Consider the following 56805-nt stretch of genomic DNA (forward strand, 5'->3'; position numbering starts at 1 on the left):
CCTCCACGGTCAGGCCCTCGTCCTCGGGCTGGTCGCTCGGGCTGTTGACGCCGCCGGTCGCGCAGATCTTGATGACGTCCGCGCCGTCGCGCAGCAACCGCCGTGTCGCCAGCCGGACTTGGGCGGGATCGTCGGCCAGCTCGCTGAACGGGTCGAGGAGGGCCGAGGGGTCGTAGCCGCTGGGCATGCTGAAGTCGGCGTGGCCGCCGGTGTGGCTCATCAGCCGCAGCGCGACCTGGAGCCGGGGGCCCTCGATCAGGCCGAGCGCCACGGCGTCGCGGTAGCCGGCGTCGATGCCGCCGAGGTCGCGGGCCGTCGTGATGCCGGCGTGCAGGGTCTCGCGCATGCGGCGGGCCCGTTCGAAGACGGTGACCGTGGGCCGGTTGGTCAGCAGCCTGCCGGTGAAGTCGGCGTTGCTGTCCATGAGGAAGTGCAGATGGCAGTCGAAGAACCCGGGCAGCAGGGTGCGTCCGCGGCAGTCGACGACCGTCGCCCCGTCCGGCGCGGGTCTCGCGTGCTCCGGCCCGGCGTAGGTGAACCTGCCGTCCTCCACGACCACCGCCGCCGACTCGACGGGCGGGGCTCCGGTCCCGTCGACCAGACGGACACCGGTGAACACGACAGGGGCCGACGAGCGAGGTTCACTGTTGTCAGGCATGACCCACGTGTATCGCGCACCGACCGCACCGGGCACGCGCGGTGGTCCGTTGGCCGGGACAGAGGTCCTGGGCCCGTGCCGTCCGGGGCGGGTCCCCCCCCGGACGGCACGGGCGTACCGCTCAGCGGGGCTGGGCGAGTTGGGCGGCGAGGAGGTGGGAGTCGAGCAGGGCGGTGTCGCTGGTGCGGGCGGCCTTCGCGTAGCCGGCGAGCATGCGTTTGGTCAGGACGAGTGCGTGTGGGGAGCGCCGGGCGAGAGGCTTGGTCCAGGCTGTGACGGCGTCGTCGAGCCGGTCGAGAGGTGCGACCTTGTGCAGGAGCCCGAGGTGGTGGGCGGTGGGGGCGTCGAACTCGTCGCAGGTGAGCATGAGTTCGCGGATCCGGGAGGTACCGGCCTCCGTGATCAGACGTCCCATGGCGCCGCCCCAGGCGGGTGCGAGCCCGAGGCCGATCTCCGGCATACGGAAGCGGCAGGTGTCCGCCCCCGCGCGCAGATCGCAGTGGACGGCGAGCGCGAGCCCGGCCCCGATGACCCTGCCGTGCAGCCGGGCGATGGTGACGGCGTGGGTGTTCTCCAGCGCCTGGCACAGCCGGTGGGCCTTGTCCGCGATGAGCCGCAGCGCGGTCCCGGTCGGATCGCCGTCCAGCGCCTCCCGGAACTCCCGGCGGTCCGCTCCCAGGCAGAAGTTCTCGCCCAGGGAGGAGAGCACCAGGATCTGGATGTCGGGCTGTTCGTGGAGGCCGTCGAGGACGGCGATGAGCGCGTCCAGGACGGCGGAGTCCAGGACGTCGTCGTCCTGGGCGGACGGATTGAGCCGTACATGGAGGACGGATCCGGTCCGGGCCAGGCCGAGGGCGCCGGACGGTGCGGTCTCCGTGTCGGTCACGGGCCCCGGAGCGGGGGTGGGCACGGCCGGGCTGGAAATGATTGGCGGGTTCATGTCAGAGAAACGTCCAGGTTCAGAAGTCGCCTGAACGCCACCCGGGGTGCCCGCGCGGGGCGGCGGACCAGGGTGAGGGCCGGCAGACGGGCGATCATGCGGCGGAGCAGGGTCTGTGCCTCCATCCGGGCCAGGGGCGCGCCCAGGCAGTAGTGGATGCCTCCGCCGAAGGCCAGATGGGGCGTCCCGCGCCGCGGGTCGAAGGAGTCCGGGTCGGTGAACCGGGCGGGGTCGCGGTGGGCGGCGCCCATCATGAGGTAGATCATCTCCCCGGCCCGGATCTCGGCGTCCTCCAGGAGGCAGTCCTCGGAGGCGACCCGGCCGATGAGGTGGAGGGGAGGGTCGTAGCGAAGGGCCTCTTCCACGAACTCCGGTACGAGGTCCGGCTGTTCGGCGAGCAGCCGCCGGCGGCCGGGGTCCTCGACCAGCAGGAAGACCATGGTCGACAGCATCGTCGCGGTCGTCTCCATGGCGGCCAGTACGACGAACAGGGCCAGGAAGTAGACGGCCTCGTCGGCCTTGTCCCCGGGTCGTGCGCGCCGCTCGCGCACCAACTCCGTGAAGTAGGTGCGCAGTTCCGCCGTGGCCGCGTCGTAACGGGCCGGCTGGCTGGGGTTCGGGAGCAGCTCCTGGGAGAAGACCTGTTCGTGGGTCAGTGTGCGCAGACGGGGCCAGTCGGCGCTGGGGAGCCCGAGCCGGCCGCCGATGGTGGCGACCGGGAGTTCCTCGCTGACCAGTGCCGCGAAGTCGGCCTCCCCCGAGCCCAGGCGCTCGTGCAGGGTGTCGAGGGGACGGTCGACGATGTGGCCCACCGGGCGGCCGATGTCCTCGACGCTGGCGCGGTCGAAGGTGCCGAACGACCGGCGTACGCGGGTGTGCTCCGGAGGGTTGAGCGCGAGCGGAGTTCGGCTGATCTCACGGGAGGAGGGGGCGTTCCAGCGGCTGCGCGCGTCCTGTTGTGTTCGCCAGTGGGTGTCCGGTTCGAGCCAGAAGCCGTTGCGCAGTACTTGGTCGCAGATGGTGCAACTGGTCACGAAGTGACCGCCCCAGGGCGCGGGGCTGACCGTGCCGCGCGCCCTGAGTTCCGCGTAGATGGGGAAGGGATCGGCCTGTCCCTCAGCCGTCCGAAGACGGGAGAACAGGGAGCCGGCCGCCATCCGTACCCGTGGGATGTTTGAATCATCCAGTAACACAGTGCTTTCGTAAGGTTACTTGCGTCACTCGCCATTCACCCAGGCCCGGAAGCGGCTGAACATCCCGCCCTTGGGGCGCGGAGCGGCGTGCGACGGCCGGCCGGCCGTCGCCGTCTGCGGCATGGCGGCGGGCGACGGCGCGACCTGAGCGGACGACGGCCGGACCGGCCGGGCCTTGGTCGCGGACGGCACGGCGCGGGGGGTGTACCGGATGGGCAGGGTCACCAACTCGCGGCTCCACGGCGCCGGCACCCACGAGAGTTCCTTGAAGGGGACGCGCATCTCGACGTCGGGCAGCCGGTTGAGCAGGGACTCGACGGCCGTGGCCGTGATCATGAACGCCGGGTCCTTCGCCGGGCACCCGTGCGGGCCGGCGCCGAACGCCAGATGGGCTTTGGAACTGAGCTGTTCGCGGTGCGCGGTCAGCTTGGGGTCGGTGTTGGCCGCCGCGAAGGAGATCATGACCGGGTCGCCCGCCCGGAGGATCCGGTCGCCCAACTCGACGTCCTGCGTGGGGTAGTGGCCCGCGTAGTTGGCGATCGGCGCGTAGTTCCACAACGTCTTCACGACCGCGTCCTCGACCGGCAGACCGGTCGGCCAGTCGTCGCTGAGGTACAGCGCCGCGCTGGTGCCGATCGAGGCCGCCAGGGGCGTGGTTCCGCCGCCCAGCAATATCACGAGCTGGTGCAGCACCTCCTCGTCGGTCAGCCGGGAGGAGTGCACCATCAGCCGGGTGGTGAGGTCCTCGCCGGGCTGCCGGCGCTTGAGGGCGATCAGTTCGGCGATCGCGCCGCCCAGTATCTCGTCGGAACCCGGGACGCCCTGGAAGATGCCGGTGAGGCCGGCGATCACCCGGTCGCCCAGCTCGGGCGGGCAGCCGAACAGCTCACCGAAGACCAGCAGCGGCAGCGGCTGGGCGTAGGCGGACATCAACTCCGCCTGGCCCAGGACCTCGGAGCTGAACTGGCTGATCAGGTAGTCGGCCGACTGCTGGGTCAGCCGGACGATCCGGCTCTGGTCGACGGTCGCGAGACTGTCCGTGACCGCCTGCCGCAGCCGGGCGTGCGCCGCGCCGTCGCTGAACATGGCGTTGGGGCGGTACCCCATCATGGGCACGGCCGGGCTGTCCGCGGGCACCTTGCCCTCGTTCAGGGCGTTCCAGCGGCGCGAGTCCCGCACGAACAGGGTCGGGTTCTGGAGGATGTAGAGACTGGCGTCGTAACTGGTGACCAGCTCGACCTCGACGTCCGGCGCGATGTCGACCGGGGCGCTGGGCCCCATCGTGCGCAGCTTGGCGTACGTGCTCTCGGGGTCGGAGCCGAAGTCGGACCCGTACAGCGGGAGGTTGCCGTGCGCGGGGCAGCCGGCCGGTGCCCCGGACGGCTCGAAGGGCTGTTGCATGCTGGCTCCTAGCCGAGTGAGGACAAAAGGTGCTTCACGAGCGTGATGAGTGCCTGCATCGAGGAGTCCTGGTCCCGGACGTCACAGTGGATGACCGGGGTGTCCTCGGAGATGTTGAGTGCCTCGCACACTTCGTCGAGCGGGAACTGCTGCTTCCCCTCGAACGTGTTGACGCCGATGACATACGGCAGACCGAACGCCTCGACCAGGTCGAGGACGGGGAACGTCTCCTCCAGCCGCTCGGGATCCGCCAGGACCAGCGCCCCCAGCGCTCCCCGGGACAGCCCCTCCCACATCTGCTTGAACCGCTCCTGCCCGGGGGTTCCGAAGATGTAGAGGACCAGGTCCTCGCCGAGGGTGAGGCGCCCGAAGTCCATCGCCACGGTCGTGGTCGTCTTGTCCGGGGTCTCGGAGAGGTCGTCGAGCCCCTCGCTGGCTTCGGTGATCTCCTCCTCGGTCTGGAGCGGTTCTATCTCGGAGACACTTCCGATGTACGTGGTCTTCCCGACCGCGAAGTGGCCCACGACCAGGATCTTCACGGAGCGGGAGACGTCGGGATCCAGATACACGGGACTACGCTCCGGTTCGAATTCGCATCAGGCCGTCGAGCACGGCGGTCAGCAGGACGGGATCATGGCGTTCGGCATGGGGCACCGGATTGCGCACATGGATCAGGCCGTCCTCGGCCATCTGCGCCAACAGGATGCGGACGATGCCCAGGGGCAGCCGGGTGTGGGCGGCGACCTCGGCGACCGAGAGGAACCCGTCCGCGATCAGATCCAGGACCGTACGGGCCTCGGGGGCGAGCGTTCGCGCCGCCGCCACCGCACCGTCCTGGGCCGTGATGATCGTGGTGTGCTCGTACTCGCTCTCCCGTGGCAGCGCGCGACCCTGCGCGATGACGAAGAGGGGGACTAATGGAGCCGTCAGCTCCAGCTCGCTGTCCAGTTCGTCACTCATCGCCCGTCCTTCCTCCCCGGGCCGCCGACCCGGCGGCCAGCGCCGGCATCGTGTCGCCCAGTCGTACGGTGAACTCCTCGATGTCACAGCCGTGTTCGGCCGCAGCCGCGAGGAAGGCGCCCTCGCCGGCCGCGATCAGGAACACCCAGCCGTGCTCGAACTCGATGACCGTCTGCATCCACTCGTCGTCCTGCTGACCGCCCGCGAACGGCGCGGTCGCCCGGCTGTAGGCGTGGATGCCGGTCATGGCCGCCGAGATCGTGTCCGCGAGGTTCCTGCCGATCCCCGAACTCGCCCCGCGCGGCAGACCGTCCGCGCCCAGCAGCAGCGCGTGCAACGCGCCCGGCACCGACGCCACCGCCTTGTCCAGCTCCGCGAGCAGGAAGACCCCGCCGCCCCCGCCGTCCAGCTGTGCCCCGGGACCGTCCCCGGGATGGGCCGGCTCGCTTCCGGCCACCCGCGCCGGGACCGTGAGGTTGTTGCCCAGCCGGGAGACCAGCCGGTTCATCCGGAACGACAGCTGCTCCATGTCCACGTCGGGCTCCGCGGCGGCGGCCAGATAGGCACCCTGCCCGGCCCCGATCAGGAACACCCAGCCGTGCTGGAACTCGATGACCGTCTGGATCCAGTTCCGGTTCTGCGCCAGTCCGGCGAAGTGGGCGGTGGCCCGGCTGAGCGACTGCATCCCCGCCATGGCCGCGGAGATGGTCCGCACGTCCTGGCCGGTCAGGTCGTCCGTGGACCCGCGCGGTACACCGTCCGCGGACAGCACCACGGCGTGCCGTGCTCTCGGCACGTTGTCCACGATGTCCTGGACCATCCAGGACAGGTCTGCTGTACTCATGCGTTTTCGGACCCTCCGGGTGTCGGAATGTCGAAGGAGGCCGTGTCGCGCGCGGACTGCGTACCGCGCTGGAGGGCCGCCAGGCTGCCGGTGCCGCGCCGGGCACTGCGCCGGGGCGCCTGCTCGCCACCGGTGCCGACACCGGTGGGCGACATCCGGGAGCCACGCTTCGGCAGGCCGCCCGCCGTACGCGCCGAGCGGCCCGTCTCCATCGGCCGGATGCTGCTCACGGGCGACTCGGTGGCCGGCGGCAGGGCCTCCTCCATGGTCCACAGCTCCTCGGGCAGGAGTACGACGGCCCGTACGCCGCCGTACCGGGAGACACCGGTGACATCCACCGTGAAGCCGTGCTGACGGGCGATCAGACCGATGACGGGGAAACCGAACTTCGGCTGGGTGCCCAGCTGGGACAGCCGGGGCAGGCCCTCGCCGGACAGCAGCGCGCTGGCCCGCTGCCGGTCCTCGTCGCCCATGCCGACGCCGGCGTCGTCGATGACGATGCACAGGTTCTTCTGCGCCTGCCGGAACGTGACCTCGATCGGGGCGTCCGCCTGGGAGAAGCTGGCCGCGTTGTCGAGGAGTTCGGCCACGGCCAGGGCGACCGGCGCGACGGCCGAGGCCTTCAGCGCGATGCCGCTGGGCTGCATGATCTCGACCCGCTGGAAGTTGCGGATCTGGCTCTGCGCGCTGCGGACGACGTCGTAGACGCTGGCGGGCTGGCTGCGGCGGCCCAGCGGCGCGCCGCACATCACGGCGATGCCCTGTGCCTTGCGGGCCATCTGGGCGTTGGCGTGGGTGATGTCCATCAGGTCGGAGAGGACCGCGTGGCCGCCGTACTCGCGCTGGACCCCGTCCAGCAGCGTGGTCTGCTCGGCCGCGAGGCTCTGGAGGAAGCGGGCGGCGCCCTTGAGGACCGACTTGGTGTTCTCCTCGGCGGCCTGCCCCGCCTCGCGGATGACCTCGTCCTGTTCGTCCCGCAGGGTGGTCAAGGCGGCCTGGGCGCGGTCGAGTTCACCCTGGGCGTACCGCAGTCGCGCCTCCAGCGCGGCCTCGGACTCCCTCTTCCTCCGCCCCAGGGCTCTGCTGCGGAGCACGAGCGCCACGACTGCGGCTACGGCTGTCACCGCTATCGCAACCAGGCACCAAAGAAGCACGTCTTGAGTCATGGAAACCTTTCCCGGCGCGTGGCACGCAGGCGTCATCGGGTACGCCTTGCAAGGATCCGCAACCCGTCCAGGGGACTGCATGACTGATCGACGCGGAGGGATGACCGCGTTCAGACTCAAGGCCTGACCAAATGTGGATCAAGGTCGCAGACGGCGGAATGCTATCACCGTCAACCGTGGGTATCGGAGGTCACTCCATCGGGTTTCACGGAGTTAACACGCCTACTGCGTAAGGGGTGTTGACCCTAACGGGACACTGACGCCCCCGGCGCCGCCGGATCGGTCAGCGGCGGACGGGCTCCGCCGGGCGGAGTGGTCACGTAGAGGGCCACGGTAAGGGGCCGGATCCCGCCGAGACGCTGTTCTCCCGGGTCCTCGTCGGTCGGCGGCCAGATCGTTATCAGGTCCCGCTCCATGAGCGTCTCCGCCGTCCGCACCCGCCAGCGGATCGTACGGTCGCTCAGTTGCAGCCGCTCTCCGGCCGCCTCGGAGTCGAACTCGTCGAGCACCCAGGCCCGTACGGTCCGCAGCAGGTCACGGCTGTCCGTCGCCAGCGGGCGCAGCAGCTTCTCCGCCCAGGCCCGGACGGGGGCCACGCCGAGGACGTCGTCGAGCGAGACCCCGCGGTACGGCGACGGGTCGGCGCCGTGGGTGGCGACGATCTGGATGGCCAGCGAGACCACGACGCGGTCGAGGGTGCGTTCGGGGACGAGGCCGAGCGCGGCGAAGACCTTCGCGACGCGGCGCTGGAGCGTGTTGCGGTGGATGTGGATGATGCGTGAGGCCTTGGTGGTCTTGAACTCCAGCGCCAGGGCCACGGAGCTGAGGATCTGCATACCGCCGGCCGCAGTCAGGACGGGGTGCAGCACGCTGCTCGCCCAGGCCCGTGCGAGATCGGCCGGGAGGATGTCGGCGAGACCGAGGGCCTTCGCCTTGTTCACGATCATCTTCTCGGCCCGGTACTCGGTGCGGCCGAGCGCTTCGAGTGCCTCCGTGTAGGCGGCTCCCACGTTCGCCATCGGGTACGGGCTGCTGCCGCCGACGCTGACCCGGGCCCCGTCGAAGGTGGTGAGGAGCCGGCCGATCTCCTGCTCGGGATCGTGTTCGGTGTGCACGGGAACGACGTTGATGATGTGCTCGGGGTAGGCGGGACAGCGGACCGGGAGCGTGGAGTCGCCGAGGTCCTTCTCCATCTCCGCGAGGACCAGATCGCGGTGGGCGGAGCCGCAGTTGATGATGAAGATCCGCGCCTCCTCGCTGTCGAGGAGACCGGGCGACACCCCGGCCATGACCCGCTGGGCGTCGGTGACATGACCGGTCATCAGCAACTGGAACACCGACAGGCGGATCTCGCTGAGCGCCTGCCGGAAGTCCGGCTCGTCCAGCCGCCCCGACGGCGACAACGCCAGGGTGAGCGCGTTCGCCGCATGCGCGATGAGTGCTCGTTCGCCGCTTCCGCAGGGGTCCTTGAGGGCGACCGCGAGGAACTGGTCCTTGTTGCCGAGGAGTTCGACCCGGGCGAACAGACCGGCGGGAGTGGTGAGTTGGCGGCGCTCCGGGTTCGTCAGCACCGAGGCCAGGGCGATGGGCGCGGTGGCCGGGTCCGCCGCGAGTATCTCCCCGCGTGAACTGATGACGACCTCCGCCGCGAGTTCCCGCGACAGCAGGGCGGCGATGTTCCGGACCATGTCGGCGGTGGGCGCGCGGAGTTGGTCGAAGAGTGCGCTGAGCCGGGCGGTGTGCCGTTGCAGGGCGACGGCGCTCATCTCGGTGACCCGGCCGGCCAGGCCGGTCTTCCACTGGTGCAGCGTCCGGTTGGAGGCCAGCAGCGGCACCCCGTAGTGCGCGGCAGCGGCCCGGACGGCGCTCAGGGCGTCCTCGGAGTGCGCGCCGGTGACGACCACACCTGCCGCGCGACCGCTCGCGAGGGTGGCGAACAGGCGGTCACTGTCGCTCAGAAAGCTGATGTCGGAGACTATCAATACCCTTTCGATATTCTCCCCTATCCAGTCCGTATCGGATAAAAGCCGTACGGACCGGACCTCTCGGTCGGCGATGCCGCCGGAACTCGTGCCGAGCCCCAGCTCCGGTATGTTCACAAGCTGCTGAAGGCCGATCATGAGGTAAACACCATCCTTTATCTATACCAGCTTGTCGGGCGTATTCCGCTCGCGGTCCTGTAGCGGGGAGAAGAACACGCCGACATGAGCGGGACAATGCAGGAATGGGCCGGGCTTGGCGGCGACGGTGGAAATCGGGGCGCTGAGGTCCCACAGCGCGTCGACCGCGTTCTCGATCGCGGCCTCGGCGATCGAGGTGGCCAGACCCGGGGCCGGGCAGCGGTGAACTCCGGCCGACCACGCGAGATGGCTGCGGTCCAGCGCGTCGCCCCGTCCCGGCCGGCCGGGATCCAGTCCGGTGGCCGCGTGACTGATCAGGACCGGCACCCCCGGGGGAACCTCCACCCCGTACACGGTCTTGGGCCCGCGCGCGTAGTGCGCCGAGGAGTTCGCCACCGGGCAGCGCGTGGAGAGGGTCTCGTTCATGGCCGTGCGGAGCGTGACCGCGCCGCCGACCAGCTCGCTCGCGTAGGCGGGCTCGGTCAGCAGCGTGTGGAGAGCCGATCCGATCCAGGCGGCGGTGGGCGGGAGGCCCAGCACGATCAGCGACGCCAGCAGGCCGACGGCCTCCCCGTCGGTGAGGGCGGCGGGGTGGGCCAGCAGGAACGACGTCAGATCCGTACCCGGTGACTCCCGCTTGGCCGCGACCGTGTCCCGGAGGATGCCCGCCAGGTCGGCCCAGGCCGGCGTGGCGTCGGGTCCCGCCGAGATGAGGGCGTGCACCGCGCCGTGCAGCGGGTCCGCCGTCTCCGGCGGGCGGCCGAGCAGTTCGGTGAAAGCGAGGGCGACCACCGGCTCCGCGTACTCCCGCATCAGATCCGCGTGCCCGCGGGCGGCGAAACGGTGGATGAGCATGCGGGAGTCCCGCCGCACCCGGGCCCGTGTCTCGTGCACGTCGATGCCGGCGAGGCAGTCCTCCAGCGCCCGCCGCAGCCTGTCGTGGGCGCGGCCCTCGGTGTGCTGGACGCCCGGCACGACCATGAACGCGAGTTCGGCCGGGACGCGGTTCTCCGCGACCGCGCTCCAGTGCGCCGGGTCCCTGCTGAAGTCGGGGTCGGCGAGCAGCGCGCGGGCCGCGGTCCAGCCCGTGACGACCAGGGCGTGCACCCCCTCGGCGATCTCGGCCCAGGCCACCGGGCCCGCGGCGCGCAACCGGGCGTAGGCCTCGTGCGGCCGCTCGCGGAACTCGTCGCCGAACAGTCGCGGCGCGGGGTGATCGGTGCTCACGTCGCGCTCCTCAGCGGCCGGAGGATGTCCGCGACCAGCGTGATCAGGCCGGTCTTGGCGGATTCGAGATACCGCGCGTCGAGATGGACCACGGGCCGGTCCGGCGGCAGGGACAGCGCGTCGCGCAGCACGGCCTCGTCGTAGGAAGGGGCGCCGGAGAACGTGTTGACGGCGATGACGTAGGGGACGTCGGCCTCTTCGAGAAGTCCGATCGACTCGAAGGACTCCTCGATCCGGCGGGTGTCGACGAGGACGAGACCACCCAGGGCTCCGTCGAGGAGCGAGCGGATCATGTCGGCGAATCTCGGCTGACCGGGCGCGCCGAACAGATAGACGACGATTCCTCCGCCGAGCGTGCGCCTGCCGAAGTCCAGGGCGACGGTCGTCGTCGATTTTGTTTCGACATTCAATTGGTCGACCATTTGCCCGGCCCGGGTCAGACGTTCCTCCGTGCGCAGCGGCGCAATTTCCGAAATCGCGCCGATATAGCTGGTTTTCCCGACGCCGAACGCCCCGAGAACGACGATCTTCACGGACCGGGTTCCGGCCGGGAGGTAAGGACGGCTAGAGGCGTTCGAGACCATGCAGCACTCTTTCGAGGAATTCGGCCTCGTGACGCTGCGCCACGGGAACGAAGGGATCGACGGCCAGCAGATGGCCGCTCGTCACCAGCTCGGCGACCAGGGCGCGGACGACACCTCCCGGCATGTGCAGGTGGGCCGCGACGTCCGCGACGGAGAGCACACCCGGCGCGCACAGCGCCATGACCCGCTGGGCCTGGGCGCGCAACCCGCGGCACTCCATCAGGGGATCGACCGACAGGAGAGTGGCCAGATCCAGGTGGACGGCCGACGGTGCGGCGTCCGGACCGATGACGGTGTGGGAGCGGATGACGCCGCGGCGCGAGTGGCCTCCGGCGGAGCCCGGGCTCACGCCCCGTGCGTGGTGCGATCCCGGGACGCCAGGAACGGCTCCAGCGCCTTGGTCAGCTTCAGCGCCTTCGACAGCGCGAGCTGTGTGTTCGGGTGGATCACACCGCCCTTGACGGCGAGGGCGAGCCCGCTGTTCCGGCCAGCCGTCAGCACCAGAACGGAGTGCGTGCCGAAGTCGATCGTCTGCACCCGGGGCGCGGGAAGGGTCCCCGGGGCCGTGTGGCAGAACTCCGCGAAGTTCCGCTGGAGGGAGTACAGGCCCGCGACCACGGCACAGGACCGCTCCATCGCCTCCCGGCCGAGGCCCTCGGCGGACGCCAGGGGCATCCCGTCGGACGAGAAGAGCACCGCGGAGACCACGCCATCCCCCAGCAGCGCGTTGAGTTGGGGGCTTAAGTCGGCCGTGTCGGCCGTCGCGTGCTGGTACCCAGTCATTCCGGGAGTCACCCTTCCACGGTGTTCTCAGTGTTCTCAGTGTTCTCAGTGTTCTCAGCGCCGAATCCCTCGGCCAGGATGTTGCTGATCTGTTCGAACCCCTTGGCGAGTGCCGCCGCCTCGGGGTCGCTGAGCGCGTGCTGTCGAGGCGCCGTGTCGCGGGGCCGGGCCCGCCGCGGCTGCCGCTTCGGCAGTGCGTGGGCGTGCGCGGGCCCCGGGCCCGCCGGGTCCCGCGAGGGCGCTACGACCGGAGCGTTCCGCACGGGCAGTACGGCCGGAGCGGCGGACGCCGACACCGGAACTGGAACTGGCTGCTCGTGCCAGCCGAACCACGGCGGAACCGGGACCGTCTCCGTGTCGGTCGCCGAGGCCACCGGCCGGGGCACCGGCCGCAACAGGGCAGCCCCCTCCTCCGACCCCACGCGCACGACGGGACGGTCCGCGTCCTCCTCCGTGGCCAGCCGCTCCGCCGGGATCAGCAGATCCGCGCGGACACCGCCCGAGGCGGACGGCGACAACGACACCCGCAGGTCGTAGTGGTGGATCAGCCGGCCGATGACCAGGAACCCGAGCGCGAACGGCTCGGCCAGCGCGGTCACATCCGCACCGCCCGAGGCCAACGCCCGCTCCGCCCGCTCCAGTTGCAGCGGACTCATGCCCAGGCCGCTGTCCTCCACGGTGATACGGATACCGGCCCGCACCCGCTGCACATACGTGGAGGCCTTCTCCCCCGAGTAGGCCGTGGCGTTGTCGAGCAGCTCCGTCAGCGCCACGATCACCGGCTCGACGATCAGACCCTCGACCAGGACGTCGGCGGTCTCGGCCTGGAAGGCGTACTCGACCGCGTCGAAGTGGTGGATGTGCCCGCGGGCACTCTCGATGATCTCCAGGACCGAGCAGTTGGCCCGCTGCACACCGGGCCAGGAATCGGCGAGGATGCGCAGCCGCTGCACGGTGTGACCGGCCAGCGTGACCGCGTGGTCGATCCTTGCCAGCGCCCGGGAGGCGGCGCCGCCCGCGCTCGCGCCCCAGTCCTCGTCGGCGTCGAGGGCCGCGTCGATGTCCCGCTGCGCCCGCGTCAGACCGGCCTGGATCTCCTCCGCGGCCACCCGCACACCGGCACCGGCCGACTCCTCGGCCTGCCGCCGCACGTCCGCCGCGGTCTTCCGCAGCAGTGCGTCGAGTGCGCTGAGATAGCCGGCGATCTCCGAGCCCTCAAGGGAGTCGTGGCGCAGCCCCGGCCGGTGCAGCACCGGGACCCCGCGGATCTCCTGGACCACGGCGGGCAGCCGCCGCTCCACGAAGTGCTCGACCTCCCCGATCACCAGCTGCGCGTACTGCCAGCTGCCGAAGGCCTCGTCGCGGGCCTGTCCGAGCTGCCGCTCCCACTGGGCGCAGATCTCGTCCATCTCCGCGGACTCGGCGCCCTGGCGCGACTCCGCCGCCCGCCGCCCGGCTTCCGCCTCGCGCAGCCGGGCCCGGGCGGTCCTCAGGCGCTGCGCGAGTCGTCTGCGGCCCGGAAGCAGCGCCGCCCATGTCGCCACCGCCGCCACCGTCGCACTGGACGCGCCCACCGCCGCTTCGATCAAACCGGTCACAGGAATTGGCCGTCCTCAGGAGCTGTGGTGCGCGGGCCGGGCGGCCTCTCCCACGCCGTGCGGGAAGAACGCGAGGAACCGGCAGCCCGCCACCGAACTCGGGTAGTGCACGCTCCCGGGCCTGCCCGAGATGACCGAGCCCTTCGGCCAGGTGGTGTGACCGTCGTGGAACTCGCCGTCCAGGATGACCAGATGCTCCCACCGGTGATGCAGGTCCTCCCCGGCGTCGGCGCCCGGGGCCATGACGTACTCCTGGATCACGGAGGGATCCTCCGGGGCGGCTTCCTTGATCGTCTTGACGGTGATGAACGCGGTCAGGGCGGTCGCGGGCAGGTCGTGCGCCGAGGTGACGCTGAAACCAGGAAGCATGCTGTTCCTTCACGTTGGTGAGCGGCCGGGATCGGGTCCATGACGGGCGGCCAACCCCTGTATGGCCGCCCGGCCCTGGGAACATATGAGCCGTCACACGGGCCCCGCCAGGCCACGAGTGCACCATTTCGACGGCTCCCCGTTGCCGCGGTGCACCAGGCCGCTCCCGTCGTTGCCGCCGTGCACCATTGGGCACTCGGGCATTGCCGCGGTGCACCACGGAAGGCACCGTTCGATCAGGAAGCAGGGGGAAGACGTGGGACTGAGCCACGGCTACGACATCTATGTGAGCCCTCGGAACACGGCCAGGGTGCTGGCCGGTCTGGCCGGGCTGGCGCCAACGGCCCGTTCCGTACCGCCACTTGAGGTCATCCTGCCCGGCGGTGACCGGCTCACCCTCCCATTCACGTCCCGATTCGGGAGCGAACCGGTCGACTGCTCGACGGGCGGCACGCTCGAACTCGACACGTCCCTCGTGTTCGACGCCGACGACGCCCTGCGCGAGTACGCGCGGACGCACGGCCACGAACCCGAGGCGGACGGGCGCGTCAGGATCGGGTACGTCTATGTCACGATCCGGTTCGAGTCCCTGCCGCACCCCGGCTACACGTCGGTCGAGTGCTGGGCGGCGACATCGGCGATGAGCCGCCTGTTCGCGGAGTCGGCCCAGGTGCGGAAGGCGTTCACCGACCTCACCGCCGACAGCGGCGGAGTCTGCTGCCTGTTCGACACCGGCGACGGCGGCCCCGAGCAGGTGTACCGGCTCAACGGAGAACCCGTCCGGGAGTCGGTGCCAGGCCCCCGCTTCCCGGATCTGCGAGCACTGGCGGCGACATGGCCCGACCCGGAGAAGTGAGCACGGGCCTGCCGTCGCGGCAACGGCCGGGGCCGCCACCCCCCACAGGAGAGGCCCCGGCCGTCGCGCGGCACGGGCCGCGCGGCGGCCCGTACTCTCTACAGCGTCAGGAGTGCGTTTTCTGTCACACCGCACCCCCGAAGCAAGTAGTTGCGCGTTGTACGGACATGGACGAGGGACAGTTTCAGGTCGTAACGTGCCTTTCGCGCCGGAGGGCGGCCGCGACCGACAAATTCGAGGGACCACGTGCTGGGGGACGACGCGGAGCTGACCGCCGCGGTGCTTGCGGCACAGGACGGGGACGAGACCGCGTTCCGGACTGTGTACCGCACGGTGCACCCACGGTTGCTCGGATACGTACGGACGCTGGTCGGCGAACCGGACGCCGAGGACGTCGCGTCCGAGGCCTGGCTACAGATCGCCCGTGACCTGGACCGCTTCAGCGGGGACGCGGACCGCTTCCGCGGCTGGGCGGCCCGGATCGCCCGCAACCGCGCCCTGGACCACATACGGATGCGTGGCCGCCGCCCCGCGACCGGCGGCGACGAGACCGAGCTGACCGGCCGCGCCGCCGAGTCCGACACGGCCGTGGAGGCCATCGAGGCGCTCGCCACCAACCGCACCCTCTCCCTCATCGCCCAGCTGCCCCAGGACCAGGCCGAGGCCGTCGTCCTGCGCGTGGTGATGGGCCTCGACGCCAAGACCGCCGCGGAGACCCTCGGCAAGCGGCCCGGCGCCGTCCGCACGGCCGCGCACCGCGGTCTGAAACGGCTCGCGGAACTGCTCGGCGGCGACCCGGAATCGGCCGCGGCCCTCGACGCCCTGCCACCCCAGCGAGAGCCGCGCGACCACGCGGTGACGTCCGCCACTGTGACGCATACGCGTGCGCGGACGCAGAAGGACATGTGATGGCCGACGAGCGCTCTGCTGTGCCGGGGGACGCCCCCCGGACCCCCGGCCGATGGCTGGACCGCGAAACCGCCGAGCTGCTGCTGCGCGGCGAATCCCTCGAAGCCGTCGACCCGGCCGCCCGCGACCAGGCCGAACGGCTCGCCAGGACCCTGGGCGCACTGGCCGTGGAACCCACCTCGGACAAGGTCGAACTCCCGGGCGAGGAAGCCGCGTTGGCCGCTTTCCGGGCCGCGCGCACGGGCAGCGAGGTCGAACGGTCCGCCCTCGGCCGACCCGGCCGCGCGCACTCCTCCGACGCCGGGCTCGTCCGGCTCGGGCGGCCGGTGGAGACCGTACGGGGACCGCGCCTCGGCAGACCCGCGCGGTTCGCGCTGACCGCCGCGGTCGCCGTCGGACTGGTCGGCGGGGTCGCGGTCGCGGCCGGTACCGGAGTCCTGCCGTCGCCGTTCGACGACCCGGCGCCCGCCGCCTCCATCTCCGCCGCCGCGACCCCGGACCGCCCGCTGATCTCGCCCTCGCCCAGCGGCACCTTCGGCTCGGACACCCCCTCGGCGGGCGGCGCCACGGCCGGCTCCGACGACTCCTCCGGCGACGCGGTCGGCAGCGGCACGGACCGCACCCCCGCCCCCGGCACCGGAGACGACGAGGCCGCCCACTCGCGCGGCTGGTGGAAAGCCGTCGCCTCGTCCTGCCGTGCCGTGCGCGACGGCAAGTCCCTGGCACCCGGCCGCAAGCGCACCCTGGAGGGCGCGGCGGGCGGCACCTCCCACGTGGGTACGTACTGCAAGGGCCTGCTCAAGACGACCGGCGGCTCGGCCGATCAAGACGGCGGCAACGGCAAGAACGGCGGCTCCCAGGGCGGCGACCAGAGCGGTCCCGGCGGCGGCCAGGGCGACCAGAGCGGCGGCCAGGGCGGTGCCGACGAGGGCAACGGGAACATGGCCCCGGTCGCCCCGGGCGGCGGCACCGCAGGCAGCGGAAGCGGCAGTGGCGGCGGCGGGAGTGCCGGCGGTCACAAGGGCAACGGCGTGGTCGCCACCCCGCTCCCCTCCGCCTTCGCCCCGCTCGCCCGGTGGACACCGTCCGCCCCGGCCCCGTCGCACACCACGGACGCCTCGCGGACACCGGCGCCGAGCCCGACGTACAGCACCCTCTGACCTGCTGCTTTGTGATCCGCGGAACTTTTTTCGCGCGGGGTGTGACGTTTTCGGGCCCCATGGCGCAGTACTGAGTGAGCCGACTGGTCATCGGCCGTCGCACAGAGCCGGGGTTCCCCCCGTACCTACGGCTCGTGCACTCGGCGCGGGCGGGACACGTTCCCCCGGTCCCGCCCGCGCCCCGCACATCTCCCCGCACATCTCCCCTCGCGTCTCACCGGTGGACGACGACCTTGTCGCCGGTCCGCACCTGCGCGAACAGACTCGCGATCGCCGCCTCGTCCCGTACGTTGACGCAGCCGTGCGAACCGCCCGCGTAACCCCGGGCCGAGAAGTCGTAGGAGTAGTGGACCGCCTGGCCGCCGCTGAAGAACATGGCATACGGCATCGGGGAGTTGTAGAGCGTCGACACCCAGTCCCGCGCCTTCCAGTAGACGTGGAACACACCGTCCCGGGTCGGGGTGTACTGCGCGCCGAACCGGACCGACATCGTCGACACCGTCCGCCCGTCGATCATCCAGCGCAAGGTGCGGGTCGTCTTGTCGATGCACAGCACCCGGCCGGTCAGACAGCGCGGATCGGGCGCGCCGGCCGGCTGGCCGCCCATCAGATACAGGTCCCACTTCCCCGGCTCGTGCGTCATCCGCACCAGCCGCTGCCAGGTGACCTTGTCGGTCTCGCCCGTCTTCGGCAGCCCGCGCTTGCCCTGGAAACCGGCGACGGCCTGCTCGGTGAGATCGTCGTAGGTCCCGGTCGGCCCGTCGAAGAGCCAGTCGACCTGCCGCAGCCGCGCCTGGAGTTCGCGCACCCCGGCACCGCTGTCGCCGCGCGACCACAGGACGTTCGCGGCGGGCGTGGGGCTGGGCGTGGCCGAGGGACTGGCCGCCTTGGCGCCCGGCAGCTCGATGCGCACCGGCAGATGGTGCTTGCCGTCCGAGTCCGTGCCCTGCACCGTGCAGCCGCACACCGCAACCAGCGCCGACAGGACCGCAGTGGCGACGACCGCTCTCCCCATACCCGTAATACCCGTAATACCCGTACTACGCATCGCGGACCCCCGCCGTCTCACCGGTGTCACCCGGACACGTACCCCCGGATGACGGGCCGCGAACGGCGCGGCATCGTGGTGACCGGAGGTGCACACCATGGTGCGCGAATCGGAGTCGGGCCTGCCCGTCGAACCCGTCTACGGCCCCGGGGCACTCGCCGACTGGGACCCGGCCGAGCGGCTGGGCGAGCCGGGCAAGTATCCCGACCCGCAGCGCTTCGAGCGAGGCCAGAGCGTCCCGGTTCCGGAGTCCGTAGGAATCGCCCTCGATCTCTCCGTGGATGTCCTCCTCGACGGCGAGGGCTGACTGTCGTAGCCCCATGGCACACTCGTGCTCATGTTCGGTGTCATAGACCTCCCCACCTACCTCGCCGGCCTGGTCCTGATCGTTCTGCTGCCCGGCCCCAACTCGCTGTACGTCGTCTCCGTCGCCGCCCGGCGCGGGACCCGGGCCGGGTACACCGCCGCCGCCGGTGTGTGGTGCGGGGACACCGTGCTGATGACGCTCTCCGCGGCCGGGGTCGCCTCGCTGTTGCAGGGCAATGCCGTGCTGTTCGGGATCGTGAAGTACGCGGGGGCCGGGTATCTGACCTGGCTCGCGTTCGGGATGCTGCGGGCCGCGTGGGTGATGTGGCGGACCCGGAAGGAGCGGGCGGCCATGGAGTCGGCTCCCGCCGCGGAGGCCGCCGACGAGCGGCCGTACCGGCGTGCCTTCGTCGTCAGTCTCTTCAACCCGAAGGCGATTCTGTTCTTCGTCGCCTTCTTCGTGCAGTTCGTCGACCCGGGGTACGCCTATCCCGCGCTGTCGTTCGTCGTGCTCGGTGTCTTCGCGCAGCTGGCGAGTTTCCTCTACCTCAGTGCGCTGATCTTCGGTGGCACCCGGCTGTCGGCGGCCTTCCGGCGGCGCAGGCGGCTCGCGGCCGGGGCGACCTCGGCGGCGGGCGCGCTGTTCCTGGGGTTCGCGGTGAAGCTGTCGCTGGCCGGCTCGGTCTAGCCGACGCGGATACCGAGACGCTCCGCGTACTCCGCGAGGCCGTCCTCCGTGGCGCCCGCCCAGCCGACGTAGCCGTCGGGGCGGACCAGGAAGAGGCCCGTGCCGTACGTCTCTACGGCCGGGCCCTGTACGACCGGGACCGAGGCGGGGACCGCCGTCGGGGGCTTGGTGTCCAGGGCCAGCAGGGTCCAGTGCGGGCCGCGGAAGGCGTCGAAGAGACGGGCGCCGTCGATCGTGCGGTCGGGGGCGCGGTCGCCCGCCCGCAGCGCGTCCTCGGGCAGGTCGGTGCGGGTGTCCACCGTGAGTGAGCGGTCCCGGTAGCCGAGGCCGAGCTGCTGGGTGGCCCTGCCGCGTTCCAACTCCCCGCGGTGGACCCGGGTGGAGATGCCGAGCATGTCGGCGGCGTTGGGCAGCCGTTCCTCCTCGTAGGTGTCGAGCAGGGACTCGGGGGCGCCGTCGCGCAGTACCGCGCCGAGCTTCCAGCCGAGGTTGTAGGCGTCCTGGACGCTGGTGTTGAGGCCCTGGCCGCCGGCCGGTGAGTGGACGTGGGCCGCGTCCCCGGCGAGGAAGACCCGCCCGGCGCGGAAGCGGTCGGCGAGTGCGGCGCGCGGCTGGAAGTTGGAGGCCCAGCGGAGTTCCGTCACGTCCTCGGGGGCGAGGTGGGTGCGGGCGGCCACGGTCCCGCGGACGCCGTCGAGCGAGAGGTCGATGTCGGTGCCCTCCGGGAACTGGGCGACGACCTGGAAGTCCTCGGTGCCGGCCAGCGGGAAGACCGCGAGGAAGCCGACGTCGCCGTGCGGCGGGAAGACGTGCACGTTGTCGCGGTCGAGGCCGGTGATCCGGACGTCCGCGACCAGCATCGGGTGGGGGTCGACGGTCTCGCCGGTCATGCCGATGCCCAGGGTCCGGCGGACGAGCGAGCGACCGCCGTCGGCGGCCACGAGGTACTTCGCGCGGACCGCCGTACCGGAGGCGAACCCGACCGTCACACCCGTCCCGTCCTGGGTGAGGCCGGTGACCTCCCGTCCGAAGGCCACCGTCCCGTCCAGCTCGGTCAGCCGGGCGAAAAGGATCTCCTGGGTGCGCCACTGCGGCACCATCCACGGGGTGCCGTAGGGGCTGTCGGGGTCCGACTCCGACGGCTCGAACATCTGGTGCTCGCCGACCTTCCGCCCGTCCTTCCAGACCGCGCCGACCGGGTAGGCGCCGCCCTTCGCGAGGGTCGTGTCGATCACGCCGAGGTCGTCGAAGACCTCCATCGTGCGCGGCTGGATCCCCTTGCCTCGCGAGCCGGGGAACAGCGCGTCCGCCTTCTCCACGACCAGCGCGTCCACTCCGCGCCGGGCCAGGTCGATGCCGAGGGCGAGGCCGGTCGGGCCGGCGCCGACGATCAGTACGTCCACCAGTGCGTCCGCGTGTTCCGTCATGATCCCCATCTCTCCTTAACGCTGTTAAGTTGCTTCGGACATCAGGGTGCCCTTAACGCCGTTAAGCTGTCAAGCTGTCGAGCGTGAGTACGGAACGACGCATCCCCCTCGACCGCAAACGGGTCGCCGACACCGCCCTGAAGGTGCTGAACGAGGTCGGCCTCGACGGGCTGTCCCTGCGCGCCATCGCCAAGGAACTGGACGTCAAGGCGCCCGCCCTGTACTGGCACTTCAAGGACAAACAGGCGCTGCTCGACGAGATGGCCACGGAGATGTACCGGCGGATGGTCGCCGACGTCCCGCTCGTGCGCGAGGACACCTGGCGGGAGCGGCTGCTGAAATCCAACCGGGGTCTGCGCTCCGCACTGCTCGGCTACCGCGACGGCGCCAAGGTCTTCAGCGGTTCACGCTTCACCGGCACCCTGCACGCGGTGCAGATGGAGGACACCCTGCGGCTGTTCACGGAGGCCGGCTTCACGCTCGCCCAGGCGGTCCGCGCGACCTCGACGTCGTACCTCTACACGATCGGTTTCGTCAGCGAGGAACAGGGCGTCCAGCCACTGCCGGACGAGCGCCGCGAGGGCTACGACATGGACGAACGCGCCCGCGTGATGGCCGACTTCCCCCTGTCGGCCGCGGCGGGCGCGGAGATCTTCCAGGACTACGGCCGGCACTTCGAGGAAGGGCTCGACCTGGTGCTCGCGGGCATCGAGACCCGGTTCAGGACCGGCTGAGGCCATTGCGGATCGCACGGGTGCGGAGTGGGGCGCCCGGGTAATTCCCGGGCGCCCCTAATTCCTTTCTGTATTCTTTTCCGCATTCTCTTCCGCGGATGACGGAAAAGAAATTCGTCAGGTGTCAGGCGTTGGTGCCGACGTGCAGGGTGCCGTTGGGTGTGCCGGTGGCGTAGGTGCCGAAGATGGCGCCGTTGCCGTCGACCTTGCTGCTGACGCTCCAGTTGCCGGTGGTGCCCTTGCGGACGCGGTCCCAGACCTCGCCGTTGACGACTGCCTCGACGTGGATGTCACCGTTGGGCAGTCCGGCTGCGGAGAGCTGGGTGACCGCGCCGCCCGCGTCGATCTGCGAGCTGGCGCCCCAGGCACCGGCGGCCGAGCGGGTGCGGTCCCAGATCTCGCCGTTCACCAGGGCCTCGACGTGCAGCGTGTTGTCCGGCCCCTCGGCGGACGCGAGGTCGGTGATGGCGCCGCCCGCGTCGATTCTCGTGCTGGTGCCCCAGGTGCCGGTGGCGGAGCGGGTGCGGTCCCAGATCTCGCCGTTGACGAGTGCCTGGACGTGGAGAGTGCCGTCGTCCAGCGCGGTGGAGGAGATGTCGGTGACGGCACCACCCCCGTCGATCTTGAGGCTGGTGCCCCAGGTGCCGGTGGCGGACCGCGTGCGGTCCCAGATCTCGCCGTTGACCAGGGCCTGGACATGCAGGGTGCCGTCCGGCAGCGCGGCGGCGGCCACGTCGGTGATCGCGCCCTGCGCGTCGATCTGCGAGGCGGCGCCCCAGGTGCCGCTCGCGCTCATCGTGCGGTCCCAGATCTGCCCGTTGACGAGGGTCTCGACGTGGACCGTGCCGTTGGGCAGGCCCGCGGCGGCGACCGCGTTGACGGCGCCTCCGGCGTCGATCAGGTTCGCGGTCGGGTCCCAGGGGCCGCCGTCCGGCCGGGCCCGGTCCCACACCCGCCCGTGCGGTGCGGACGGCGGATACGGGTCGGCGTTGTCGCTGCCGAGCCCCGCCTGCGGGCCGCACACCGGCCAGGCACCCTCACCCTGCCCGGCGAGCACCTTCTCACCGATCAGGATCTGCTCCTTCTTCGTCGCCAGGTTCGGGTACGACGCGTAGCTCTGGCCGCCGTACGCGTTCCACGTGGACAGGCTGAACTGGAGCCCGCCGTAGAAGCCGTTGCCGGTGTTGATGCTCCAGTCGCCGCCGCTCTCGCACGCGGCGACCTTGTCCCAGGTGGCGACCGAGGCGGCCTGTGCGGGGCTCGGCAGCGCGGTGGTCAGGGCGAGGGCCGCTGCGGACACGAGGAGGGCGGCGGTGAGTCTGCGGCTGGACATGGATGGAGGCCTCCGTGGGGTGGGGAGCCGGGATGCGGCATGGGAAACCCCGGTGCCCGGACGGTGCCGGGCACCGGGGTGATGGTTCACGCGCCTTTCCTGGAAGGGGAGTTGACGGAGTGTCAGGCGTTGGTGCCGACGTGCAGGGTGCCGTTCGGGGTGCCGGTGGCGTAGGTGCCGAAGATGGCGCCGTTGCCGTCCACCTCGGAGCTGACGCTCCAGTTGCCGGTGGTGCCCTTGCGGACGCGGTCCCAGACCTCGCCGTTGACGACCGCCTCTACGTGGATGTCACCGTTGGGCAGTCCCGCCGAGGAGATCTGCGTGACGGCGCCGCCCGCGTCGATCTCCGTGCTGTTGCTCCACGTACCGCTCGCGGCCCGGGTGCGGTCCCAGATCTCGCCGTTGACGAGGGCCTGGACGTGCAGGGTGCCGTCGGGTCCCTCGGCGGACGCGACATCGGTGATGGCGCCCTGGCCGTCGATCTCCGTGCTGGCGCCCCAGGTGCCGGTGGCGGAGCGGGTGCGGTCCCAGATCTCGCCGTTGACCAGGGCCTGGACGTGCAGGGTGCCGTCGTCCAGCGCGGTGGAGGAGATGTCGGTGATCGCGCCGCCCGCGTCGATCTTGAGGCTGGTGCCCCAGACGCCGGTGGCGGAGCGCGTACGGTCCCAGATCTCGCCGTTGACGAGCACCTGGACGTGCAGGGTGCCGTCGGGCAGGGCGGAGGCCGCCACGTCGGTGATGTTGCCGTTGCCGTCGATCTGCGAGGAGGCACCCCACGTGCCGGCCGCGCTCATCGTGCGGTCCCACACCTCGCCGTTGACGAGGGACTCGACATGGACCGTGCCGTTGGGCAGGCCCGCGGCGGCGACCGCGTTGACGGCGCCTCCGGCGTCGATGAGGTTCGCGGTCGGGTCCCAGGGTCCGCCGTCCGGCCGGGCCCGGTCCCACACCCGCCCGTGCGGACGGCTGGTGTCACCCACGATGCTCTTCAGGCGCGCGGGCTTGAAGGTGCCGTAGCCCGAGAAGTACGGGTACGGGATCTGCCGGTAGTGCACGCCGGAGCCCGTGAACTCGTACCCCATGTACGCCGTGTGCGTGGAGTCCGTCCACGACGAGAAGAGGGCCACGTGGCCGGAGCTGCCGGTGGAGTCGTTGAGCAGGACGTCGCCCGCCAGCAGGCTGTCCTTGGTGCTCCACTCGGCCACACCGTCCGGGATGAAGGTGTCGGTGGTGAGGGACGCGCCCAGGTTCCACGCCATCGAGACGTAGCCGGAGCAGTCGGTGCGCCAGCCGTCGTAGTAGTCGGTCTGGCTGTAGGGGATACCTACCCCGACCCAGGTCTTGGCCCGGTTGATCACCTCGGTGCGGGTGATGGCCGGGGAGGCGACGGCCGCCGACAGACTGCCGGCTCCGCTGCCCGGCACTTGTGTGACGGGGCCTTGTCCGTTGCCGCCGTGGTCCGAGGCGGCGGTGGTGGCGGGGTTCGCCGCGGGGGCCGCGCCGGCGGTCTGGGCGGCGCCGAGCAGGCTTGCCACGGCGACGGCCAGACCGACCGAGGCCAGTCTCCCGCGGGTTTTGAGCATGGCGAAGGACACAGTTCTCCTAAAGGAGTCGGTGAAGGCAGGTGATGACGCGAAACGGGCTGGCGCGGCGTCAGGCGTTGGTGCCGACGTGCAGGGTGCCGTTCGGGGTGCCGGTGGCGTAGGTGCCGAAGATGGCGCCGTTGCCGTCGATCTCGGAGCTGACGCTCCAGTTGCCGGTGGTGCCCTTGCGGACGCGGTCCCAGACCTCGCCGTTGACGACCGCCTCTACGTGGATGTCGCCGTTGGGCAGTCCCGCGGAGGAGATCTGCGTGACGGCGCCGCCCGCGTCTATCTCCGTGCTGATGCCCCAGGTGCCGTCCGCGGCCCGGGTGCGGTCCCAGATCTCGCCGTTGACGAGGGCCTGGACGTGCAGGGTGCCGTCGGGTCCCGCGCTGGACGCGACGTCCTTGATGGCGCCCTGGCCGTCGATCTTCGTGCTGGTGCCCCAGACGCCGGTGGCGGAGCGCGTCCGGTCCCAGATCTCGCCGTTGACCAGCGCCTGGACGTGCAGGGTGCCGTCCGCGAGCGCCGTGGAGGCCACGTCGGTGACGGCACCGCCCGCGTCGATCTCCGTGCTGTTGCTCCAGGTGCCGGTGGCGGAGCGGGTGCGGTCCCAGATCTCGCCGTTGACCACGGCCTGGACATGCAGGGTGCCGTCGGGGAGCGCGGCCACGGCCACGTCGGTGATCGCGCCCTGCGCGTCGATCTGCGAGGCGTTGCCCCAGGTGCCGGTGGCGCTCATGGTGCGGTCCCAGATCTCGCCGTTGACGAGGGTCTCGACGTGGACCGTGCCGTTGGGCAGGCCCGCGGCGGCGACCGCGTTGACGGCGCCTCCGGCGTCGATCAGGTTCGCGGTCGGGTCCCAGGGTCCGCCGTCCGGCCGGGCCCGGTCCCAGACCCGCCCGTGCGGGGTGGCGGTGTCCGTCGTGATCTGGACGTCCAGGTAGTCCTGGTCGATGTTGATCGTCGTGCCGCCCCAGGTCTCGCCGTGCCCGCCCGAGTACTGGTGGATGCGCTGGTGGTTGCTCCACCGGGTGCTGGGCACCACCGGATCGTCGGTGTCCGCCGCGCCGTTCCACAGCGCGGAGAAGATGACGTCCGGCATGGTGTACGAGCCGAAGTTGTCCGCCAGATCGTTGATGCCGGAGCTTGAGCTGCTGTAGACGCCGGAGTGGTAGCCCCGGGCGTGCAGCTGCTCGGTCCACGCGGACTCGAAGGCCAGCACGTTCGCGCTGTACGACGAGGAGTACGACTCCATGTCGTAGTACAGCGTCGAACCGGCGCCGAAGCCCAGGGCGGCGGCGTTGGTGACGGCGTCGTTCGCGGCGCTGATGCCCTGGCTCGCGGGCGAGGTCACGGCGGACGCCTGCGGGCCGACGTAGACGGGCACGAAACGCCAGCCGGCGTCGGCCTGTTGCTGCACCCAGCTCGCCGTGAGGTTGGGCTGGCTACAGGCGCGCTGCGAGCCGCCGATGTAGATGCCGACCGCGCTGTACGGCGAACTCGACTGCCAGGCGCTCATCGCGGCGGACGAGGGCGCGGCACAGGTGTCGAAGCCCTTGCCGGTGTAGTTGGTGGCGGTCGCCGGGAGAGCGGCGGCGCTCGCGGCGGTGAGCGGCGCGGATCCCGTGGCGTCCTGGACGCGGGAAGCGGCCGTCGTGGAATCCTGGACGCTGGGTGCGGTCGCCGGAATTCCGGCGCCGGAGAGAATGTTCCGGACGAGCGCCGGGTCCGTGTCGTACGTCGCCGTGACGCTCACCCGGTCCGCCTTGGCGCGGTATTCGCGCTCTACGGGATCGGCCACCGTGCCCCGCCGGTCCACCGCGTTGGCGGCCGGTTCGAGGAGCAGGGACTCGGTGCGGCCCACCAGGTGGCTGGGGCAGTTCTGGTCGGCGCCGGGGTGACCGAGATACACCGTGTGCCGGTCGAACCGCACACAGGCGGTCGGGTTCTTCGCGAGGTCGACCACCTGCCAGGAGTTCGGCACGGTGAACCGATGTCCCTGGTAGTCGAGTTGCCGGGTCGTGGTCGGTACGTCCGCCTGGGCGGGGGCCGTCGCGAGGGCGCCGAGGCCCAGCGACAGGAGTGCGGCGACCGCGGCGGTTCTTCGGTGCATTGTTTATTTCCTCCACTTGCTGAATTCGGGCATGGAAATGTACGAATTGAGGTGGCGCTAAGCAGTGGAAATTCGTTGGACGGGCGAAAGGCTATGATCCACCTGATGATCGGTCAAGGGACTTTTTGATCAGGCGAGTTCGACTGGAAATCGGAATGCGAAATTCGGAATGTCAAATTCCGGGTGAATGTACTGCATTATGGAAAAAGCCCGCCGCGGCCGACAAATAAATGTCGGCCGCGGCGGGCGCGGAGTTTTCTGCGTTTTGTCAGCTGTGTGCGGTCAGCCGCGTGGTGTCGACAGCAGTGAGCGCAGCTTGGGCGTCAGCCGGTTCTCGACGACGCGGTTCAGCACGTAGGCCAGCAGCAGCATGGTGAAGACGGTGAGCACGATGGTCGCGTACGACGGGATGCCCAGTTCCCGGTGATAGGCCTTGATGACGACCCAGCCCAGGTGTTCGTGGACGAGATAGAACGGGTACGTCAGCGCGCCGGCGACCGTCAGCCAGCGCCAGTTCGCCCAGCGCAGCCAGCCCAGGGCGATCGCGGCGACCGCGACATAGCCGAAGGTGACGACCAGGATGATGCCCCAGGCCGAGCGGTTGGAGAACGCCGTGTCGTTGGGCGTGTGCCACAGCCGGGCCACCGCGTAGTGCTGGCCGATCAGCCAGCTGACGGCGACGATGCCCCACGCGTAGGCGTCCTTGCGGTCGCGGTGCACGAGGTAGAGGCCGACACCGCCGATGAAGTACGGCGCGTACTCGGGCATCAGGATGATGTCCAGCAGCGGCGACTTGGCGCCCTGGGTGATCGCCGCGGCCAGCGTCCAGCCCGCGCAGAACATGATCACGCGCCGCCGGTTGGCGCCGGGCAGCACGACGCACAGGGCGAACAGGGCGTAGAAGCGGATCTCCGCCCACAGCGTCCAGCACACCCCGAGCACCCGGTCGACGCCCAACGGCATCTGCAACATGGTCAGGTTGACCAGGAGGTCGCTCGGCGCGGCGGCCTTGTACGCCACCATCGGCAGCGCGAAGACGCCGGTGATGATGAGGATCGCCGCCCAGTACGCGGGCAGCAGCCGGGAGGCGCGGGAGGCGAAGAAGGAGCGCAGCGGGCGGCCCCAGCCGCTCATGCAGATGACGAAGCCGCTGATCACGAAGAACACCTGCACACCGAGGCAGCCGTACGAGAACAGCGTGTGCAGGGTGGGGAACTGGTGTCTGGGCGAGGTGCCCCACGCCTGGACGACCTCGCCGTCACGGCCGCCGTAGTGGTAGGCCGCGACCATGAGCGCGGCGACCAGGCGCAGCCCGTCGAGGGCGCGGAGGCGGGACTCCCGGCGCTTGGGCGGCTGCGGCGGCTCGGCCGGCGGCAGCTCTTCGACGGCCGGCGGCAGGACCGCGCCGACCGCGGTGCCCGTCGGGTTTTCCCGCGTGTCCGCGGGCGTGTCGATCACAAGGTTCCCCTAGATCTGTCTCTGCTGGATCACAGCACACTAGTCCGACATCCGGGCGGGTTTGCGCTCCGGCCGCGACCCTTCGTCACCCCGTCCGCGGCCGTTCACCCAGGTTTCGCCTCCGCGTACCCAACCTTGTCGCGTCCCCGCCACAACTGGTGTGTAAGGCGCTGGACAACACGGCGGGCCGGCCCCCTGGGGAGCCGGCCCGCCGGTGTGTCGTACGCCCCGCGTCAGCGGCTCACGCCCCGCTTCAGCAGCCGGGCCCGCCGGGCCACCCGGCGCACGGTCGCGTTGCGCGGGATGAACGCGAGCTGCGCCGGTACCGCGCCGGGCAGTGCCAGCGAGGTGAGGCGCTTGCGCTTGAAGTAGCGCCAGCTGTGCGCGTTGAGCCGCCGGGTCAGATAGGCCTCGGCGGCCGGACGCAGGTTCGGGTAGATCTTCGGCTGCATCGCGTAACCGACGGCCCGCACCAGCTCGTTGAGCACCGCCACGGCCATGCCCTCGCGCTGCTCGGTGACCGCCGCCCGGTCGGTCAGCTCGGGCACCAGCGCGTCGACGATCGTCACCGGCACCCGGTTGCTGTTCTCGTACGGCGTCAGCCGGTCCAGCAGCGTCGACGTGCCGATGCGGGCGACCGGCAGGCCGTAGAGCGCGCTCGCGGTGAGCAGCGCGGTGGAGAAGCAGCCGACGACCAGGGCCGGTCGCAGCCGCTGGTAGAGGACCTCGGCGAGGACCGGGGTGTCGAGGACCGTGAGGTCGGCGCCGAGCTTCTCCGCCTCCTGCTCCAGCGCGCGCGACCAGCGGGCCGGTGCCGAGGGGTGCGGCTTGAACACCACACGCGTGTGGCCGAGTTGGACCACGCCCTTGAGCATCCGGACGTGCAGGTCCTCTTCTTCTTCGGCGGTGAGGATGTCGAGCGCGGAGAGGTACTGGCCGAGCAGCAGGGCGGGTTCGTCCGGGAGCGGCGGCAACTCGTCGGCGGTGTCGCCGAGTTCGGCCAGCACCTTGACGAAGGCGTCGGTCGGGACGATCTCCGGCTCGACGCCGAACTCGGTGAGCAGCAGCGGGGTGAGGCCCGGGACCAGGTCCAGGTGGAGCAGCCGGTCCACCCGGGTGCCGACCAGCGGGTCGATCTTGTTGCGGGTCGGGCCGTAGCTCATCAGGCCGTCGGCGTAGACGGTGACGGGGGCGCCGGTGAAGATCTGGCAGACCCCGAGCGCCGGGTTGACCTGGATCGACTCGACGACCAGTTCCACCTCGTCGTCGCCGAGGTTCCACAGGAGCCGCAGATGCCGCTCCCACAGCGGGACGTCGTCGAGCCGGGGGGCCCAACCGCCGGGGTGGAAGGGGGAGATGGTCTCGTTCCACGACAGCACGTCGTCGAAGCGCTCGCGCAGCTGCTCGAAACCGGGGGCCTCGTCGAAGCCGGGGGTGGTCTCGGGGGTCGCCGCGTTGTTGCAGACCAGGAGGATGCGCCGGTCGGCGGGGCGGAAGCAGTCGGAGTCGAGGGCGGCGGCCAGGGTGGCGTTGCCGTACAGGGTCGATGCCAGGAAGATCTGGGTCCTCACGCGGCGGCCCCCGCGGCGGCGGGACGGCGGCGCAGTCGGCGCAGCCTCGTCGCGCGCTGGATGTCCATGGAGTCGAGCGCCTCGTCCACCACGTCCTGTGGCATGCGTCGCAGGGCGACGGCGCTCATCGACTTGAGTTTTCTCGCCACCGCCGGCTCGAACCTTTCGATGGATCCCAGATGATGGGAAATGATTGCGCAATATGTACGGACGGCCTTGGGGAGCAGTTTGTCCGCGTCCCGGTCCTGTGCGGTTTCCTCGATGACCTGGTCGAACGCGCGAATGAAATCGAGCTGACGGACATCCCCGATCTGGGTCAGGGAGGAGGCGACCCCGCGCCGGTAGAAGACGCCGAGCAGGCTCACCGCGGCGAACGACTCCGCCTCCCGGTGCAGCTTCCAGATCCACGGCCGGTCCTCGGCCGTGCGCAGCCCGTCGGTGAAGTGGAGCAGTCCGCGGTCGACCAGCCGGCGGTGGTAGATGCCCGCCCAGGCGTAGGCGTAGTCGACGGAGGTGGACCGGTCGGCGGGCAGGATCGCCTCGCGCGGATTCATCACGACCCCGCGTCTGCCGTGCGGCATCCGCTGGATGGTGCGGGCCCGCGCGGTGCACTGGACATGGTCCGTGCGCACGAAGTCGCAGCCCAACTCCTCGATGGCGTCCACCAGTTGGGGGAAGTATCCGGGGGCGAGCCAGTCGTCGCCGTCGAGGAACGTCAGATACTCCCCCCGGGCCTTGTCGATCCCGGTGTTGCGCGCGGTCGCCAGTCCTCCGTTCTTCTCGTGTCTGACATGCACCGCGCCTGGCAACTCGCGCTCCGCGCGCGCGAGAATGTCGGGTGTCCCGTCGCGGGAGCAGTCGTCGACGAGAATGAATTCGAAGTCCGCGCGCGCGTTCGCCCGCAGGCTCCTGAGGGTGTCGGGCGCGTATTGCTGCACGTTGTAGAACGGCACGATGACGGAGAGCTTGACCACGGGAGTGACGTTAGGCGGCGGCCCGGCATCCGTCTTTACTGTCACCTTGATTTTGGGTGAACGACACGTGGCGAACCTGTGTACCGGGTTTTTTTGAGGCCCGTTCCTGTGCCGGTTCGCTATTCGGCGTTGTGCTGTTAACCGTTTGTTGCCCTCAGGTTGGGCCGAGCAACGGAATGGCTTCCTAGCGTCTTCGGTGTGCCAGCAAGTGCAACGCAGACCCTGCGAGTCGCCGTCCTCGCGGATTCCGACACCCGGTGGAAATGGGGTTCGCTCACCGCGAACCGCATCGCTCCACCGAATTCGGACATCTCTTTGGACGGGTACCTCCTGCGGGGTCGTGCCACCCCAACAGCCCGCCAGCTGAAGGAAGTCGGCGTCACCGCGGACTCCCTCCGCGAAGTGACCGCCGTCGAGTTCCTGCGCGCCATGGAGCAGGAGTCCTACGACATCCTCGTCCTCTCCCTCGTGGGCGGCGGGGTCCAGGCGATGCTGCACGGTCTGGCACGGGCCTGGCACGGACGCGCCGAGCGGCCCGTCGTCGTCACCGGCTATGTCGGAGTCGTCTACGAGAAGCTCGCGGACGGCCTGCTGCTGCGGCACGGCGCGGACCTCGTCCTCGCCAACTCCCGCCAGGACGCGGACCGTTTCCGCGAGGTCTACGACGGGGTCGGCGCCGACTCCTCCGCGGTCACCGAAGTGGCCCTGCCGTTCCTCGGCGGAGACACCTACACCGGCGAACACGACCCCTACACCGTCGTGTTCGCGGTGCAGCCCTCGGTGCCCGACAACCGCCGGGACCGCGACTACCTGCTCAACCGGGCCATCCAGCACGCCCGTTTCCACCCGAACCGCGAGGTCCTCCTCAAGCTGCGCTCCAAGCCCGGCGAACACACCACGCACATCGAGGAGTTGCCCTACCAGAAGCTGGTCCAGGGCAAGGACCTGCCCGCCAACTTCAGCCTCGTGTACGGGCACATGGGCGAGGTGCTCGACCGCACCGACCTCCTGGTGACCATCAGCTCGACGGCCGCCCTGGAGTCCCTGCACCGCCGTATCCCCACCGTCGTGCTGACCGACCTCGGCATCCGCGAGGGCCTCGGCAACCACCACTTCGTCGGCTCCGGATGCCTCGCCTCCTGGGAGCAGCTCGACGCCGGGTACAAGCCGGTGCCGGACGCGGAGTGGGTGGCCCGGCAGGGCGTCCTGGCCGACGGATCGTACGACACGGCCTTCGACGCGGCCCGGGAGCGCATCGCCAAGCTGCTGGCGGGCGGCGACATGCCCGCCCTGAAGCCCTACTACACACCCGAGACAGCCCCCGGCTATCTGCCCGGCATCCTCGCCCGCCACCACCTCGGCCCCGACGGCACCCCGCTGCCCGGCGCCCCGGCCGCCGACAAGACGCCCGGGCCCGTCCGGCAGATCGTCCGCCGGGCCGCGCGCGGCGCCTACCGCCACGGCGTGCAGCGCGTGGCGCCCGTCATCCGCCGGATGGGGGAGCTGTGAACGTCCGAGCCGCGAACGCCACAGCCGCGCACACCAAGACTTCCGCTCAAGGAGTAGAGCCCATGTCCAACTCGCAGGCAGGCCAAGGCGCTTCGGTGCGCCGGGTGCTCGCGGTGATCCCCGCACGCGGCGGCTCCAAGGGCGTCCCCGCCAAGAACCTCGCGCCCGTCGGCGGAGTCCCGCTGGTGGCCCGCGCGGTGCGTGAGTGCCGCGCCAGCCGACTGGTCACGGACGTCGTGGTCTCCACGGACGACCAGGCCATCGCCGCCGCCGCCCGCCAGGCCGGCGCCGAGGTCGTGCTGCGCCCCGCCGCCATCGCCGGCGACACCGCGACCTCCGAGGCCGCCGTCCTGCACGCCATGGACGCCCACGAGGCCCTGCACGGCGCGGCCGTCGACGTGGTCCTGCTCGTGCAGTGCACCAGCCCCTTCATCGTCCGCGAGGACGTCGACGGCATCGTCAACGCGATCGTCGCGAACGGCGCCGACACCGCGCACACCGTCGCCCCCTTCCACGGCTTCGTGTGGCGCGACGCCGACGACGAGGCCACGACGGTCGTCGAGCCGACCGCCACCGGCCAGGTCGGCGGCGCCACCAAGGTCACCAACCCCCCTGTCACCAGCGGCGGTTACGGCGTCAACCACGACAAGTCCTTCCGCCCGCGCCGCCAGGACCGCCCCCAGGACTTCCTGGAGACCGGCGCGGTCTACGGCATGGACGCGGCCGGCTTCCGCAAGGTCGGCCACCGCTTCTTCGGCCGCACCGAACTCGTCCGGACCGACCCCGCCCGGGTGTTGGAGATCGACGACCCCCACGAGCTGGCGCGGGCAAGGGCGTTGGCCCCGCTGTTCGACGCGGACCGCCCCGGTTCGCTCCCGACCGCCGACGACATCGACGCGGTCGTACTCGACTTCGACGGCACCCAGACCGACGACAGGGTGCTGATCGATTCCGACGGACGGGAGTTCGTCTCCGTGCACCGCGGCGACGGCCTCGGCATCGCGGCCCTCCGCAAGAGCGGCCTGAAGATGCTCATCCTGTCCTCGGAGCAGAACCCGGTCGTCGCCGCGCGGGCCCGGAAGCTCCAGCTCCCGGTCCTGCACGGCATCGACCGGAAGGACCTCGCACTGAAGCAGTGGTGCGAGGAGCAGGGCATCGCGCCGGAGCGCGTGCTCTACGTCGGCAACGACGTCAACGACCTCCCGTGCTTCGCCCTCGTGGGCTGGCCCGTGGCGGTCGCGAGCGCCCACGACGTCGTACGCGGCGCCGCACGCGCGGTCACCACCGTGCCCGGTGGCGACGGCGCTGTCCGAGAGATCGCCAGCTGGATCCTCGGCCCCTCTCTCGATTCCCTCACCAAGTAAGGAAACCCGCTGTCATGAGCAACAACTCCCGTCTGCGCCAGTTCGGTTCGAAGACCGCAGGCCCCGGCCACCCCGTCTACGTGGTCGGCGAGATCGGCATCAACCACAACGGCGAGCTGGAGAACGCGTTCAAGCTGATCGACGCCGCCGCCGAAGCCGGCTGCGACGCCGTCAAGTTCCAGAAGCGCACCCCGGAGATCTGCACCCCGCGCGACCAGTGGGACATCGAGCGCGACACCCCCTGGGGCCGCATGACCTACATCGACTACCGCCACCGCGTGGAGTTCGGTGAGGACGAGTACCGCCAGATCGACGAGTACGCCAAGTCGAAGAACATCGACTGGTTCGCCTCCCCGTGGGACACCGAGGCCGTCGCCTTCCTGGAGAAGTTCGACGTCCCGGCCCACAAGGTCGCCTCCGCGTCCCTCACGGACGACGAGCTGCTGCGCTCGCTCCGCGCGACCGGCCGTACGGTCATCCTCTCCACCGGCATGTCGACGCCGAAGCAGATCCGCCACGCGGTCGAGGTCCTCGGCTCGGACAACATCCTGATGTGCCACGCCACTTCGACCTACCCCGCGCAGGCCGAGGAGCTCAACCTCCGCGTCATCAACACCCTCCAGGCCGAGTACCCGAACGTGCCGATCGGCTACTCCGGCCACGAGACGGGCCTCCAGACCACCCTCGCCGCGGTCGCGCTCGGCGCCACCTTCGTCGAGCGTCACATCACCCTCGACCGCGCCATGTGGGGCTCGGACCAGGCCGCTTCCGTCGAGCCGCAGGGCCTGACCCGCCTCGTCCGCGACATCCGCACCATCGAGGCCTCCCTCGGCGACGGCGTCAAGAAGGTCTACGAGTCGGAGCTGGGCCCGATGAAGAAGCTGCGCCGCGTCACCGGCGTGGTCGCCGAGGCGGAGATCGCCGCGGCCGCGGGCGAGCCGGTCTCGGTCTGAGTCTGAGCCATTAAGAGCCAGCGCCAGCGTCACTTACGGTCACGGGACGGTCGTACGACAATGAGCCCCCACGCCGGCAAAGCCGGCCTCACCCCCCACACTCTCGCGTTCGTGGAGAGTCCGGTACAGCTGCTGAACGTGCTGGAGTGGGCGCACTTGCGTGCGCCCCGAACCGAGGAGGCGTCCGGCGTGCCCGGCGGGGGGCTCACCCTCGTGGTGCTGTCACCGACCGACCCGATGACCCGCGGCCAGCTGCGCCGCATGGCGGACCTCGCCCGCGACGAGGGCCACACCGTGCGCTGGGAGGAGGCCCGGGGCGGACCCGCGGCCCCCTTCCAGACCATCGGCGGCCTGGCCCGGCTCCTCCGCAAGGCGGACCGGATCGTCATGGGCGACCCGTTCTCGCGCTACGTACAACTCCTGCTCACCATCACCAGGGCACGCGACCTGGTGGTGGTCGACGACGGCACGGCCACGATGGAGTTCGTGGCCCAACTCGCCAGCGGCGAACGCCTGGTCCGCTGGCACCGCAAGGGCGGCCGACCGGGCCCGCGCGACCTGATCTTCGCGCCGGTCTCCTCCTCGGCCCGCCGCCGCCTGACCCCCAGCCCCCGCCGCAAGGTGGAGATCTTCTCCTCGATGCCGATCGAGGAGACCCCGGAGGGCGTCACGATCACGGCGAACGAATTCGCCTGGACCCGCGCCACCTTCGGCCCACCCCGCATCACGAAGGGCGCCGACATGGTCGGCACGTCCCTCGTCGAAACGGGCGTGGTCGACGCCGACCGCTACGTCGAGGCGGTCACCGCCCTCGCCAAGACCCACGGCGCGACGCGGTACTTCGCCCATCGCCGCGAATCCACGGAAAAACTCCACCGGTTGGCGGTCGAAACGGGCCTGGAGATCGTCCGCCCGGATCTTCCACTGGAGTTGATCGCTCGGAGGGGGCCGATCGGCCGTACGATCCTGAGCTTCCCCTCGACGGTCGTCCACACGCTTCCCTTGGCCCTGGTGGGCACGGAGGTCCGCGTCGCGGTCTGCGACATCGACCCGGCCTGGCTGACGGAGAACGCCTCGCCTCGGGCACAGGGGTTCCTGTCGGGGGTCACGGGGACGGCGAAGGACGTGCATCGGCTGTCGGCGGTTACGGCGGCGTAGTGCCGTAGGGGAGGGGGAGGGGGAGGGGATCAGGCCGCCTCGGGCCCGGTCCCCTGAGTCTCCGTGTCCTCCGCGAACAGGTCCTCCGCCCGCTCGACCGTGCGGGAACGCTCCAACCAGGTGTCCATGCGGTCGAGGTCCGTGCAGGAGGTGATGCGCTCGCGCACGCTGTCCGGTACGGGGATGTCGCGGACCTCCAGCACGGACAGAATGCCCTTGGCCTCGCCGGCAGCCCTGCCCTCTGCCCTGCCTGCGGCTTCGCCCTCGGCCTTGCCTTCCAGGTAGATGGTCTCTCGGACGGTTCCCCGACCGGGGAAGTAGATGACGACCGGCATGATTTCCTTCCATTTCTTTCCGGCTGGAGTGTTACCCAGGTTGAGTTCCAGGAACTCGGCGAAGTACCCGGCCGTCTCCGGGTCTGTCTCCTGGAGTTCCTGGAGGACGGAGGCGATCGCTTCCAGTATGGCGGCGCACTCCGGATTGCGGGCGTGGGCAACGGCGGTGAGCACGGCCAGCGCGAGCTTGTTCGACACGGTCCTGGCGTCGCTGAACACCGGGAGGTTGTCCGGCCCGGCGACGAGCGGATAGATCCGCAGAGCCGTCCATTCGCTCGTGCCACAATCGAAGGGACCGACCGCCCACTTGGCCGTGGCCCGGTCCTGGCAGACCACGAGAAGCAGCACGGGCAGGCGGTACTTGGCCTGGAGGTAGGCGATGTAGTACGCCCAACTCGCCGCTTTCGCCTCCTTCTTGTCCGACTGCGCCTCGATGGCGAGCAGGAAGTCCTCACCGTCGGACTGGCCGATGCGCAGGACTGTGTCCACGCGCCGTTCCAGCGGCCGGGTCTCCGTCACGTCCGTGGTGACGGCGTCCACGGTCGCCTTGGCGGATAACGGAACCTCCAGAACCTTGAACACCGGCGCCAGGATCTCGGGCCGCTCCTGGAAGATCCGGTGCATGCCCTCGTGGGTTGATGTGACCATGTGGGCAACCTAGGTTGATCAAGAGGCGCGGTGTCCGGGCGATCGGGATGCGTTCACCCTTTCGAGTTGCGCGGAAACGTTCACGCCGCCGTAGCGGAAGTCGGTCGGCCCGCCGTCTACTCCGCTCGGTGAGCCACCGCGAAAGCCCGCCCCAACCTCTGCGCCCCCCGCGGCTCCACCCGCACCTGCGCGTCCAGCGTCAGGCCCGCCCCGGTGAGGAAGCCAGCGACCTCCGTCGGCGTGCGGAAGTAGTAGTCGAGGGAGATGTCCAGGCCGTAGCGCTCCGTCATGTGGATGTGTTCGCCCTCCGAGGCCTGGAAGGCGAGGAGTACGTGGCCGCCGGGGCGTAGGGCGCGGTGGAACTCCTTGAAGACGCCGGGGAGTTGGGGGTCCGGGATGTGGATCGTGGAGTAGAGGGCGATGATGCCGCCCAGTGTCGCGTCGGGTACGTCCAGGGACGTCATCGAGCCGACCTCGAACCGGAGTCGGGGATGGGCCTCGCGGGCCAGTGCCACCATGTGCGGGGAGATGTCGATGCCGAAGGCCGGGACGCCGAGGGCGTTCAGGCGGGCTGTCACATAGCCGGGGCCGCTGCCGACGTCGGCCACCGGCGCCTCGCCCGTCGCCGTCCGGACCAACTCGGCGAAGGCGGTCAGCAGGCCGGTCTCGATCGGGCCGTCGCCCAGACCGTCGGGGTGTTCCGCGCTGTACGCGGGGGCGATCGCGTCGTAGGAGGAACGGGTGGCCTCTATGAAGTCCGCGGGTGCGTCCGCGTGCGAGTCGGTCACGTCGGCGGACCCTACCAAGGTCACACCGTGTAGCCGTAGCGTCGCGTGGCCGTGAGGATTCCGCGATACGGACGGTTCAAGCTGTGCTGTGGTGAAGCGTGGTATCCCAGAAGGAGCGGGAGCATACCCATCTCCGCGAGCGGCTATGCGGCCGACGGTCAGTTTTTCTTCGACTAACGGGTTGAACTTTTGTTGATCGAGGGTCAGTTGACCACCCGGGCGCCCTACCCTTCAGAGGGTGAAGCAATTGATGTCACCAGAGTCCGAGGAATCCGAGGCAGGGTCCGAGGCCGAATCCGTCGGGAATGTGCTTCCGGGCACCCTGCCGGAGGCCCTGCGGGCCGAACTCGTCGCGTTCCGCCGGGACTTGCACATGCATCCCGAGCTGGGCAATCAGGAGTTCCGGACCACCGCCGCGATCAAGGCCCGGCTGGAGCGGGCCGGTCTCGCACCGCGTGTGCTCGCCACCGGGACCGGCCTCGTCTGTGACATCGGGCCGCGCGACACCGGCGTACCCATGCTCGCGCTGCGCGCCGACATCGACGCCCTGCCCATCCCGGACACGAAGCGTGACTGCGCGTACCGCTCCACCGTGCCCGACCGCGCCCACGCGTGCGGCCACGACGTGCACACGACCGTGGTGCTCGGTGCCGGTCTGGTCCTTGCCCGGCTGCACGAGCAGGGGCTGCTGCCCCGGCCGGTGCGGCTGCTCTTCCAGCCCGCCGAGGAGGTCCTCCCCGGCGGTGCCGCCGACGCCATCGAGTGCGGGGTGCTGGAGGGGGTCGGGCGGATCATCGCCGTGCACTGCGACCCCAAGGTGGACAGCGGGAAGATCGGGTTGCGGGTGGGGCCCATCACCTCCGCATGCGATCGGCTGGAGGTCTCCCTCGACGGGCCCGGTGGGCACACCGCCCGGCCGCACCTCACCACCGACCTCGTCACCGCCGCCGCCCGGGTCGCCATCGACGTGCCCGCGCTCGTCGCCCGTCGGATGGACGCGCGGAGTGGCGTGTCCGTGACCTGGGGGCGGATCGAGTCCGGCCACGCCCCCAACGTCATTCCGCAGCACGCCGAGCTGTCCGGCACCGTACGGTGTCTCGATCTCGACGCCTGGCGGCAGGCGCCCGACATCGTGCACGCGGCGATCGACGAGGTCGCCGGGCTGCACCGGGCCAAGAGCGTGATCGAGTACGTGCGCGGGGTGCCGCCCGTGGTCAATGACGCGGTCGTGACCGAGTTGCTGCGGGATGCCATGGTCGCCCGGCGCGGTCCCCTCTCCGTCGAGGACACCGAGCAGAGCCTGGGCGGCGAGGACTTCTCCTGGTATCTGGAGCACGTGCCCGGCGCCATGGCCCGGCTGGGCGTGCGCACCCCGGGGGAGCGGACCGTACGGGACCTCCACCAGGGCGACTTCGACGCCGACGAGTCCGCGATCACGGCCGGCGTGGAGCTGTTCACCGCCGCCGCGCTGATCGACGCGGCTCTCTGAGCGCGCCGGGGGACGTAGAGGTGCCCGTTCGGTACCCCTACGTCCCCTTGTGTCACCCGGGTGTAACCACCGGCGCGTGAACGTAACGCGGCGGCGGCACGATCCGGTAACGGCAAGGAGAAACCCCGTTCCCCTCCTCGTCTACGCGCGTTACTGTGCGCGGAAATCGCCACAGAGGCGGGGTGTTGGGGAAGCGGTCCGGTGACGGTGCCGTGAGGACGAAGGAGTGCTTGCTGTGCGTCATACATCTCGGAGGACGAAGTTCTCCCAAGCCGCGGTGGCCGTCACGGTCATCGCCCTCGCCGCCACCGCCTGCGGCGGCTCCAGCAAGGATGCCAACAAGGCCAGCGACAGTTCGTCGTCCTCGTCCGGCAAGTACACCGGCAAGGGCATCGGCCTCGCCTACGACGTCGGCGGCAAGGGCGACCAGTCCTTCAACGACGCGGCCTACGCCGGTTTCCAGAAGGCCGAGAAGGAGTTCAACCTCACCGGCCGCGACATCGAGCCGCAGGACGGCGAGTCCGACGCGGACAAGGTGCAGCGCCTGGAGAGCCTCGCCACGGCCGGCTACAACCCGGTGATCGGCGTCGGCTTCGCCTACGCGCCCGCCGTCAAGGAGGCCGCCGCGAAGTTCCCGAACATCACGTTCGGCATCATCGACGACGAGCAGGACAAGGCCGCCAACGTGGCCGACCTCGTCTTCCACGAGGAGCAGTCCTCGTACCTGGCGGGCGTCGCCGCGGCCAAGGCGACCAAGAAGAACCACATCGGCTTCATCGGCGGCGTCGACGTGCCGCTGATCCACAAGTTCGAGGCCGGCTTCGACCAGGGTGCCAAGTCGGTCAACCCGAGCATCAAGATCGAGTCGCAGTACCTGACGCAGACCGCTGCCGAGGGCGGCTTCTCCAGCCCCGACAAGGGCAAGGACGCGGCCAGCGGCCAGATCGAGGCGGGCGCGGACGTCATCTACGCCGCCGCCGGTCTCTCCGGTCAGGGCGTCATCTCCGAGGCCTCCGCCAAGGGTGTGTGGGCCATCGGAGTGGACTCCGACCAGTACGAGCAGGCGGCGCTCGCCAAGTACAAGGACTCCATCCTCGGCTCGGCGCTGAAGAACGTCGGCGGCGCGGTCTACGACCTGGTGAAGTCCGTGTACGAGGGCAAGCCCAAGACCGGCGTGATCCGCTACGGCCTCGACAACGACGGCGTCGGCTTCTCCGACACCAACCCGAAGTACAAGGCCATGACCGCCGCCGTCGCCGCGGTGGACAAGGCCAAGCAGGACATCATCGACGGCAAGGTCACGGTCGCCACCACGACCAAGTGAGGGTGACACCGCCCTTCTGACGCCGACACCGGGGAGCCCCGGGACCGAAACGGTCCCGGGGCTCCCCGTGTTCTCCCTGTTCCCCGTCTCCGATTCTCCGTGTCCGCCGTCCGGGTGCTTGGCGTTTGGCAAAGGTTCAAAACGGTCGGATAACGCTCTGGCAAGTTGGGGTTCTCCACCATGTCTACGCGCGTTACTCTGCGACGGAACCAGCGCCTGGTTGGGGCGCTTGCACGAAGGAGTCTCGTTCCATGCGCCGGGTGTCCCGTATCGCCGTTGCAGGCGTTGCAACCGCAGCACTTGCCGTCACCGTCTCCGCCTGTGGCAGCTCGTCCAGCTCGTCCACCACCAGCAGTAGCAGCAGCGGCTCCTCCAAGGGTATTGGCCTCGCCTACGACGTCGGCGGTAAGGGCGACCAGTCCTTCAACGACGCCGCGTACGCGGGCTTCACCAAGGCCGAGAAGGACTTCGGCGTCGGCGGCCGGGACGTGGAGCCGCAGGACGGCGAGTCCGACGCGGACAAGGTGCAGCGCCTGGAGACGCTGGCCCGCTCCGGCTACAACCCGGTGATCGGCGTCGGCTTCGCCTACGCGCCCGCCGTCAAGGAAGCCGCCGCGAAGTTCCCCAAGATCAGCTTCGGCATCATCGACGACAACACCATCAAGGCCGACAACGTCGCCGACATGGTCTTCCACGAGGAGCAGTCCTCCTACCTGGCCGGCGTCACCGCCGCGCTCACCACGAAGACCAACACCGTCGGCTTCATCGGCGGCGTCGACGTCCCGCTGATCCACAAGTTCGAAGCGGGCTTCGCGCAGGGTGTCGCGGACACCAAGAAGGGCGTCAAGGTCAAGTCGCAGTACCTGACCCAGACCGCCGAGGAGGGCGGCTTCTCCAGCCCCGACAAGGGCGAGAGCGCGGCCGAGGGCCAGATCGAGGCCGGCGCGGACGTCGTCTACGCCGCCGCGGGCCTCTCCGGCCAGGGCGTCATCAAGGCCGCCGCCGCGCACAAGGTGTGGGCGATCGGCGTCGACTCCGACCAGTACAACCAGAAGGCGCTCGCCGCCTACAAGCCGTACATCCTCACCTCGGCGCTGAAGAACGTGCAGGGTGCGGTCTACGACCTCGCCAAGTCCGTCATCAAGGACAAGAAGCCGCTCAGCGGCGAGATCCGCGGCTCGCTGAGCAACGGCGGCGTCGGCCTGGCCGACTCCAACCCGACCTTCAAGAACAACGCCACCCTCCAGGCCGCCCTCAAGAAGGCCGAGGCCGGCATCAAGGACGGCTCGATCACGGTCAAGACCTCCTGAACCAGCGGTCGTAGGCCAGTCACGACCATGGCCAAAAGAGCGCTGTAATGGCAGCGTTACGGCCACGGAACGGGGTGTGGGGAGGATGGCTCGCCACGCCCCGTTCGCGCGGCAGAATGCTCGGAACTGATCGGATGGCAAACAGAGCCGGTCAGGTCCGGGCACTATTTAAAGCAGGGGCGCTACGCGCGTAGAGAGGCCCCTTTCCACGAGGAGAGTTCGCCATCGACGCGTCCAGCAGCCCTCCGCTCACCGCACAGTCGACCGCGGTCGAGCTGGCCGGGATCACCAAGCGTTTCCCCGGCGTCGTGGCCAACCACGACATCCACCTCACTGTCCGAAAAGGCACCGTGCACGCCCTCGTCGGCGAGAACGGCGCCGGCAAGTCGACCCTGATGAAGATCCTCTACGGCATGCAGAAGCCGGACGAGGGCACCATCGCCGTCGACGGCGAGCAGGTCACCTTCTCGTCGCCCGCCGACGCCATCGCCCGCGGCATCGGCATGGTCCACCAGCACTTCATGCTCGCCGACAACCTCACCGTCCTGGAGAACGTCGTCCTGGGCAGCGAGAAGCTCTACGGCATCGGCGGCGGCGCCCGCAAGAAGATCAAGGAGATCTCCGACCGCTACGGCCTGAGCGTCCGCCCGGACATCCTGGTCGAGAGCCTCGGTGTCGCCGAGCGCCAGCGCGTGGAGATCCTCAAGGTCCTCTACCGCGGCGCCCGCACCCTGATCCTGGACGAGCCCACCGCCGTCCTGGTCCCGCAGGAGGTCGACGCCCTCTTCAGCAACCTGCGCGAGCTGAAGTCCGAGGGCCTCGCCGTCATCTTCATCTCGCACAAGCTGGGCGAGGTGCTGTCGGTCGCCGACGAGATCACCGTCATCCGGCGCGGTACGACGGTCGGTACGGCCGTCCCCGCCGAGACGACCTCCCGCCAGCTCGCCGAGATGATGGTCGGCAGCGAACTCCCCACCCCCGAGACCGCCGAGTCGACCGTCACCGACCAGCCCGTCATCGCGGTCCGGAACCTCACCGTCTACGCGGGCGGCGGCGCCTCCCTCGGCGCCGAGTCCGAACCCACGGGCGGCGGACTCCTCGGCGACCTCGCCCCCGCGGAAGGCGCCGCGAAGCGCGTTCTGGACGACGTCACCTTCACCATCCATGCCGGTGAGGTCATGGGCATCGCCGGCGTCGAGGGCAACGGCCAGACCGAGCTGATCGACGCGCTGATCGGCCTGAAGAACGCCGACTCCGGCACCATCGGCTTCCTCGGCGACGACATCACCCCCTGGGCCACCCGCCGCCGCCGCGAACACGGCATCGGCTACATCCCCGAGGACCGCCACCGCCACGGCCTCCTCCTGGAAGCCCCGCTCTGGGAGAACCGCATCCTCGGCCACGTCACCGAGAAGCCCAACTCCTTTGGCCGTAGGGGCCTTTGGCTCGACATCAAGGGCGCCCAGGAGGACACGCGCCGGATCGTCGAGGAGTACGACGTCCGCACCCCCGGCATCGACGTCACCGCCGCCTCCCTCTCCGGTGGCAACCAGCAGAAGCTGATCGTCGGCCGCGAGATGAGCCACAAGCCGAAGTTCCTCATCGCCGCCCACCCCACGCGCGGTGTGGACGTCGGCGCGCAGGCCGCGATCTGGGACCAGATCCGCGCCGCCCGCCGCGAGGGCCTCGCCGTCCTGCTGATCTCCGCCGACCTCGACGAGCTGATCGGCCTGTCGGACACCCTGCGCGTGATCTACGACGGCAGGCTGGTCGCCGACGCCGACCCGGCCACCGTCACCCCCGAGGAACTCGGCTCGGCCATGACCGGCGCCGCGTCCGGTCACCTCGAACACGTCGAGGAAGAAGCAGACGGCGCGGAGAGCACCGTAGAGAACGGCGCGGACAGCACCGTAGAGAACACGGACGACACCGCCGCCCCGGAGGACGAGGCCCGATGAAGAAGTTCGACAAGGAGCGACTGCTCCTCGCCGTGGCCGGCCCGGTCATGGCGCTGGTCGCCGCGATCCTGCTGACCTCGGTCGTGCTGCTCGCCTCGGGCAAGAACCCGATCGAGCCGTACCACCTGATGCTCCAGCAGATCGGGTACTCCGACGTCCAGGTGCTGATCATCAACCAGGCGTCGATGTACTACATCGCCGCCCTGGCGGTCGCCCTCGGCTTCCGGATGAACCTGTTCAACATCGGCGTCGACGGCCAGTACCGGCTCGGCGCCGTGATGACCGCGGTCGTCGGCGCGCACGTCGGCCTGCCGGCCGTCCTCCAGGTGCCGCTGCTGCTCCTGGTCGCGATCCTCACCGGCGCCTTCTGGGCCGGAATCGCGGGCCTCCTCAAGGTCACCCGAGGGGTCAGCGAGGTCGTCGCCACGATCATGCTGAACGCCATCGCGACCAGCCTGATCCTCTACCTCACGCAGACCAACACGTGGGGCGTCCAGGTCGGCAACAACATGACCACCGGCATCATGAAGAAGTCCGGCTGGATCCCCGGCATCGACATGGGCGCGGACACCGGCGAGATCTACGGCCTGGTCTTCCTCGCCGTGATCATGGGCGTCCTGTACTGGCTCGTCCTCAACCGCACCCGCTTCGGCTTCGACCTGCGCGCCACCGGCGAGTCCGAGACCGCAGCCGCCGCCTCCGGTGTCGACGCCAAGCGCATGACGCTCACCGCGATGCTGATCTCCGGCGGTGTCGCCGGCCTCGCCGGTCTGCCGCTGCTGCTCGGCGACAGCCACACCTACAGCCTCACCTTCCCCGAGGGCCTCGGCTTCACCGCCATCGGCATCGCCCTCCTGGGCCGCAACAACCCCGGCGGCATCGCGCTCGCCGCCCTCCTGTGGGCCTTCCTCGACAAGGCGTCGCCCGCCCTCGACTACGCGACCCCGGTGGCGTACGAGAAGGAGATCGCGACGATCATGCAGGGCCTGATCGTGTTCGCGGTCGTCATCTCCTACGAGGTCGTCCGCACCTGGGGCCTGCGCCGCCAGCAGAGCCGTGTTGGCGCCGAACTCGCCGCCGCCGCCCGGAACAACTCCGAGAAGAAGGAGGTGGCGGCCCGATGAGTACCGCGACCATCGCCAAGCCGCAGGCGAAGCAGCCCGGCAAGGGCGGACGCCGATTCTCCCTCCCCGTGCTCCTGCTGATCATCGCGGGCGCGCTGATCCTCACCTCGATCGTCCGCCTCATCACCGGCGCGGACGGCATCACCTCTACCGGCCAGATGTCCACGGCCCTCAGGGCGGCCGTACCGATCGGGCTCGCCGGTCTCGGCGGTCTGTGGGCCGAGCGCGCGGGCGTCGTCAACATCGGCCTCGAAGGCATGATGATCCTCGGCACCTGGTTCGGCGCCTGGGCCGGATACCAGTGGGGCCCGTGGACCGGTGTCGTCTTCGGCATCCTCGGCGGCTGCCTCGGCGCCGTCCTGCACGCCGTCGCCACCGTGACGTTCAACGTCAACCACATCGTCTCCGGTGTCGCCATCAACATCCTGGCGCTCGGCGTCACCCGCTATCTGTCGAAGTTCACCTTCGCCGACACCTCCGAGGGCTCCGCCAAGCAGTCCCCACCCATCGACTCGCTCGGCAACTTCGACATCCCCGGCCTCTCCAGCTGGCTGGACACCCTCAACGGGAAACACTGGTTCCTGATCTCCGACATCGCCGGTCTCGTCGGCGGTCTGGTCACCAACCTGTCGCCGCTCACCGTCATCGCGGTCGCCCTCGTCCCCGCCACCTGGTGGGTCCTGTGGCGCACGGCCTTCGGTCTCCGGCTCCGCTCCTGCGGCGAGAACCCGGTGGCCGCCGAGTCCCTCGGCGTCAACGTCTACAAGTACAAGTACCTCGCCGTGATCATCTCCGGTGGCTTCGCCGGCCTCGGCGGCGCCTTCCTGTCGATCGTCGCCTCGAACGTCTACCTCGACGGCCAGACCGGCGGCCGGGGCTACATCGGCCTCGCCTCGATGATCTTCGGCAACTGGATGCCGGGCGGACTCGCCCTCGGCGCGGGCCTGTTCGGCTACACCGACAGCCTCAACCTGCGCGGCGGCGCCACCAACGTCCACGCGCTGATCCTGCTCCTCGGCTTCCTGCTGGTCGCAGGCGTCGGCTACCTCGTGTGGAAGAAGCGATACGTCCCGGCCGGCATCACCGCCGCCGTCGCGGCCCTGATGTTCGTCTGGTACGCCACCACCGACCAGGTCCCGACCCAACTGGTCGGAGCCAGCCCGTACATCGTCACCCTGCTGGTCCTCTCGCTCTCCGCACAGCATCTGCGGATGCCGAAGGCGGACGGCCTGCCGTACCGGAAGGGACAGGGCAAGTGACCTCGCCCGCCGCCGAGTTGGCCGTCGACTGGGACGAACTGCGCGCCGAGGCGCGGGAGGCGATGTCCCACGCCTACGCGCCGTACTCGGGCTACCCCGTCGGGGTCGCCGCCAGGGTCGACGACGGCCGCACGGTCTCCGGCTGCAACGTGGAGAACGCGTCGTACGGCCTCGGCCTGTGCGCGGAGTGCGGGCTCGTGTCCGACCTCCAGCGCACGGGCGGCGGCCGGTTGACGCACTTCACCTGCGTCGACGGCAAGGGCGACACCCTCGTCCCGTGCGGCCGCTGCCGCCAACTGCTGTACGAGTTCGGGGGCCCGGGTCTGCTGCTGGACACACCGGCCGGGATCCTCGCGCTCTCGGAGATGCTCCCGCAGGCCTTCGGGCCGGACCATCTCACCAGGTAACTCCCGTACGGCCCCGCTGAGTTGGCTCATCGCGCTCAGCGGGGCCGCACATTTTCAGAACGTTCGGAAGGAAAGCCAAGCCATGGCGCAAGTCTCGATGGACGCCATCTCCGTCATCCGCACCAAGCGGGACCGCGGTGAACTGAGCGACGAGCAGATCGACTGGGTCATCGACGCGTACACCCGCGGTGAGGTGGCCGACTACCAGATGGCCGCCCTCAACATGGCGATCCTCCTCAACGGCATGAACCGCCGCGAGATCGCCACCTGGACCGCCGCGATGATCGCCTCCGGCGAGCGCATGGACTTCTCGTCCCTCTCCCGCCCGACCGCCGACAAGCACTCCACGGGCGGCGTGGGCGACAAGATCACCCTCCCCCTGGCCCCCCTCGTGGCAGCCTGCGGCGCGGCCGTCCCGCAGCTCTCCGGCCGCGGCCTCGGCCACACCGGCGGCACCCTCGACAAGCTGGAGTCGATCCCCGGCTGGCGCGCGCTGCTCTCCAACGAGGAGATGCTGTCCGTCCTGGAGGGCACGGGCGCGGTGATCTGCGCGGCGGGCGACGGCCTGGCCCCGGCGGACAAGAAGCTGTACGCCCTGCGCGACGTGACGGGCACGGTGGAGGCAATCCCCCTGATCGCCTCCTCCATCATGTCGAAGAAGATCGCGGAGGGTACGGGTTCGCTCGTCCTGGACGTGAAGGTCGGCACGGGCGCGTTCATGAAGACGATCGAGGACGCGCGTGAACTGGCGTCCACGATGGTCGGGTTGGGCACCGACCACGGAGTGAAGACGGTCGCACTCCTGACGGACATGTCGACCCCCCTCGGCCTCACCGCCGGCAACGCCCTCGAAGTCCGGGAATCCGTCGAGGTGTTGGCGGGCGGCGGCCCCTCCGACGTCGTCGAACTCACCATCGCGCTGGCCCGCGAGATGCTCGACGCGGCCGGCATCAAGGACGCCGACCCGGCGAAGGCCCTGGCCGACGGTTCCGCGATGGACGTCTGGCGCCGGATGATCGCGGCCCAGGGCGGCGACCCGGACGCCGAGTTGCCGGTGGCCCGCGAGCGCCAGGTGGTGACGGCCCCGACGTCCGGTGTCCTCACCCGCCTCGACGCCTACGACATCGGCATCGCGGCGTGGCGCCTCGGCGCGGGGCGTGCGCGCAAGGAGGACCCGGTGCAGGCGGGCGCGGGAGTGGAGATGCACGCCAAGCCGGGCGACACGGTGACGGCGGGCCAGCCCCTGCTGACCCTGCACACCGACACTCCGGAGCGCTTCGCGTACGCGCTGGAGGCGGTCGAGGGCTCGTACGACATCGGCGCCGAGGGCACCACGTTCACGGCTTCGCCGGTGGTGCTGGAGCGCATCGCCTGATCTGAGAGTGAGGAAGGGGCCGGGCTCTCAAGTCCCGGCCCCTTCCGCCTACTTGGACCTCTGGAGGAACTGCTCCAGCGCCGCCCTGACCTCCGCCCGGTGGCCGCCCCCGTCCAGCTCAAGGATGGCGGCCTCGACCACGGCGCTGTTCCACATGGCCGCGCTGGGTTCCACGTGGGACCAGCCCATGGCGGTGAAATCGGGGCTGATCCGCTCGATGACCAGTTTGTTCCGGGCCGTGATCGCTCCGATGATCGCGGGGTCGACGCGGGCCTCCAGCAGCAGGGCCCGTACGCCGCGATGGCGCAGGCATTCGTCGAGGTAGGCGTTGGCGACGGCGAGGAGTCTATCCCGGCCCGGTGTCATTCCGGCGATGGTGCGTTCGATCTCCGCGAACACCCGGTCGTGGAACTCGGTGTGCAGCGCCAGCAGGAATTCCGAGCGGTCGCCGAAGTGGTGGAAGAAGGTGCCCTTGGCCACGCCCGCCTCGGCGACGACGAGGTTGACGCTCATGTCGGCGAGGCCCGTCCGCTCGGCCAGGGCCAGGCCCGTGGCGATGAGCTGCTTGCGGGTGGCCGCCGCGCGCTGCTGCCGTACGCCCGTGCTCATGACGTGCTCCCGGCGGTCGTGACGGATTCGAGGAAGGGCAGGACCAGGTCCAGGAAGCCCTCCGGATCGGAGGCGAAGGCCACATGCCCGGTCTCCAGGAGTCGTAGCTCCGAGCCGGGGATCGCGGCCTGCGTGCGGCGCGCGGCGGACAGCGGGAGGACGATGTCCCGCGCTCCCCAGGCCAGCAGCACGGGTACGCCGAGGCGGGACGCGTCGGCCCGCAGGTCGTAGGACGGGTCGGTGAAGCTGCGCCACAGCGCGGCCGAGACCGCGGCGCCGGTCCTGCTGCGGGCCCGGTCCTGGACCCGGCGGGTGAGGGCGTGGAGGTGGTCGCTGTCCGGTTTCATGTACCGGGGGACGAGCCGGGGGAACACGGCCCGGCTGACGGCCGGGATGCCGAGGAGGCGGGCCGCGAAGGGGACCTTGAGGAACCCGCCGGTGTTGACCAGGACGAGCGCGGCGGCCCGTTCCGGATGGTCCAGCGCGAGCCTGGCGGCTGCGTACCCGCCGACCGAGTTGCCGATGAACACGGCTGGTTCCAGGTCGAGTTGGGCTACGAGATCGGCTAGTACGTCGGCCAGCAGTGCTGCGGTCAGCGGCTCGCCCGGTGTTCCGGACCGGCCGTGGCTCGGCCAGTCGACGGCCAGTACGCGATGGCCTGCGGCTGCCAGTGGCCCGGCCACGGTGTCGTAGTCGGTGTGGTCGTGCAGGGTGGCGTGGAGCAGCACGACGGGCGGGCCGCTGCCCTGCTCGTCGTAGAACATCTGGCCCGCTCTGGTCTGTGCGTAAGGCATCGCGCGTCCCTCCCTCTCGTTGACCGGCCGGTCGGTCAACGAGAGGTCAGGCTAGCTCCGTGCCCGGGGGAGGACAACCCCCACCGGGCGCGGACCTACTTCCTCAGGTGCCGGGCGTAGAACCGGAAAGCGTCCTCCGACTCGAACGCCGGGGTGCCGGTGTGGCCGCCCATGTTGGCGTGCAGGGTCTTCTCCTGGGTGCCGAAGGAGTCGAACAGGTCCAGGGCCCGCTGCCGGGGGTTGCCCTCGTCGTCCCACTGGAGCAGGAGCAGCAGCGGGACGGTGACCTGCTTGGCCTCCTCGCGCTGGGCGTGGGGGACGTAGCCCCCGGCGAAGAAGCCCGCCGCCGTGATGCGCGGCTCGGTCACCGCGAGGCGGATGCCGAGGGCGGTCCACCCCGAGTAGCCGACCGGGCCGCCGACCTCGGGCAGTGCGAGGACGGCGTCGAGTGTGGTCAGCCATTCCGGGGCCGCGTTCTCGACCAGCGGGCCGACCAGCGACTCGAAGATCTCGTCGGTCGGCTCACCGGCCCGCATCGCCCGGCCGAGGTCGGCGCGGAGCTGTAGGTCGGCGGCGGAACGGGGACGGTCGCCGCAGCCCGCGGCGTCGATGGTGACCGCCGCGTAGCCGGCCGCCGCGGTGGCCCGGGCCCGGGCGATCAGCCGGGGCTGCGACTTGGGCAGGCCGTTGTTGTGGGCGATGAGGATCAGCGGGGCCGGTGCGGTGGAGTCGGGCGTCCACAGGGTGCCGGGGATCTCGCCGAGGGTGAATTCGCGTTCGAGGACGCCGTCGTCGAGGCGCTGCTCGGAAGTGAACCGCGGGGTCGTGTCCATGGTCGTGCCTTTCGGGAGAGCTCAGAACGGCGCTCCCGGACGACCTATCGCCCGACCGTGACCCCGGAGGAGAGCACCCATGTCGTTGATGTGTTCACGGGTACCACCTCCTCGTTCTCTCGCACGGCCAGGGGAAAGGTAGCAGCGGCCGTAGTCCGCAGCCAACGGGTTTTTTTGGTTCGCGGCGGCTCACCCCAGCAGCGCCGCGATCACCACCAGCACCGGCACCGACAGGATCGTCGACAGCAGGATCGAGTCCCGGGCCAGCCCCTCGCCCACGCGGTAACGGCTCGCGTACGTGTACAGGTTCTGCGCACCCGGCAACGCCGACGTCACCACCACATCGAGCAGCGCCGACCCGTGCAGGCCGAACACCCCCACCGCCAGCACCCAGGCGATCGCCGGCTGCCCCACCGACTTCAGGGCGACCGACAGCAGCACCGGCCACCGCTCGACTCCGCGTGCCGGTACGGCACTTCCGCGCAGCGAGATACCGAAGCCGAGGAGTACGGCCGGTACCGCCATGTTGCCGATCAGGGTGAGCGGATCCATCACCGGGCCCGGGAGGTGCACTCCGGACGCGGCCACCGCGACCCCGGCGAGGGAGCCGACCGCGACCGGATTGCGCACAGGGGTGAGCAGCCGCAGCCACCAGGGATCCTTGTCGCCCCGGTCCGCGAGGTCGAGGATCGTGAGGGCGAGGGGGCTGACCACGACGAGCTGGAACAGCATCACCGGTGCCACCAGCGAGGCGTTGCCCAGGACGTACACCGAGATCGGGATGCCGAGGTTGCCGGAGTTGACGTAGCTGGAACAGAGCGCGCCGATCGTCGTACGGCCCACCCCCCAGCCGCGGGCCACCCCCACCGCCACGAACACGCCCGCCACCGCCGCCGTGCTCAGCACCGTCACGAGCAGCCAGCTGGAGAAGACCACCGAGAGGTCGGCCCGCGCGAGGGTGGTGAACAGCAGGGCCGGGGACGCCACGTTGAAGGCCAGCCTGGTCAGTACGTCCCGGCCGTTCTCGCCGAGGGAGCCGCGCAGGCCGAGCAGATAGCCGACGGCGATGACGACACCGATGACCGCGAACCCGGTCAACACCCCCTGCACGGCGCCTCCTCGGCGGTCGCGGCTGCGACTGCGGCTGCGGCGCGCGGGAGGGCGTCGGGTATCCAGGGCGGGCCTGATCCGTGGGGCATACAGCAAACCTAGGCGGTCGCTCCCGATGAGTTACGACCGCCCACCCGGTCTACCGATCGTGGACGCCATGACACCCGCTGTACTCGTGCCGAACCGCCCCGTCACCCGTGACGAGATGGCGCGGCTCTGCGACGAGGTACGGCGGCTGCTGGAGACGCCCGGCGCCGGGGTCGTCCTCGTCGCGGTCGAGACCGTGGGACCCGGGCCGCCGGGACTCGGCACCGTCGATCTCCTGGCCCGCCTCGAACTGACCGCCCGGCGGGCCGGTGGCCGGATCAGGCTGCGCGGACCCAGCCCCGGACTACGCGCCCTCCTCGATCTGGTCGGACTCCGCTTCGAGAGGGAGGGGCAGATGGAGGGGCAGGTCGAACAGCGGGAACCAGCGCTTGGTGTCCAGGAAGAAGTGGAACCCGGTGAGCCTGCCGTCTGAGATCTCCAGGACCTGCACCGACCAGGGACTGAAGCCGCCCGCCTCCGGGTCCGGCTTGTACTGGGCGAAGCCCGGCAGGCCGTTCACCTCCACCGGGATCAGGCGGGAGCCCTCGCAGGCGGCGCCGATCGTCGTCATGAAGCCCGTGATGTCGTCGTGGCCGGTCAGCCACAGGTCGAACGGCGGCATCGTCATGATGGCGTCCTCGTGCAGCAACGCCGTCAGGGCCGCCATGTCGTAGCCCTCGAAGGCCGCGACATACCGCTCCAGCAGCTTCTTCTGCTCCTCGTCCAGCGGATCGGAGACGGCCGCGTCGGCCGCCTTCTCGTCCCGCTCGGCGAGGGTGGCGCGGGCCCGCTGCAACGCGCTGTTGACCGACGCGACCGAAGTGCCCAGCAGCTCGGCGACCTCGTTCGCCCGCCAGGCCAGCACCTCGCGCAGGATCAGCACCGCCCTTTGTTTGGGCGGCAGTTGTTGCAGCGCGGCCATGAACGCGAGCCGCACCGACTCCTTGGCGACCGCCGCCTCCGCCGGGTCGAGGACGCTCGGCAGCACCCGCGCGTCCGGCATCGGCTCCAGCCAGGTGTTGTCCGGGCGGGGCGACAGCGCGGCCTGGGCGAGCGGGGTGGAGTCGCTGAGGTCGACGGGCCGCGCCCGCTTGTTGCCCGCGGACAGCATGTCCAGGCAGACGTTGGTCGCGATCCGGTACAGCCAGGACCGCAGACTGGACCGCCCCTCGAACTTGTCGTAACTCCGCCAGGCGCGGACCATCGTGTCCTGTACCGCGTCCTCGGCCTCGAAGGAGGAGCCGAGCATGCGGTAGCAGTACCCGGTCAGCTCGACGCGGTGTTTCTCCAGCCTGACGTCGAGGTCTGTCGTCGTCGCGGTGCCGTCGCTCATGGTCTCGCCCACCCACCCCTGTGGCCGTTCTTCCCTTACCCCGCAACGTAGCGCAGCCCACTGACAATGGCGCGAGGAGTGAATGAACGTGCAGGTCGGAAGGGGTTTCTTTACAGGGTCGGGGCGGCTGGGGCGTGCTCAGGCCGGGGCGAGGGCCCGCTCCACCCGCGCCGCCCGCGACCCGAGCACCGTGATCGTCACGACACCGAGCACCGCGAGGACGCCCACGCCGACCGTGCCCGCCCAGCCGCCCGCGTGGAACGCCAGCGCGCCGACCGTACTGCCGGTGCTGGACCCGATGTAGTACGCGGACTGGTAGAGGGCGGAGGCCTGGGCGCGCCCGGTGGTCGCCGTCTTGCTGACCGCCGAGGACGCGACCGCGTGCCCCGCGAAGAAGCCCGCCGTGATCAGCACCAGACCGAGCAGCACCAGGGGGAGCGAGTCGGCGAGGGAGACCAGGAGACCGGTGGCCGTCGTGCCGCCCGCCAGATACAGGGCCCCGCGCCGCCCGAGCCGACCCACCAAGCGCCCCGCCGTGGACGCGGACACCGTCCCCACCAGATACACCAGGAAGATCGAACCGACGATGCCCTGGGGGAGGGAGAAGGGGGCCTCGGTGAGGCGGTAGCCGATCACCGTGTAGACGCCGCCGAAGACCGTCATGAACAGGGCGCCGATCGCGTACAGCCGGCACAGCAGCGGGTTCGCGAGGTGGGCGCGGACCGTGCGGGCGAGCACGCGGGGGCGCAGCGAGCCCGGCGTGAAATGCTTCGGGGCGGGGAGCAGGAGCCGGAAGGCGACCGCGCAGCCCACGGCGATCAGACCGATCACCCCCACGGCGACCCGCCAGCCCCACTCCTGCGCGACCCAGCCGGTGATGACCCGGCCGCTCATCCCGCCGACGCTGTTGCCCGCCACGAACAGGCCGATCGCCGTGACCAGCGCCTTCGGCCGGACCTCCTCCGCCAGATACGCCGTCGCCGACGCGGGCAGCCCGGCCAGCGCGGCCCCCTGGAGGAACCGCAGCACCACGAGCGCGCCCAGCGACGGCGCGAACGGCACCAGGACCCCGATGCCCACCGCGACCACCAGCGACGCGGTCATGACCGTACGGCGGCCGAAACGCTCCGACAGCGCGCTCATCGGCAGCACGAACAGCGCCAGTCCGCCGGTCGCCGCCGCCACCGTCCAGCTCGCCGCGCTCGCCGCCACCCCGAACTCGCCGGAGATCAGCGGCAGCAGGGCCTGCGTGGAGTACAGCAGCGCGAAGGTCGCCACACCCGCGAGGAAGAGCGCGAAGCTCATCCGGCGATAGCCGGGACCACCGGGCGTCAGCCGTGAGTCGGGGGAGGGGGAAGGGGAGGGGGAGGGGGAGAGGACGGGGGTCGTGGCGGCCACGACGGTGGACGCCCCGGTATCGGCGGGAGACATGCTTCGAAGCTACGTACGCTCCTACTCATCCGTCCAATGCACGGAAACGCCATAATCGTTCCCATGGTGCATCAGTACAGCTCACGGGATCGCCTGTCACCGTCCGGTGACACAGAAGACATCGTCGCGCTGCTCGCGCCCCGCCTCGCGTACTTCGCCGGAGTCGCCCGCACCGAACACGTCACGCGGGCCGCGCAGGAGATGCAGGTCCCGCAGTCCACCCTGTCGCGGGCGATGGTTCGCCTCGAACAGGACCTGGGCGTGGACCTGTTCGCCCGCAGAGGCCGAACGGTCTCGCTCACGCCCGCCGGTCGCACCTTCCTCACCTCCGTCGAGCGTGCCCTCGCCGAGATCGGGAAGGCCGCCGACGAGGTCCGCGCCGACGCCGACCCCACCACCGGCAAGGTCGCCTTCGGCTTCCTCCACACCCTCGGCTCGGAGACCGTCCCCGAACTCATCCGCGCCTTCCGCGCCGACCACCCGCGCGTCCGCTTCAGCCTCGTCCAGAACTACGGCGAGGCCATGCTGGAGCGGCTGCGCGCGGGCGAACTGGACCTGTGCCTGCTGACCGCGCCGACCCTGGACGCCCCCGACGTCGTGGCCCACCGCCTCGATGTGCAGAAACTCCGCCTCGTCGTCCCGGCCGACCACCGCCTCGCGTCCCGCAAACGGATCCGTCTCGCGGAGGCGGCCGAGGAGACCTTCGTGACCCTGGAACCGGGCTACGGCCTCCGGAGCATCACCGACGCGGTCTGCGCGGAGGCCGGTTTCCGCCCGAAGATCGCCTTCGAGGGGGAGGAGGCGGAGACGCTACGGGGCTTGGTGGCGGCGGGTCTTGGAGTGGCCCTGCTCCCCCCACCGGCCGTACCCCGCCCGGGAGTTGCCGAGTTGACGGTCACGGCCCCGAAGGCGGTACGCGAGATCGGCGTGGCCTGGCTGGACGGCCGCCCGGACACACCTCCGGTGGCCGCGTTCAAGAAGTTCCTGTTGTCGAGAAGGGGCAACTTGCTGCCGGAGTAGGTCAGTTGTCGTGCCGCACCCGGACGACGAGTTTCCCCGTGGCGCGGTTGTGCTCCATGTCGTCGTGGGCCTGCGGCACTTGCTCAAGGCCGTCGTACACGCGGTCTACGGGGAAGGCCAGTTGGCCGGTGGTGACCGCGTCGAGGATTTCCTGGAAGACCGTCGGGGGGAGATCGGAGGCGTCGCCGAAGTAGCCCGCGAGGCGTACGCCCCTGGGCAGGTACTCGTTGGGGGAGAAGTCGCGGACGGTCCACTGGTTGGAGAGGCTGCCGCCGAAGCAGCCCGTGCCGTGGACGCGTACGGCGCGCAGCGTGTCGGGGAGGGTCGGTGTGCCGACCAGGTCGAGGGCGGCGTCGACACCGTCCGGGTACAACTCGCGTACGGCGGTGGCGACTTCACCGGTGTCGAGCAGCGGGTGGTCGACGCCGCGCTCCTTGAGGGAGGCGAGCCGGTCGGGGCGCCGGGTGGTGGACAGCACGGTGGCTCCGCGCCAGCGGGCGAGCGCGGCGGCGGCCAGCCCCACCGAGGAGGTACCACCACGGATCAGCACGGTCTGACCGGGCCGCAGGTCCAGTCCGACGGTGAGCGAACCGTAGGCGGTCTGCACCATCTCCGGCAGCGCACCCAGCACTTCCCAGGGCAACTCGGTGTCGACGGGAATGACCTGGGCCAGCGGCACGGACGTGTACTCGGCGTAGCCGCCGTCGTAGGTACGCCCCATGTCCCCCATCATCGCGACGACTTTCTGCCCGGGCGTGAGCCCACTGCCCGCCGGCGCCGAGTCGACGGTACCGACGGCCTCAATGCCCGGCACCCGCGGAAAAGTGACCCCCTCGCTCACCCCCAACCGCAGCTTCAACTCCGACCGGTTGACCCCGAACGCCTCCACCCGAATCCGCACCCAGCCGTCCCGCTCGGGCGGGAGGGGGAGGGTGGTCAGCCGCAGGTTTCGCACGGGGCCAGGAGCAGAGAGCCGTACGGCACGCATGGTGGTCGGCGAGGACATCGTCATGGGCCTGCCTTCTTCCCGGACGAGGGGGAGAGTCGGTCGGCGGGCGTCAACCTCGGGGTGCCGGGGCTTCATTCCCGACTCGGCCTGGGGACGGGTCAGTTGGCTGCCGCGCCCGGGAATGGTGGCGCGAGGGTGTGTCCGATTGGCTCTGGGTGCTGGCCGGTTGGTCGTCGTGTCGGGTGGTTGTGTGCGGTTCGCTTGTGGGGGGAGTGCCTGATGTCTGCTGTCGGGGTGTTCCCGACTCGCCGCGGACGCCGGCCAGTTGGCGGCTGAGCCAGCGGGGCGGCGCGGTCGCATGTTCGGCTGGCTCTGAGCCCTGAGCCCTGAGCCCTCGCTGGTCGGGCGCTGCGCCACGTGGCCGCATTTCCCGGCTGGCCCTTGGCCCCTGGGCGCGCTGGCCGGTTGGCCGCTGCCGTTCGGTCGTGTCCGGGGCGCTTGAGCGTGGAGCGTCCGTAGCCCGCCGCCGGTGCGATTTCCGACTCGCCCGGGATACCGGCGAGTTGGCCGAGGCGCCACGCGATGGCGGCGCGAGCGCATGTCCCGGCTGGTCCCGGGCCCCGGCGGCGTTTGGCCGCCGCGTTGTGCGCTCGTGCCCGCTTCAGCTGCGCAAGGAACGTCCCAAGCCTTCCGCCACCGCAGGCCCGACTCGCCCCGAGCGTCGGTCATTTGGCCGTTCCGCCCGCGGTGGCGGCGCGCCCGCATCGCCTACCCGTCTGCCGGGGTTTTCGCCGGTCGGCCGCCGTGCCGTGCCCCGCTCACTTCCGCAAGGAGCGCCCGAAGCCAGCCGCCAGCGGCATCCGCAGGCCCAGGGGAGGCGGAGCCTGTAGTGAGTCCTCCACCGGGCGGGCGAACGCCCTACCGAACAGCGCGCCCAGGACGAAGTCCTCGGTCAGGGCGTGTACTTCCTGGCGGTGCTGGTGCAACGCATGGCCGTCGGAGTGGACTTCGAAGCGGCACACGTCACGGTTGGCCTTCTTCGCCCGGGCGGCCAGGCGGAACGACAGTTCGGGGTCGGTTCGTTCGTCGTTCGTGCCGTGCACGATCAGAACCCGGCGGCCCACCAGTTGCTTCACCGGTTCGGGTGGTGCGGCCACGTCCTGCTCGGGAAGCCAAGGGGCCAGCGCCACCACGGAGTTGACCGCCTCGTGTCCGGCGGAGCGCAGCGCGGCCCGGCCGCCCATGTCGATCCCGACGAGGCACACGGGGACGTCACCGTAGCGTCGTACGACCTCGTCCACCGCCCACGTGGCGTCGTGCGCGAGATACGCCTCGTTGCCGTTCCAGCCGCGGCAGCGGTAGTGGACGACATGCGCGGCCAGACCCTCCACCGCGCCTGCCCTGGACAGGCGGCGCCCCAGCGTTCGTACCGAGGCTGTTGCCATCAGGGGAGACGGCCTACGCGCGGAGACCTCCTCGCCGCCGGGGAGCAGCAGCACCACGCCGCTCACCGAGGTCGGTTCTGGACCGAGCGCTCTACCCAGCCGGGCCGTCCGAACCGGCGTCGCTTGCTGTGCCATGACAGAACAGTGTCAGAAGTGAGCGTGTACGCCATCCTTCCGCGCGGTCACC

Annotated in this window: 52 protein-coding genes (1 of these 52 only partly in view); 19 read left to right on the top strand and 33 right to left on the bottom strand. The window is 70.4% G+C overall.

Annotation, left to right across the window (positions count from 1 at the left end):
• From ACWIHT_RS06150 to ACWIHT_RS06220, 15 genes are all read right to left on the bottom strand, one after another.
• Window positions 1-658 carry the 5' portion of an amidohydrolase family protein gene (locus ACWIHT_RS06150; RefSeq protein WP_456164936.1) on the bottom strand. The gene continues 608 nt to the left of window position 1, outside the view, so only the first 658 of its 1266 coding nucleotides appear in the window; its start codon is at window positions 656-658; its stop codon lies off the left edge, out of view.
• Between the two features lie 121 nt (window positions 659-779).
• Window positions 780-1598: an enoyl-CoA hydratase/isomerase family protein gene (locus ACWIHT_RS06155; protein WP_456164938.1), complete on the bottom strand. Its 819-nt coding sequence runs from the start codon at window positions 1596-1598 to the stop codon at window positions 780-782.
• On the bottom strand, window positions 1595-2755 hold the full coding sequence (locus tag ACWIHT_RS06160) for a cytochrome P450 (protein WP_456164940.1): 1161 nt from the start codon (window positions 2753-2755) through the stop codon (window positions 1595-1597). The genes ACWIHT_RS06155 and ACWIHT_RS06160 overlap by 4 nt, the downstream gene beginning before the upstream one ends.
• A gap of 60 nt (window positions 2756-2815) precedes the next feature.
• Window positions 2816-4192 (bottom strand): cytochrome P450, encoded by a 1377-nt coding sequence (locus ACWIHT_RS06165; RefSeq protein ID WP_456164942.1) that lies wholly within the window; start codon window positions 4190-4192, stop codon window positions 2816-2818.
• Between the two features lie 8 nt (window positions 4193-4200).
• Window positions 4201-4761: a GTP-binding protein gene (locus ACWIHT_RS06170; protein ID WP_456164944.1), complete on the bottom strand. Its 561-nt coding sequence runs from the start codon at window positions 4759-4761 to the stop codon at window positions 4201-4203.
• Window positions 4762-4765: 4 nt separating this feature from the next.
• Entirely contained in the window at window positions 4766-5152 is a 387-nt protein-coding gene (locus tag ACWIHT_RS06175) for a DUF742 domain-containing protein (protein ID WP_019066890.1), read from the bottom strand.
• A complete protein-coding gene (locus ACWIHT_RS06180) occupies window positions 5145-5972 on the bottom strand; it encodes a roadblock/LC7 domain-containing protein (RefSeq protein ID WP_456165978.1) in 828 nt (275 codons plus the stop codon). The genes ACWIHT_RS06175 and ACWIHT_RS06180 overlap by 8 nt, the downstream gene beginning before the upstream one ends.
• A gap of 20 nt (window positions 5973-5992) precedes the next feature.
• Window positions 5993-7099 (bottom strand): ATP-binding protein, encoded by a 1107-nt coding sequence (locus tag ACWIHT_RS06185; protein WP_456165980.1) that lies wholly within the window; start codon window positions 7097-7099, stop codon window positions 5993-5995.
• Window positions 7100-7407: 308 nt separating this feature from the next.
• On the bottom strand, window positions 7408-9144 hold the full coding sequence (locus ACWIHT_RS06190; RefSeq protein ID WP_456164946.1) for a helix-turn-helix domain-containing protein: 1737 nt from the start codon (window positions 9142-9144) through the stop codon (window positions 7408-7410).
• A 159-nt stretch (window positions 9145-9303) separates the two neighbouring features.
• Window positions 9304-10509 (bottom strand): cytochrome P450, encoded by a 1206-nt coding sequence (locus tag ACWIHT_RS06195; protein ID WP_456164948.1) that lies wholly within the window; start codon window positions 10507-10509, stop codon window positions 9304-9306.
• Window positions 10506-11093 (bottom strand): GTP-binding protein, encoded by a 588-nt coding sequence (locus tag ACWIHT_RS06200; protein WP_456164950.1) that lies wholly within the window; start codon window positions 11091-11093, stop codon window positions 10506-10508. Before ACWIHT_RS06200 ends, ACWIHT_RS06195 begins: the two co-directional genes overlap by 4 nt.
• Complete coding sequence (locus ACWIHT_RS06205) at window positions 11074-11442, bottom strand: DUF742 domain-containing protein (RefSeq protein ID WP_456164952.1); 369 nt, start codon at window positions 11440-11442, stop codon at window positions 11074-11076. The genes ACWIHT_RS06200 and ACWIHT_RS06205 overlap by 20 nt, the downstream gene beginning before the upstream one ends.
• A complete protein-coding gene (locus ACWIHT_RS06210; RefSeq protein WP_456164954.1) occupies window positions 11439-11876 on the bottom strand; it encodes a roadblock/LC7 domain-containing protein in 438 nt (145 codons plus the stop codon). Before ACWIHT_RS06210 ends, ACWIHT_RS06205 begins: the two co-directional genes overlap by 4 nt.
• Before the next feature lie 8 nt (window positions 11877-11884).
• The gene (locus ACWIHT_RS06215; RefSeq protein ID WP_456164956.1) at window positions 11885-13474 is read right to left on the bottom strand and encodes a hypothetical protein; all 1590 of its coding nucleotides are present in this window, start codon (window positions 13472-13474) and stop codon (window positions 11885-11887) included.
• Window positions 13475-13489: 15 nt separating this feature from the next.
• Entirely contained in the window at window positions 13490-13843 is a 354-nt protein-coding gene (locus ACWIHT_RS06220) for a hypothetical protein (protein WP_456164958.1), read from the bottom strand.
• Between the two features lie 256 nt (window positions 13844-14099).
• On the opposite strand from ACWIHT_RS06220, the gene ACWIHT_RS06225 reads away from it, so the two are divergent.
• The 3 genes from ACWIHT_RS06225 (at window position 14100) to ACWIHT_RS06235 (ending at window position 16768) form a co-directional block, all read left to right on the top strand.
• Window positions 14100-14699, top strand: coding sequence for a hypothetical protein (locus ACWIHT_RS06225; protein ID WP_456164960.1), 600 nt, complete (start codon window positions 14100-14102; stop codon window positions 14697-14699).
• Window positions 14700-14945: 246 nt separating this feature from the next.
• Window positions 14946-15608 carry an RNA polymerase sigma factor gene (locus ACWIHT_RS06230; protein ID WP_456164962.1) on the top strand — a complete coding sequence of 221 codons (663 nt, stop codon included), beginning with the start codon at window positions 14946-14948 and terminating at the stop codon, window positions 15606-15608.
• A complete protein-coding gene (locus tag ACWIHT_RS06235) occupies window positions 15608-16768 on the top strand; it encodes a hypothetical protein (protein ID WP_456164964.1) in 1161 nt (386 codons plus the stop codon). Before ACWIHT_RS06230 ends, ACWIHT_RS06235 begins: the two co-directional genes overlap by 1 nt.
• 214 nt (window positions 16769-16982) lie before the next feature.
• Here ACWIHT_RS06235 and ACWIHT_RS06240 read toward each other — a convergent pair whose 3' ends face one another.
• Window positions 16983-17783, bottom strand: coding sequence for a L,D-transpeptidase family protein (locus tag ACWIHT_RS06240; RefSeq protein ID WP_456164966.1), 801 nt, complete (start codon window positions 17781-17783; stop codon window positions 16983-16985).
• A gap of 130 nt (window positions 17784-17913) precedes the next feature.
• Between ACWIHT_RS06240 and ACWIHT_RS06245 the strand changes: the two genes are divergently transcribed.
• Together ACWIHT_RS06245 and leuE are read left to right on the top strand one after the other, a co-directional pair.
• Window positions 17914-18123 (top strand): hypothetical protein, encoded by a 210-nt coding sequence (locus ACWIHT_RS06245; RefSeq protein ID WP_456166051.1) that lies wholly within the window; start codon window positions 17914-17916, stop codon window positions 18121-18123.
• Between the two features lie 30 nt (window positions 18124-18153).
• Window positions 18154-18810, top strand: coding sequence for a leucine efflux protein LeuE (gene leuE, locus ACWIHT_RS06250; RefSeq protein WP_456164968.1), 657 nt, complete (start codon window positions 18154-18156; stop codon window positions 18808-18810).
• On the opposite strand, the gene ACWIHT_RS06255 is transcribed toward leuE, so the two are convergent.
• Window positions 18807-20237 carry an FAD-dependent oxidoreductase gene (locus ACWIHT_RS06255; RefSeq protein WP_456164970.1) on the bottom strand — a complete coding sequence of 477 codons (1431 nt, stop codon included), beginning with the start codon at window positions 20235-20237 and terminating at the stop codon, window positions 18807-18809. The two genes, leuE and ACWIHT_RS06255, sit on opposite strands and share 4 nt — an antisense overlap.
• Window positions 20238-20320: 83 nt before the next feature.
• On the opposite strand from ACWIHT_RS06255, the gene ACWIHT_RS06260 reads away from it, so the two are divergent.
• On the top strand, window positions 20321-20971 hold the full coding sequence (locus ACWIHT_RS06260; RefSeq protein WP_456164972.1) for a TetR/AcrR family transcriptional regulator C-terminal domain-containing protein: 651 nt from the start codon (window positions 20321-20323) through the stop codon (window positions 20969-20971).
• Between the two features lie 124 nt (window positions 20972-21095).
• Here ACWIHT_RS06260 and ACWIHT_RS06265 read toward each other — a convergent pair whose 3' ends face one another.
• The 6 genes from ACWIHT_RS06265 to ACWIHT_RS06290 form a co-directional block, all read right to left on the bottom strand.
• The gene (locus ACWIHT_RS06265; RefSeq protein ID WP_456164974.1) at window positions 21096-22304 is read right to left on the bottom strand and encodes a transglycosylase family protein; all 1209 of its coding nucleotides are present in this window, start codon (window positions 22302-22304) and stop codon (window positions 21096-21098) included.
• Window positions 22305-22426: 122 nt separating this feature from the next.
• The gene (locus ACWIHT_RS06270; protein WP_456164976.1) at window positions 22427-23887 is read right to left on the bottom strand and encodes a hypothetical protein; all 1461 of its coding nucleotides are present in this window, start codon (window positions 23885-23887) and stop codon (window positions 22427-22429) included.
• Between the two features lie 70 nt (window positions 23888-23957).
• Window positions 23958-26003, bottom strand: a complete 2046-nt coding sequence (locus tag ACWIHT_RS06275) for a DUF1906 domain-containing protein (protein ID WP_456164978.1) — start codon at window positions 26001-26003, stop codon at window positions 23958-23960.
• A gap of 282 nt (window positions 26004-26285) precedes the next feature.
• Window positions 26286-27461 carry an acyltransferase family protein gene (locus tag ACWIHT_RS06280; protein ID WP_456164980.1) on the bottom strand — a complete coding sequence of 392 codons (1176 nt, stop codon included), beginning with the start codon at window positions 27459-27461 and terminating at the stop codon, window positions 26286-26288.
• Window positions 27462-27694: 233 nt separating this feature from the next.
• Entirely contained in the window at window positions 27695-29032 is a 1338-nt protein-coding gene (locus tag ACWIHT_RS06285) for an alpha-2,8-polysialyltransferase family protein (RefSeq protein ID WP_456164982.1), read from the bottom strand.
• Window positions 29029-30006 carry a glycosyltransferase family 2 protein gene (locus ACWIHT_RS06290; protein ID WP_399115007.1) on the bottom strand — a complete coding sequence of 326 codons (978 nt, stop codon included), beginning with the start codon at window positions 30004-30006 and terminating at the stop codon, window positions 29029-29031. The genes ACWIHT_RS06285 and ACWIHT_RS06290 overlap by 4 nt, the downstream gene beginning before the upstream one ends.
• 198 nt (window positions 30007-30204) lie before the next feature.
• Here ACWIHT_RS06290 and ACWIHT_RS06295 point away from each other — a divergent pair, with 198 nt between their 5' ends.
• The 4 genes from ACWIHT_RS06295 to ACWIHT_RS06310 all read left to right on the top strand — a co-directional run bounded on the left by ACWIHT_RS06295 (window position 30205) and on the right by ACWIHT_RS06310 (window position 34990).
• Entirely contained in the window at window positions 30205-31515 is a 1311-nt protein-coding gene (locus tag ACWIHT_RS06295; protein WP_456164984.1) for a DUF6716 putative glycosyltransferase, read from the top strand.
• A 62-nt stretch (window positions 31516-31577) separates the two neighbouring features.
• The gene (locus ACWIHT_RS06300; RefSeq protein ID WP_456164986.1) at window positions 31578-32879 is read left to right on the top strand and encodes a cytidylyltransferase domain-containing protein; all 1302 of its coding nucleotides are present in this window, start codon (window positions 31578-31580) and stop codon (window positions 32877-32879) included.
• A 14-nt stretch (window positions 32880-32893) separates the two neighbouring features.
• On the top strand, window positions 32894-33832 hold the full coding sequence (locus ACWIHT_RS06305; RefSeq protein ID WP_200712809.1) for an N-acetylneuraminate synthase family protein: 939 nt from the start codon (window positions 32894-32896) through the stop codon (window positions 33830-33832).
• Window positions 33833-33892: 60 nt separating this feature from the next.
• Window positions 33893-34990 carry a hypothetical protein gene (locus ACWIHT_RS06310; protein WP_456164988.1) on the top strand — a complete coding sequence of 366 codons (1098 nt, stop codon included), beginning with the start codon at window positions 33893-33895 and terminating at the stop codon, window positions 34988-34990.
• 29 nt (window positions 34991-35019) lie between these two features.
• On the opposite strand, the gene ACWIHT_RS06315 is transcribed toward ACWIHT_RS06310, so the two are convergent.
• Window positions 35020-35973: a hypothetical protein gene (locus tag ACWIHT_RS06315; RefSeq protein ID WP_456164990.1), complete on the bottom strand. Its 954-nt coding sequence runs from the start codon at window positions 35971-35973 to the stop codon at window positions 35020-35022.
• Between the two features lie 116 nt (window positions 35974-36089).
• The gene (locus ACWIHT_RS06320; protein WP_456164992.1) at window positions 36090-36761 is read right to left on the bottom strand and encodes a class I SAM-dependent methyltransferase; all 672 of its coding nucleotides are present in this window, start codon (window positions 36759-36761) and stop codon (window positions 36090-36092) included.
• Window positions 36762-37011: 250 nt separating this feature from the next.
• Here ACWIHT_RS06320 and ACWIHT_RS06325 point away from each other — a divergent pair, with 250 nt between their 5' ends.
• The 8 genes from ACWIHT_RS06325 (at window position 37012) to ACWIHT_RS06360 (ending at window position 47007) form a co-directional block, all read left to right on the top strand.
• A complete protein-coding gene (locus ACWIHT_RS06325) occupies window positions 37012-38250 on the top strand; it encodes an amidohydrolase (RefSeq protein ID WP_456164994.1) in 1239 nt (412 codons plus the stop codon).
• 277 nt (window positions 38251-38527) lie between these two features.
• Window positions 38528-39574, top strand: coding sequence for a BMP family lipoprotein (locus tag ACWIHT_RS06330; RefSeq protein ID WP_456165982.1), 1047 nt, complete (start codon window positions 38528-38530; stop codon window positions 39572-39574).
• Between the two features lie 251 nt (window positions 39575-39825).
• Complete coding sequence (locus ACWIHT_RS06335; protein ID WP_456164996.1) at window positions 39826-40884, top strand: BMP family lipoprotein; 1059 nt, start codon at window positions 39826-39828, stop codon at window positions 40882-40884.
• A 224-nt stretch (window positions 40885-41108) separates the two neighbouring features.
• Window positions 41109-42842 carry an ABC transporter ATP-binding protein gene (locus ACWIHT_RS06340; protein WP_456165984.1) on the top strand — a complete coding sequence of 578 codons (1734 nt, stop codon included), beginning with the start codon at window positions 41109-41111 and terminating at the stop codon, window positions 42840-42842.
• Entirely contained in the window at window positions 42839-43966 is a 1128-nt protein-coding gene (locus tag ACWIHT_RS06345) for an ABC transporter permease (RefSeq protein ID WP_200712804.1), read from the top strand. The genes ACWIHT_RS06340 and ACWIHT_RS06345 overlap by 4 nt, the downstream gene beginning before the upstream one ends.
• A complete protein-coding gene (locus ACWIHT_RS06350) occupies window positions 43963-45225 on the top strand; it encodes an ABC transporter permease (RefSeq protein WP_456164999.1) in 1263 nt (420 codons plus the stop codon). Before ACWIHT_RS06345 ends, ACWIHT_RS06350 begins: the two co-directional genes overlap by 4 nt.
• Window positions 45222-45632, top strand: a complete 411-nt coding sequence (locus ACWIHT_RS06355) for a cytidine deaminase (RefSeq protein ID WP_456165000.1) — start codon at window positions 45222-45224, stop codon at window positions 45630-45632. The genes ACWIHT_RS06350 and ACWIHT_RS06355 overlap by 4 nt, the downstream gene beginning before the upstream one ends.
• Before the next feature lie 97 nt (window positions 45633-45729).
• Window positions 45730-47007, top strand: coding sequence for a thymidine phosphorylase (locus ACWIHT_RS06360; RefSeq protein ID WP_456165986.1), 1278 nt, complete (start codon window positions 45730-45732; stop codon window positions 47005-47007).
• A 48-nt stretch (window positions 47008-47055) separates the two neighbouring features.
• Here ACWIHT_RS06360 and ACWIHT_RS06365 read toward each other — a convergent pair whose 3' ends face one another.
• The 6 genes from ACWIHT_RS06365 to ACWIHT_RS06390 form a co-directional block, all read right to left on the bottom strand.
• Window positions 47056-47616, bottom strand: a complete 561-nt coding sequence (locus tag ACWIHT_RS06365; protein WP_456165001.1) for a TetR/AcrR family transcriptional regulator — start codon at window positions 47614-47616, stop codon at window positions 47056-47058.
• Complete coding sequence (locus ACWIHT_RS06370; protein WP_456165003.1) at window positions 47613-48410, bottom strand: alpha/beta fold hydrolase; 798 nt, start codon at window positions 48408-48410, stop codon at window positions 47613-47615. Before ACWIHT_RS06370 ends, ACWIHT_RS06365 begins: the two co-directional genes overlap by 4 nt.
• Before the next feature lie 95 nt (window positions 48411-48505).
• A complete protein-coding gene (locus tag ACWIHT_RS06375) occupies window positions 48506-49243 on the bottom strand; it encodes an alpha/beta hydrolase (RefSeq protein WP_456165005.1) in 738 nt (245 codons plus the stop codon).
• 189 nt (window positions 49244-49432) lie between these two features.
• Complete coding sequence (locus ACWIHT_RS06380) at window positions 49433-50353, bottom strand: AEC family transporter (protein ID WP_456165007.1); 921 nt, start codon at window positions 50351-50353, stop codon at window positions 49433-49435.
• Window positions 50354-50744: 391 nt separating this feature from the next.
• A complete protein-coding gene (locus tag ACWIHT_RS06385; protein WP_456165009.1) occupies window positions 50745-51773 on the bottom strand; it encodes a sigma-70 family RNA polymerase sigma factor in 1029 nt (342 codons plus the stop codon).
• Between the two features lie 138 nt (window positions 51774-51911).
• Window positions 51912-53204 (bottom strand): MFS transporter, encoded by a 1293-nt coding sequence (locus ACWIHT_RS06390; protein ID WP_456165011.1) that lies wholly within the window; start codon window positions 53202-53204, stop codon window positions 51912-51914.
• Window positions 53205-53267: 63 nt separating this feature from the next.
• On the opposite strand from ACWIHT_RS06390, the gene ACWIHT_RS06395 reads away from it, so the two are divergent.
• Window positions 53268-54224 (top strand): LysR substrate-binding domain-containing protein, encoded by a 957-nt coding sequence (locus tag ACWIHT_RS06395; RefSeq protein WP_456165013.1) that lies wholly within the window; start codon window positions 53268-53270, stop codon window positions 54222-54224.
• A 1-nt stretch (window position 54225) separates the two neighbouring features.
• Here the strand turns inward: ACWIHT_RS06395 and ACWIHT_RS06400 are convergent, their stop codons facing one another.
• The gene (locus ACWIHT_RS06400) at window positions 54226-55236 is read right to left on the bottom strand and encodes a zinc-binding dehydrogenase (RefSeq protein WP_456165015.1); all 1011 of its coding nucleotides are present in this window, start codon (window positions 55234-55236) and stop codon (window positions 54226-54228) included.
• A 755-nt stretch (window positions 55237-55991) separates the two neighbouring features.
• Window positions 55992-56753 carry a prolyl oligopeptidase family serine peptidase gene (locus tag ACWIHT_RS06405; RefSeq protein ID WP_456165017.1) on the bottom strand — a complete coding sequence of 254 codons (762 nt, stop codon included), beginning with the start codon at window positions 56751-56753 and terminating at the stop codon, window positions 55992-55994.
• Window positions 56754-56805 lie beyond the last annotated feature (52 nt).

It is taken from the genome of Streptomyces sp. NPDC002276, assembly GCF_053891435.1.

What these genes read in the sequence shown, in the direction of transcription:
- ACWIHT_RS06155 (WP_456164938.1), bottom strand. Translation starts at nt 1,598, where the DNA reads ATGAACCCGCCAATCATTTCCAGCCCGGCCGTGCCCACCCCCGCTCCG.
- ACWIHT_RS06160 (WP_456164940.1), bottom strand. Translation starts at nt 2,755, where the DNA reads ATGGCGGCCGGCTCCCTGTTCTCCCGTCTTCGGACGGCTGAGGGACAG.
- ACWIHT_RS06165 (WP_456164942.1), bottom strand. Translation starts at nt 4,192, where the DNA reads ATGCAACAGCCCTTCGAGCCGTCCGGGGCACCGGCCGGCTGCCCCGCG.
- ACWIHT_RS06175 (WP_019066890.1), bottom strand. Translation starts at nt 5,152, where the DNA reads ATGAGTGACGAACTGGACAGCGAGCTGGAGCTGACGGCTCCATTAGTC.
- ACWIHT_RS06180 (WP_456165978.1), bottom strand. Translation starts at nt 5,972, where the DNA reads ATGGTCCAGGACATCGTGGACAACGTGCCGAGAGCACGGCACGCCGTG.
- ACWIHT_RS06200 (WP_456164950.1), bottom strand. Translation starts at nt 11,093, where the DNA reads ATGGTCTCGAACGCCTCTAGCCGTCCTTACCTCCCGGCCGGAACCCGG.
- ACWIHT_RS06210 (WP_456164954.1), bottom strand. Translation starts at nt 11,876, where the DNA reads ATGACTGGGTACCAGCACGCGACGGCCGACACGGCCGACTTAAGCCCC.
- ACWIHT_RS06220 (WP_456164958.1), bottom strand. Translation starts at nt 13,843, where the DNA reads ATGCTTCCTGGTTTCAGCGTCACCTCGGCGCACGACCTGCCCGCGACC.
- ACWIHT_RS06235 (WP_456164964.1), top strand. Translation starts at nt 15,608, where the DNA reads ATGGCCGACGAGCGCTCTGCTGTGCCGGGGGACGCCCCCCGGACCCCC.
- ACWIHT_RS06240 (WP_456164966.1), bottom strand. Translation starts at nt 17,783, where the DNA reads ATGGGGAGAGCGGTCGTCGCCACTGCGGTCCTGTCGGCGCTGGTTGCG.
- ACWIHT_RS06245 (WP_456166051.1), top strand. Translation starts at nt 17,914, where the DNA reads ATGGTGCGCGAATCGGAGTCGGGCCTGCCCGTCGAACCCGTCTACGGC.
- leuE (WP_456164968.1), top strand. Translation starts at nt 18,154, where the DNA reads ATGTTCGGTGTCATAGACCTCCCCACCTACCTCGCCGGCCTGGTCCTG.
- ACWIHT_RS06255 (WP_456164970.1), bottom strand. Translation starts at nt 20,237, where the DNA reads ATGACGGAACACGCGGACGCACTGGTGGACGTACTGATCGTCGGCGCC.
- ACWIHT_RS06265 (WP_456164974.1), bottom strand. Translation starts at nt 22,304, where the DNA reads ATGTCCAGCCGCAGACTCACCGCCGCCCTCCTCGTGTCCGCAGCGGCC.
- ACWIHT_RS06270 (WP_456164976.1), bottom strand. Translation starts at nt 23,887, where the DNA reads ATGCTCAAAACCCGCGGGAGACTGGCCTCGGTCGGTCTGGCCGTCGCC.
- ACWIHT_RS06275 (WP_456164978.1), bottom strand. Translation starts at nt 26,003, where the DNA reads ATGCACCGAAGAACCGCCGCGGTCGCCGCACTCCTGTCGCTGGGCCTC.
- ACWIHT_RS06300 (WP_456164986.1), top strand. Translation starts at nt 31,578, where the DNA reads ATGTCCAACTCGCAGGCAGGCCAAGGCGCTTCGGTGCGCCGGGTGCTC.
- ACWIHT_RS06305 (WP_200712809.1), top strand. Translation starts at nt 32,894, where the DNA reads ATGAGCAACAACTCCCGTCTGCGCCAGTTCGGTTCGAAGACCGCAGGC.
- ACWIHT_RS06310 (WP_456164988.1), top strand. Translation starts at nt 33,893, where the DNA reads ATGAGCCCCCACGCCGGCAAAGCCGGCCTCACCCCCCACACTCTCGCG.
- ACWIHT_RS06315 (WP_456164990.1), bottom strand. Translation starts at nt 35,973, where the DNA reads ATGGTCACATCAACCCACGAGGGCATGCACCGGATCTTCCAGGAGCGG.
- ACWIHT_RS06325 (WP_456164994.1), top strand. Translation starts at nt 37,012, where the DNA reads ATGTCACCAGAGTCCGAGGAATCCGAGGCAGGGTCCGAGGCCGAATCC.
- ACWIHT_RS06335 (WP_456164996.1), top strand. Translation starts at nt 39,826, where the DNA reads ATGCGCCGGGTGTCCCGTATCGCCGTTGCAGGCGTTGCAACCGCAGCA.
- ACWIHT_RS06345 (WP_200712804.1), top strand. Translation starts at nt 42,839, where the DNA reads ATGAAGAAGTTCGACAAGGAGCGACTGCTCCTCGCCGTGGCCGGCCCG.
- ACWIHT_RS06350 (WP_456164999.1), top strand. Translation starts at nt 43,963, where the DNA reads ATGAGTACCGCGACCATCGCCAAGCCGCAGGCGAAGCAGCCCGGCAAG.
- ACWIHT_RS06360 (WP_456165986.1), top strand. Translation starts at nt 45,730, where the DNA reads ATGGACGCCATCTCCGTCATCCGCACCAAGCGGGACCGCGGTGAACTG.
- ACWIHT_RS06365 (WP_456165001.1), bottom strand. Translation starts at nt 47,616, where the DNA reads ATGAGCACGGGCGTACGGCAGCAGCGCGCGGCGGCCACCCGCAAGCAG.
- ACWIHT_RS06370 (WP_456165003.1), bottom strand. Translation starts at nt 48,410, where the DNA reads ATGCCTTACGCACAGACCAGAGCGGGCCAGATGTTCTACGACGAGCAG.
- ACWIHT_RS06375 (WP_456165005.1), bottom strand. Translation starts at nt 49,243, where the DNA reads ATGGACACGACCCCGCGGTTCACTTCCGAGCAGCGCCTCGACGACGGC.
- ACWIHT_RS06385 (WP_456165009.1), bottom strand. Translation starts at nt 51,773, where the DNA reads ATGAGCGACGGCACCGCGACGACGACAGACCTCGACGTCAGGCTGGAG.
- ACWIHT_RS06390 (WP_456165011.1), bottom strand. Translation starts at nt 53,204, where the DNA reads ATGTCTCCCGCCGATACCGGGGCGTCCACCGTCGTGGCCGCCACGACC.
- ACWIHT_RS06395 (WP_456165013.1), top strand. Translation starts at nt 53,268, where the DNA reads ATGGTGCATCAGTACAGCTCACGGGATCGCCTGTCACCGTCCGGTGAC.
- ACWIHT_RS06400 (WP_456165015.1), bottom strand. Translation starts at nt 55,236, where the DNA reads ATGACGATGTCCTCGCCGACCACCATGCGTGCCGTACGGCTCTCTGCT.
- ACWIHT_RS06405 (WP_456165017.1), bottom strand. Translation starts at nt 56,753, where the DNA reads ATGGCACAGCAAGCGACGCCGGTTCGGACGGCCCGGCTGGGTAGAGCG.